Raw genomic sequence first — 56,856 nt, forward strand, 5'->3', positions numbered from 1 at the left:
TGGTCGGCTCGATCAACCGCTACCTCGGCGACGGCGACACCGGCGAACCGACCGAGGCCGCCCCGTGGGCCGGCGATGGCCTGCGCGTGACGGCGTCGCGTCCGGTGGGGACGGTGCACCTGCTGGACGGGCTGTGGCGGGCGCTGGAGATCGACGCCGCGGTCGGCAAGGTGCTCGGGTCGCGCCGATTCACCACCAACATGGAACGTGTGCTGTTCGCGCTGGTCCCCAACCGCGCGATCGAGGCGATGTCGAAGCTGTCGGCCGCCGAGTGGGCCAGCTGTGACGGATGAGGACCAGGCCTATCGGGCGATGGACCTGCTGGTCGAGGCCGACGCGCAGGCCGAGGTGCAGGAGGCGGTGTTCTTCGCCGTGGCCGACCTCTTGAATCTTGAGGTCGACCTGCTGTTCTTCGACACGACGAGCACCTACTTCGAACGCGACACCGAGGAGACCGGCGACGACGCCTTCCGCCGCTACGGGCATTCCAAGGACCACCGCGACGACCTGCCGCAGATCGTCATCGGGCTCGCTGTGACGAAGGAGGGCATCCCGGTCCGCTGTTGGTGCTGGCCCGGCAACACCAGCGACCAGGCGATCCTGGCCGAGGTCACCGACGACATCCGCGGCTGGCGGCTCGGCCGGATCATCACCGTGGTCGACCGTGGGTTTTCCAGCGCCGACAACCTGGCCTATCTGCGCCGCAGCGGCGGGCACTTCATCGCTGGGATGCGCATGCGTGACGGCAACCCGCTGGCCGAGCAGGAGCTGTCGCGGCAGGGCCGCTACCAGCAGGTCACCGACAACCTACGGGTCAAGGAAGTCCGGCTCGACGACACCGACGTGCGGTTCATCATCTGCCACAACCTCGAGCAGGCCGAACGAGACCGCGCCCAGCGCACCGACGCCATCGCCTGGCTGGAAGCCGAACTGAAACGGATCAAGCAGGCCCGCGAACGCGACCACAAGCGCAAGACGAACGCGAAGGCCAGGCAGACGGCCGACGCCGCGCACACCAAGGCCGAATGCGCGCTGCGCGACCACCCCACCCTCGGGCGGTGGCTGCGCCAGTCACCAACCGGTCGGTTGTCGATCAACCGCGGCAAGATCAAGACCGAGGAGCGGTTGGACGGCAAGTACCTCATCGCCACCAGCGACCCGCACATCAGCGCCGAGGACACCGCGCTGGGCTACAAGAACCTCCTGGAAGCCGAGCGCGGATGCCGCGACCTCAAATCGTCGCTGCTGCTCAGGTCGGTGTTCCACCGGCTCGAGCACCGCATCCGCGCCCACGTCCTGCTCTGCGGGCTTGCCCTGCTGCTCATCCGGGTTGCCGAACGCCGCACCAGCATGACCTGGCGCCGCATCGCCACCGAGCTCGGCCGCGTGCACGCCGTCGCCCTGGTCGGCAGCGCCGGCACCGCCGTGCACACCACCTCACTGACCACCGCACAGGCCGACATCTTCCGCCATTGTCAACTTGCCCCGCCGCCCCGATAACCGCCCTAGACCCCGCCTGACCAGGCATAACACCACCCAAGACGGTCCCGAGAAGCGTAGGCACACGCGCTACCCGCCAGTCCGCGCACCTTTTCCCCAGCTCAGCGCCCAGATTCGGCAATCTCATGTGCCCATCAACTGCGGAACCCGGGGTCGAGGGCCGGGATCTATCGACATTTCTCCGCCAAGCTGGTGTTCCTGGTGGCTCTGTTTCGACCGCGTTATCGACGGCTTGACCGTGCCCGCTGCGGAGATCGAGTCCGAAGCGCACGATGAACGGTAGGCGCTCACCCCGCCGGTTGAGGCCGGTAGGCAACCGACCGCGCCGCGACCAGCGCTTGTACCTCAAGGAATGGGGTCACGCCGTGGCCGAACTACGTCGAGATCTCGATGAGGCGAGGGTGTGGACGATGATGCACTTCGCGATCGGCACCGCGCAGACCATGCTTTGTTGCCGGTAGATCGGCCCTGTCAACGAGCGTACTGCCAGCTTGCTGCCGAACGTCGGCCACGCGATGTTCGGGGTTGAACTCCCAGTTTCACGCCGCTGCGTGGCCGCGGGCGCCAGACGATGTGACCGGGGCGCCGGGGTGTGATGTTGGCAACCCAAACCGGCAGGTCTGTTAATGGTTGATAACATATTTTCTTGGTCGAAGCCGGAATGGGCGCGAGGGGGATGAGTGAATGACCAGCGACAGGGGCGATTGGCGGCGATCGGAATCGGTCATGCCGCCAGCGGGCCTGAGTGCTTTCCCGGGGGTAGGCGGCCATTCGGCGATACTGTGCGCTGGTTGTCGGCAGGCGGGGCGCTGCCGGCTCGGAATCGAGGCGCTCGAAGCGGGGGACGACGGTAGCGTGGTCGGGCGGCTTCGGCTGGGCGTCGAGCATGAGGGTGCCGGTGGCGTCGCGCACGGCGGGTCGGTCATGGCGGCCTTCGACGAGCTGTGCGGTGTGGTGCCGTGGTCCGCCGCCGTGCTCGCGGTCACGGCGGACATGCAGGTGTCGTTTCGCCGCCCGGTCCCCATCGAGCATGAACTCGACCTCAGAGCGTGGCCTGAGCACCGAGATGGGCGCGGCGGGTGGACCATTGGCGCGGAGCTTCGCCTGCCCGGGCAGAACACGGTGCTGGCGGTCGCGCGGGCCCGCTTTGTCGAGCGCGATCCGGAGTTTCACTACGCCCGCTTTCACCAGTGGCTGAGTGCGCGGACGGGTCGGATCAGCGATGCCAACACGTGAACGCGTCATGCCGGGCGAGTCTCGCGGGTCCAACCGGCCATGGTCGACGGTCGTGTGGGGCTGACGCGAGTTCCGCGATGCGATCGCGGATCGACGGCGCTCGCTGGGCAGGGCTGGTGACCGTCGGTTCCTTTACCAGGAGGGTTGAACGGAGATGACAGCACAGGCGCTTGCTTATGAGATCGTCAACGAGGTGGTCTGGATAACGATCAACCGGCCGGAGGCGCGCAACGCGCTCAATTCGGAGGTTCGGTCCGCTTTGTTCGAGGCGTTCGACACCTTCAATGCCGATCGCAATGCGAAGGTGCTGGTGCTCACCGGCGCCGGTGACACTGCCTTCTGCGCGGGGGGAGACCTCAAGGAGATGGCTGACACGGAGTTGACGGTGCCGCCATCGGGCTTCGTTCCGCACCTCGGTCGCAACGTAAAGGTCGACAAGCCCACCATCGCGGCGGTCAATGGGGTGGCCTACGCCGGTGGTTTCCTGCTTGCCCAGATGTGCGACCTGGTCGTGGCCGCCGAGCACGCCCGGTTCGCGGTCACCGAGGTCAAGGTGGGCCGGGGTGCGCCGTGGGCCGCGCCGTTGCCGTGGCTCATTCCGCCGCGCGTAGCACTGCAGATCCTGCTGACCGGGGAGCCTATCGACGCCGCGCGGGCCTACCAGATCGGCCTGGTCAACGAGGTAGTACCGGCCGGGGAACTCCGGGAGGCGACGCAGCTTTTCGCGGAACGCATCGCCGCGAACGCGCCGCTGTCTGTGCTCGCCGCGAAGGCGACGATATACGCGGCTGCCGACCGCGGGTGGCACGACGCGCTGGACGAGGCTGACCGGATCTGGGAGCCGGTTTACCTGAGCGAGGACGCGCAGGAGGGACCGCGCGCTTTCCGCGAGAAGCGCAAACCGGTGTGGCGCGGCAGGTAGTGTTGTGCCCAAGTGGGGGCGTGTACACGTTTCGGCTCTGGCACGTTTTCGGTGGTGACGCGGGGTTGGCGGGTTGGGCACGGAGCGTTGTGTCAGAGTGAGCCCTTTTCATCCCGGTCTGGATGTGTTGGCGGGCTTGGGTTCTTGCTGATCACAGGTTGACTGCGGTCGGTGTGTCGTCGCCTGGACGTGGTGAAGCCCCTGGTGGCAGAGCTTTCGACCAAGATCGTTCCGCCAGAGCCAGGGGCTTCAAGGTGTTGTTCTATCGTGTCGCGCTGCCGTTGTCATCTCGGACCCTGAGGTTCGTGTCCGGGCTGATCCGTGTGCACCGCAAGGAGTTGGGCTCGGTGTGGCCCAAGCTCGACCCGGGCCAGCAGGCAAACACGCCAGGCACGGGGTGAACCTGCAGGTCATCGCCTCGCCCGACGGCGACTCCTCTGGGTCTCGGGCGATTTGCCCGGCAGCACCCACGACACCACGGCCGCACGGATCTGGAACATCCTCACCGCGCTCCGCGACGCCGGGCTGATCGCCCTCGGCGACAAGGGCTACCACGGCTACGACCGGACCGGGCAGCAGGTGATGACCCCGTACAAGGGCCGGAACAAGCCCGCATCGCAAAAAGACGCCAACCGAGCCCACACCCGCCTCCGCGGCCCCGGCGAACGCGCCCACGCCCAACTCAAGACCTGGCGCATCCTCCGCAAACCCCGCTGCTGCCCACGCCGCACAGAACGCATCGCCAAAGCCATCCACGTCCTACAGAACTACGAGGTCACCGCAGACGGCGCCGTGAGATGACGGCGTCATGGAATCCTTCGACCCGTCGAGAGTATTTCGGCACGATCTGCGGGCGCGAAGGTGCCCTCCCGATCACGCGGCACGGCAATGCGCACCTCTCCCACGTCGGTCCGCACCGTTTTCGCCGACGACCACTCATTGGTCCCGAATTTCTCGGCCGCATCACCCCTCTCATAGCCGAGATGCTCGTCCAGTTCAGCGTTCAGCGCCGTCTCCAACACCGTCTTCGTCGACTGCCGCAGCAGTCCATCCGACCCGACCAGAGACACCCCGTCCGCGCGCGCCCTGTCGATCAACTCCCGCGCGACCCGCAGGTCAAGACCGTCCTCGGCACCCGCCGCCGCGGCCGCAAAGCCGGCCGCCACCCCGTTGTTCGTCAACCTCGATCCCTTCCAACCAGAGCACCCGCCCCAGCATGGTCAAGATCACCACCACCCGCTGAGTAGGCCAGGAGCGCGGTGCCGGGATTGCTCTCGGTCCGTTTCTCCTGGCCTCTCGCCGAACCCGCCGTGCGCCTCTCAACGCAACGGGCTCTCCACGGTTGTCTGCCGGTGGGCGTGGTTATGCAGGCCAGGGGGCGGGGATCGTGGTGGCGCGCCAGCGATACCGGGTTACCGGGATGGCTGCGATCTTGCGCAGTTCGGTTGTGCCCGCGGTGATGGGAAGCCACTGCCCCGTGGGCATGGTGAACTTCCTGCGGACGTCCCGCCACCTCCAGCGGTGCCGCTCGCGCAGCATGCGGATGATTCGCCACCAGGCGAAGTTATCGAGCATGCTGAACGTGTTCTTCGCGACCGCGTGCCGGAAGTAGTTGGCCCACCCGTGCATGATCAGGTTCAGCCTGGTCAGCACGTATTCCAGGTTCTGCTGCGATGTCCTGGGTGTCAGGGCACGGATCTTGGCCTTCAACGCTCGGATCGGCCGGGCACCGATGAAGGTATAGACGTGCCACTTGTTCGTGCCTCGCTTGCGCCGCCACTGGATGCGGAAGCCCAGGAAGTCGAACCCCTCGCTCAGGTGCACGATACGGGTCTTGGCCGGTGACAGCCGTAACCCCATCGGCGCCAGCACCCGAGCGATATCTTCGCGCAGCGCCTCGGTGTGCTGCTCGGTCCCGTTGACCAGGACGACGAAGTCGTCCGCGTAGCGGACGACCCGCCAAGTCGGCAGCCCCCGGGCACGCAGGCGCGCCCGTCGATACTCGGTGGACATCGTCCCGCCGCCTTCCCACGACCCGTGCAGGCGCTCATCGAGCACCGACAAGGCGATGTTGGCCAGCAACGGAGACAAGATGCCCCCTTGCGGCGTGCCGGTGTGGGTGTTCTCGCGGTCGCCGAGTTCGGTCAGGACCCCGGCCTTGAGAAACGCCTTCACCAACGCCAGCACGCGTTTGTCCTTGATCCGTGCGCGAACGCGGTCCATCAGCGCGACGTGGTCGATCTCGTCGAAACACGCCGCGATGTCCGCGTCCAGCACCCACTGGTAGCCACGGCTGCCGAAGTGGTGGATCTCCGCAATCGCGTCCTGCGCTCGCCGCTTGGGCCGAAACCCGTAGGAGACCGGCTTAAAGTCGGCCTCGAAGATCGGTTCCAGCACCAGTTTCAACGCGGCCTGAACGACCCGGTCGGCGACGGTGGGAATCCCCAGCCGCCGTACCTTGCCCGACCCGCCCGGTTTGGGAATCTGACGCTCCCGCACCGGCAATGGTCTCGGAACGTGCCCGCCTTGAGCTGGGCACGCAGATCGTCCAGGAACCCCGGGACCCCTGACCGCTGCTCGATGTCGGCGACGGTGAGTCCGTCGACGCCAGCGGTGCGGGCTCCCTGGTTGCCCGCGACCCGACCGAACGCCACTATCAGCGTCGCCGGGTCGTGCACGAAATTGAACAGGTCATCGAACCGGCGGCCAGGATCGGCCACCGCCCAACGGTGAAGCTTGGCCTGCATCTCCGATACCCGCGACCACGACCCCACGGCCTGGTCGGGAGCGCCACCATTCGGCGGCGCGTCTTCCGGCATTACAGCTCCTCGTCTTCTCGACTACCGCTGCCGCCCTTCCCCATGCGCGCAGGCTTTCCCCGGCTCCGAGTACTACGGCGGCTCCGCCCCGTCTCGGATCGATCAGCGGTCGGTGCGCTCAACCCCGCGTTCGCCGCCGGATGCGACGGACAGGGGTATGAACCGAGACGGTTCCCGTGTTCACTGTGATTCGCTCGGCGAAGGAGGAGCCCGACTGTGTCCCAGCGACCTCGCCAACGGGTACGCCGCAGACTTTTCCCGTGGCCTCCCAGAACAGCTCTTGTATCCCGCGCTGGAAGTTCCCGCCACAACGGTACGCAGCGGGACGCGCCGCACCCGGCCCATATCCACCAGGTTCGAGCCGGTGTCCCTATTGAAGGACGTAAAACGCCGGTTCCTCGCGTACTCCTTTCCGCCACGCTCGCCGGACCCGCACCATCTGGCAGTACTGGCCACGCCCCGGCTTTGTCAGGGCTGCTCCCACCCTCCCCGGCACCACCCGGATCAGGCTGCCCTCAGCTACACCGCCCTGCTACGACAGGACAGCGGCGAAGGTCTCTCACCTCCACTCGAATCACAGCGCCTCACGGCGCAAACAAGATCACGGACAGTCCCACAGTCCCGCTTGGGGGTCAGCCGGGTGACTGATGGACGGCCTCCGAGGGTCTGTCAAACAAGTTTCGGACGCGCCCCGGCCGCAGTCCTTCCGAGGGGCTGCGCTGGGAGCCGTGCTCAAGGGTGCTGGTGGGCGCGTCGGAAGTGGCTCGGTGAGTTGCCGGTCCATGCTTTGAAAGCGTGCGAGAAGTTGGTGACGTCGCTGTAGCCGAGTTCGGCGGCGACCTCACTGACCGACGTGGACCGGTCGAGCAGCCGTATCTGGGCGCGGTCGAGCAGGGACTTCTGGAGGAGTTCGCGGAAGCTGGTTCCCTCCGCGGCGAGGCGGCGTTTCAGGGTACTCGAGGAGATCGAGAACTCATCCGCGATTGACTGGATTGTCTTCAACCCTGGCCTGTCCTCCAACAGCTCCCGCACTCTGCGGGTGAAGTCCTGGGTGCCAGCCCGACGTTCGAGCGCCTGCTGGAGGTCAGTTATGGCGACTTCGTAGGCGAGTGGGTCGGGGAAGCGGCAGGCCGTGTGCAGCGTCCGTGCAGGGATGTGCAGGTAGGACAAGGGGGCGTCGAAGACGAGCCGACGCCCTGGCCATGCCTCTCGAGACAGGACGCTCGGCTCCGGCCAGCGACTATGCATGGTCACCTCCGACGTGTCGCCGACCAGCAGGTCGATCAACCGCATGAGGGCCAGCCCGCAGTAGGTGACGACTAGACAGTCCAGGTCGGGTTCTCCTGCGTTCCCGGACAGCCGAATCGTCAGGTCCTCCGGCTGGCGATCGAACTGGGTAATGACGGCCTTGGTGATAACCGGAAGATAGGTCAGCAGCTGCACGACCTCGGCGACGGTTCCTGCGCTGACCAGCGGCACGCTCATCGGCCCGAAGGACGTGAGCTGGGCCTGTTCCGCGCAGGCGATCCCCAGCCGTGTCGCCTGCTCGGCGTCGAGTTCGGGATAGACCTCGCGAAACCACCGCAGCGGTGCTTGCGCTTGGGTCTGGATCAGAGTCAGCTCGCCGGTTCCCTCGCGCGCCATTATGGCGCGGAACTCCTCCACGGCGTTCTGATCGATCGCTGAACTGCTCAGCAGTTGCACGAACACAAGAGATGGGACGCCTGGCTCGTCTCTCCACATGGCGATCCTCACGTGATCCGAACTCACAACAGGATGGCGCGGCTTCGACATGGCCTTGTCGGACGCCGACGACAATCATGAAGGAAGTGTCCGTCTTGTGGTCAAGAGTGGGGTAGTTGTCGATGGCAGTCGTTACTTTCGTGTCGCACGACGGGGAGAAGCACGAGGCGCCCCTCGAGGAGGGCTGCTCGCTGATGCAAGTCGCGAAGAACAACGCCATTCCGGGCATCGATGGCGACTGCGGCGGAGAGGCCGCCTGCGGCACCTGCCACGTGATCGTGGATCCTGCCTGGGCCGACAAGGTCGGCCCGTCCGGTCCGGTGGAAGAGGAGATGCTGTCGATGAACCCCGAGCGACAGGCGACGTCTCGGCTGTCCTGCCAGACCAAGGCCTCCGAGTCATGGGATGGCCTGACCGTGCAACTGCCCGAATTCCAGATGTAGCAGGAGGTGTCGACGAGATGAAGATCCCTGAAACAGTCAAGAGGAAGGTCGAGGCCGCCATCCCGCTGGATCGACAGGTCCAGGCCGCACACCTCTACGACAAGGGCCGACGCTGGCTGACCCGCACGAACGGGCAGAAGATGTTCGTCGAACGCCCGATCCCGCCGGTCGAAGAAGTCGCGCTCGAAGACATCGACCTCAGCAACCCGTTCCTCTACCGGCAGGGGCGCTGGGCCTCCTACTTCAAGCGCCTACGCGACGAGGCCCCGGTCCACTACCAGCCTCACAGTCCCTTCGGACCGTTCTGGTCGGTCACGCGTCACGCCGACATCATTGCGGTGGACAAGAACCACGAGGTCTTCTCCGCGGAACCTCTCATTGTCATCGGGGCGCCGCCGCGGTTCATGGACATCGCGATGTTCATCGCCATGGACCCGCCCAAGCACGACGTTCAGCGCCGCGCCGTCCAAGGGGTGGTGGCTCCGAAGAACCTCCGCGAGATGGAGGGCCTCATTCGCGAGCGCGTCAGGGACGTCCTGGACAACCTGCCCGTCAACGAACCCTTCGACTGGGTGAGCACCGTGTCGATCGAGCTCACCGCCCGCATGTTGGCGACGCTACTGGACTTCCCCTTCGAGCAGCGGCACAAGCTCGTCGAGTGGTCAAACCTGGCCACCTCGATGGAGCAGGCCAACGGAGGCCCCTCCGACAACGACGAGCTGTTCCGCGGCATGGTGGGCATGGCGCGTGGACTCAGCGCATTGTGGCATGACAAGGCCGCCCGCCTCGCGGCCGGTGAAGAGCCCGGGTTCGACCTCATCACCATGCTGCAGAGGAATGAGAGTACCAAAGACCTGATCAAGCGTCCCATGGAGTTCGCTGGCAACCTGATCCTGCTCATCGTCGGGGGCAACGACACAACGCGCAACTCGATGAGTGGTGGCGTTCTCGCGCTGAACCAGTTCCCCGACCAGTTCGAGAAGCTCAAGGCCAATCCGGACCTGATCCCGAACATGGTCTCGGAGATCATCCGCTGGCAGACTCCGCTTGCCTACATGCGCCGGATCGCCAAGACCGACACCGTGCTCAACGGCCAGTTCATCCGTAAGGGTGATAAGGTGGTAATGTGGTATGCGTCCGGCAACCGCGATGAGACTGTGTTCGAGCGACCGGACGAGTTGATCATCGACCGGCCCAACGCCCGCAACCACATCGCTTTCGGGTTCGGCGTGCACCGGTGCATGGGCAACCGGTTGGCCGAGCTGCAGCTGCGGATCCTCTGGGAGGAGATCCTCCCGCGCTTCGAGAGGATCGATGTAGTCGGGGAGCCGGAATACGTCCAGTCCAACTTCGTTCGGGGCATCAGCAAGCTGATGGTCGAGCTCACCCCCAAGGGCGCCGGATGAGCTCAGCGCGCACGGTGGTGGTCGGTGCCAGTCATGCCGGGGCACAGCTGGTCACCAGCCTCCGCCAGGAGGGCTGGTCCGGTGAAATCGTGCTGGTCGGTGACGAGTCGGTGCTGCCCTACCAGAGACCTCCTCTGTCGAAGGCTTACCTCGCTGGCAAGTGCTCGCTGACGGAGTTGGCCATTCGCTCCCAGGACTTCTACCTCAAGCAGGGCATCGAGTGCCTGGACGCCTGCGTGGAGGAGATCGATCGTTCGGCTCGCCAGGTCCTGCTCAGCACGGGGGACAGACTGTCCTATGACGCCCTGGCTCTCTGCACCGGCGCACGCCCACGACGCCTGCGTGCCGCCGGCACCCAGCTCGATGGGGTGCACTACCTACGTCGGTCATCCGATGTCAAGCGGATCCGCGAGCACGCCATCCCCGGACGTCGTGCCGTCATCGTCGGTGGTGGTTACATCGGCCTGGAGACCGCCGCGTCGTTGCGCGCGCTGGGTCTTGACGTCACCGTGCTGGAGGCCGCAGACCGTGTCCTCGAGCGGGTGACCGCTCCTGAGGTGTCGGCATTCTTCACGCGCGTCCACCAACATGAGGGAGTCGACGTGCGGACGAGCGCATCGGTCGAGGCCCTGGTCGGCGACCACCGCGTCCGCGAGGCGGTCCTGGCGAGCGGCGAGCTTGTGGCAGCCGATCTCGTGATCATCGGGGTCGGTATCGAACCGACCACGGAACTGGCCGAGGCAGCCGGCCTGGCGGTGGACGACGGGATCTTGATCGACGCGCACGCGCGCAGCAGTGATCCCACCATTGTGGCCGCCGGGGACTGCGCCTCGCAGGACATGCCACGCTACGGCCGACGGATTCGCCTGGAGTCGGTGCCGAGCGCGGTGGAGCAGGCGAAGGTGGCAGCGGCGACCATCTGTGGAAAGGACAAGGAGGTCACAGCGCCCCCGTGGTTCTGGTCGGATCAGTATGACCTCAAGCTCCAGATCGCGGGACTCAACACGGGCTATGACGACATCGTCCTGAGCGGTGACCCGACCGCCGACCGCGATTTCACCTGCTACTACCTCCGGAAGGGCGAGCTGATAGCCGCTGACTGTGTCAACCGTCCCCGGGACTTCATGACCACCAAGCGCATGCTCGGCCAGGGGACCGCAGTCGATATGGCCACCCTGAAAGCAAAGGTTGCGGTGTGACGAAGCGGGCCGACCGCTGACCGTGGTCACCACCGAGGCACCGCCCAGTGCGGCGAACAAGGATGACTTGGATGTCGACAGCGTGGACGGCGGTGGGGCTTCTGTCTATCATTCTGGGCGTCGGTGAATCGCGTCGGTTGCAGACGTGAGGCACGCCCCCAGAGACGCACGCGGTCCTGCATAGTGGCTGGTGTTGCTCATTCGCAAACCGCTGCTGCTGGTGGCCAGGAGAGTGGACTGCCGCGGCACGGAACGCCTCGCCGAGACGGGAGGTGCGGTGCCGGCGGTCAGCCCTGTCTCCCGAACCGATCCGTTGTTCCCGGCGGAGATGATCCTGGACCAGAGGGCCGGATCCCCGGTTCATGGCAAAGACGAGCCCGTTTCAGAGCAGAGCTGTCGGCTGGTGGTTTCGGCCGGCCGGCCACATCGAGGTCGATCGTTCAACAGCCGAGCTGGGCTCCGCGCCGCGGTCGAAGCCGTGGATCGCGCGCGCCTCGTCGTCTACCCGAAAGGATCGATCACGAAGCGGCCGGAGGGACGTCTGATGTCGCTCAAGGATCGGGTACTGTTCGCATCGCGCTGGAGACGAGACGTCAGCTCCATTGACTCCCGTTGCACAGTGGGGCGTGCAGACGATCGTGCCGGCCTACGAACGGAGGGTGGTGTTGGGCCGTCGTCGTCGGCAGTTGGTGCGGGGATACTAGCGGGCCTTTGTCCAGTTGTACAGCGTCACGACCAGGGGTGCCGACGACCACGCACGGTAGCTTGATCTTGTCCAGATCGGTGGCGGGAGTCGGTAGCGAGACAGAGATCGCTACCCTGTCTTTCATGCGGGCACACTCCATGCGTGAACGGTTCAGGGAGCACATGCGCTCGGCTGTACTCGAGGCTGCCCACGACTTGATCATCGACCGCGGCTGGGACCGGGTGCGCATGGGGGAGGTGGCGGACCGAGCCGGGGTGTCGCGGGCAGCTCTCTACAAGGAGTTCGGTGACAAGGCCGGCCTCGGAGAAGCCGTCGTGCTTCGGGAAGCCTCACGCTTCCTGGAGGGCATCCAGGGGGCGCTGGAGGCGCACGTCGGCGATGCGAAGCGCGGCATCGCCGCAGCCGTCGACTACACCTTGGACGAGGCGGGGCGTAGCCCCCTGCTCAAGGCGGTGCTCATCTCCAACCGCGACCTGAATGGGGGGAGCCAAGCGTCCACGGGGATGCTCCCACTGCTCACGACTTCCGCGCGACTCCTCGACCTCGCCTCCGACACCCTGGCCGGATGGGTCGCGGAGAGTTACCCGAGTCTTCCCGAAAACGATGTCATCGACGCGGCCGACACCATGGTCCGCCTGACAGTCAGTCACCTGGCGCTGCCCAGGTGGGACCGAACCGCGACAGCACGCAAGATCTCAGAGGTCGCGGTCCGGTTCCTCTCCCTCGAATCGTGACCTGCGCCGGATTAGCATTACGGAAGCAGTCTGAACTGAGCTCAGCGGCGTACTGCGTGTTCGTCTGCGCCCTGCTGCTGACGTAGCACCGTTTAGAGAACCTTGCCGGTCGCTGTGCGGTGCAACTCAGCCACGAACTCGACCCGGGTAGGGCACTTGAAGTGGGCAAGCCGCCCCCGGGCGTACGCGATGAGCTCCTCGGCCGTCGCCTCGGCGGCGTTCTGGAGCGCCACGGTGGCCACTGGCGTCTCGCCCCAGCGGATGTCGAGGACGCCGACGACGGCCACTTCACGGACGGCCGGGTGCCGGTAGAGCTCTCCTGCTCGACAGTATCTCCGACAGGGCCCAGTCAGGGCGCCGATCCGGGCGCCGTGGCCTTGAGCGTCTTCGAAGCCAGCACCGTCGCTGGCCTCAACGCGGGCCGTCCGCCGATCCATCCGTCGACGCAGCGCGCTTCTCCGCCGCGATCAGCGAGCCGGTCCTCGACGGTCTCGCGACACCTGGCAGTGGGACTGTCCGATAAGTTGATCAGACAGCCCCATCTGGAGTTCCTGGGCGGTGGAGATGCCGAGGGTACGGATCTTGCGGTACAGGGTGGCGCGGCCGATGCCCAAGATTCTTGCCGCTTGCGTCCGGTTGTTGCCGACGCTGGCTAGTGTTTCGATGATCAGTTCGCGTTCCGACTGGTCCATTACGGATAGTTGTCGTTGGTGTGCACGTTTGAGCACCCAGGTCGGTAGGTGGTGCGGTTGGATCTCCTGGCCGTCGCTGGCGTTGAGTGCGGCGGCAAGGGCGTCTCGTAACTCGGCGATGTTGCCCGGCCACGGGCTACGCATCAGTGCTTGGAGCGTTGGCAGGCTGCAGTGTGCGGTGGGTTGACCGGCGAGTTCCGTGAGCAGAACCGGCGTCAGGTCGGCGATGTCCTCGGTGTGCTGGGCCAGCGGCGGAACCCACAGGTGGTGCGGGTAGGACGCGAGGGCTTGTTCGAGCCACTCATTGGTGTGGGTCGTGGTTTGGGCGGTGACGATGAGTCGTCCGGTTGTCGATGCGGACGTGGGATGGGGGCTGGTCGCCGCGAGGGCCCGCAACTGCGCCTGCGCCTGTGTCGGAAGGTATTCGATTCGCCGTACGATGACGTTGTCGCCTTGCCCAAGGGTTTCGTTGGCCCGGATGATCAGGTTCTTGGGCGCGGTCTCGGTGGGGTCGGCGGCGTTGAAAACCCGCAGTCCCCGGGCGGGACTGGACAGTTCGTGCAGATACTTGGCCAGGTAGAGCTTTCCGCTGCCCGGCTCGCCCGTGATCGCTACCGGATCGGGGAGCTGAGCCAGTTCCTGGATACGCGTGGTGATGCGGCGCCACTGTGGGCTGCGTCCCGCTGGAGGCGTGATGCCCGTGCTGGTGGCCGTCACGGATGGGTGGGAGCCCGTGCTGACGTGGCGGGGCCGGATCGGATCGAGGTACAGCACGACTCCGGCAGGGTGGTGGGATCCGGTCGTGACGGGTTCGCACCGGACACGGTACCGCCCGTGCGTGAGGTCCACGCTTACTTCGGAGCGCTGGGTACGGGCCAACTGTGTGGACGCGTCCCAGAGTACCGCCTGGTCGTGGGGTGTGAGATTGCCGCTGGCGATGGGGTTGGTGAGGATCATGTTCGGGTTGAGGCCGAGTATGGCGCCTCGATGCAGACGGCGGGCACGGGTGAACGCCTCGACGAGGGCGACATCGGCGGGGGAGGACAGGTGGCTCAACCGGGTTTCGATGTGCTGTACCGATTCGGAGAGCAGAGCGGGGATGAGCGGATTGTAGTCGTCAGCGAGGCAGGTAATGTCGAGAACTCCCTCGACGGCTCGGGTGACCGGGTTGTGGATGGGGACCCCAACGCACGACAGGTGGCGTAGGAAGTCCGCGTAGTGTTCTTCGCCGCGAACCGCGACCGTTCGAGCTTCCTCCAGGACTGTGCCTAACCCGTTGGTGCCGGCATACTCCTCCGCGAAGGCGAACCCAGGGGCCGCGTGTGCGTTGTCCAATGCGCTGTACAGCGGCTTCTCGCCAACCCAGCGCCGCACAATCCGCGCCTGCCGGTCGGCGAGCAGGATGCTGGTGGAGGTATCGGCCAGGGAACTGGCGAGACGTTCCACAACCGGCGTGGCCGCCTTCAGCAGTCGGCTGTCACTGTCGAAGTCCGGATCGTAGGGTAGTTCAGCCTTCTTGTCAGGGGTTATTCCGCAGGCTGCGGACCGGCGCCATGACAGCGCGATCTCGGCACGTACGGACAGCTGCGGGGGCTCGTGGCGTGCCTCAGGTGTGGCCGTCCCGCCTGAGGCACGGCCACCGGGTGCGACTGAGGTGGGCTCCATTGCCTGCACTCCATCGTCCACGGGGTGTGACGTGATCGTCCGACCAGAGTAGGGCGGAATCCCGTTGGCCCGATTGTCTCACTTTGAGACACAGGTCACCTTTGCTTGACGCGGCTTGAGTGGGCTCCGCCCAGAAGTCGTTGACCTGAACCTTCGGCCATCATGTGCCCGACACGCTGCGAAAACGCGCGGTCGACCCCGCTCGGCCAGACGCGAGGCATGGTCGTTGTCTCACATTGATACGGCGTGCTCGTCCGCGTGGCGGGTAACAATCTGTTTCCACAGGTGAAACCTCGGCCCAACTCGCGAGATCGGACGAATGGAGTGTTTGTGTCTGATTCGAAGTGTGATTTGCGGTCTATCCTGCTCCCCGCGTCCGATTTGGAAAGTTCGTTGGCCTTTTATCGAGATGGATTGGGGCTCGGTGTCCGGATGCGGGATCGGGACGACTATGCCGAACTCTCCGCCGGGTCGATAAAGCTCGCCTTGGCGATTCCGGCTGACCATCCGGTGCCGGAGTCGGCGTTGCCGGTGTTCCGGAGCGAGGACGTCTCGGTTGCGGTGTCCCGGCTGCTGGCGGCCGGTGCGACGGTGTTGTCCGGGCCGGTTGAGGGGGCGCACGAGATTCGGGCGGTATTGCGGGACCCCAGCGGGAACCCTTTCGTGGTCTACCGAAGCCGGGCTTGACCAGTTAACCGATGTGAGGAGTAAGTTTATGAAGGAGATTTTGTTCTACCTGCCAGCCGTGGGTAGTTATGACCAGATGAAGAAGGGCTTCGCTGGGGTCAACGACAAGAACTACCAGAACATGCTCTTCCAGATCACCAAGCAGGCGCAACTGGCTGACGATCTCGGGTACTGGGGCGTCGCGTTTACGGAGCACCATTTCCACATCGAAGGCTTCGAGGAGTCGAACAACCCGATCCTGCTCGATCTGTACATCGCGATGCAGACACAGCGGATCAAGGTCGGGCAGATGGCGAACGTGCTGCCGTTCCAGAATCCGATTCGGCTGGCCGAGGACCTCGCGATGCTCGACCAGATGACGCGCGGACGCTCCTTCGTCGGGATCGCCAGGGGGTATCAGAAGCGGTGGGCGGACGTGCTCGGGCAGACGTACCACGTCGGCGCCACGTTCTCCGACAAGTCGGAACGTGATGTGGCCAACCGCAAGCGGTTCAACGAGCACTGGGAGATCATGAAGGCGTTGTGGAGCGAGCGCACGACGTCTCTGAAGACCGAGAACTGGCAGGTTCCGCCACCGGGAATCGATTTCAATCACGAAGCGGTGAACGCGTATGGGGGCGGGCAGGACAAGCAGGGTGTGATCACCGAGGTCGGCATCGCCCCGAAACCGTATCAGAAGCCGTGGCCGCAGGTGTTCCAGCCGTTCAGCTTCAGCGAGGAGTCCTTCCGGTTCTGTGCTCGTGAGGGCATCGTCCCAATCGTGATGAACACCAATGACGAGGTCATTTCTCGGTTGCTGGACGTGTATCAGGAGGAGGCCGAGGCGGCGGGTCGGGGGGCGTTCAAGCGCGGCCAGGGGGTAGGCATTTTCCGCGATGTGCTGGTGTCACGAGACGCCGACGAGGCCCATTACTGGGCCCGGCGCGGTAATGGTTTCATCTTCCCGAACTGGTTCGGGCCGATGGGCTTTTCCGAAGTGATGCGCAATCCCGGCGAGACCGGCCAGATCGGGTCCGACTACGACACTCTGTGTGAGCGTGGGTTCGAGTTCGTCGGTACGCCCGACGACATCAACCGCCAGATCGAGAAGTTGGTGTCGCAGCACGACCCTGAGTATCTGCTGCAGTGGCAGTACCCAGGACCGATTCCGCACGACGTGCAGATGCGCAGCATCGAGCTGTGGGCCTCCGAGATCGCTCCGAACTGGCTGTGAGGCACGTGGCCGCCGCAGCCGGACCATTCCTCTCGCCGATCGGCTGCGGCGGCGGATCCCTCTGTCAGAACTGGAGACACTGATGAGTAGCCGTGTTCTACCGATAGATGTGATGCGGGTTTCGCCGGACCTGGAACCGCTCCGGTCCGAGGTACGTGCGTTTCTCGATTCCGAGATCCGGCGAGGTGCGTTCACCCCCCAATGTGATTCCTGGTTGACCGGCTGGGATGAGCCGTTCTCGCGGCGGCTGGCTGAGCAGGGGTGGGTTGGCATGACCATTCCGCGCCGGTACGGCGGCCAGGGACGGACGGTGCTGGATCGGCAAGTGGTACTTGAAGAGCTCCTCGCCGCGGGGGCCCCGGTGGCGGCGCACTGGATCGCTGACCGCCAGACCGCCCCCTCGCTGTTGCGCTACGGCAGCGAACAGCAGCGGGCGGAGTTCCTGCCTGAGATCGCGGCGGGACGCTGCTACTTCGCCATCGGCATGAGCGAACCGGACAGCGGCTCCGACTTGGCTTCCGTGCGGACACGAGCGGTCAGAGTGGCTGGCGGTTGGCGGCTGACCGGGACGAAGGTGTGGACCAGCGGAGCACATCGGGCGCAGTGGTTCTTCGTGCTCGCCAGAAGCGCACCGGATTCCGGAGAGCGGCACGCCGGGCTGAGCCAGTTCATCGTGAACCTGCGTGCCGAGGGTGTCACCGTACGGCCGATCCGGCTGCTCACCGGTGAGCACGAGTTCAACGAGGTACGGCTGGACGGAGTGTTCGTCCCGGATCGGTATGTGCTGGGTGAGATCGGCAGCGGTTGGGGCCAGGTCACCTCTGAGCTGGGTTATGAACGCAGCGGACCGGAACGCCTGCTCACCACCTTCCCCCTGCTGGCCGCGCTCGTCTCCGAGGTACGCCGACGCGCGGACCGAGACCCGGCGGCAGTCGTCGAGATCGGCGCGCTCACGTCCCGCCTGCTCACCCTGCGGCAGTTGTCGTTGTCTGTCGCAGGAGTGCTCGCGGCGGGCAAACCCGCCGACGTGGCCGCCGCGCTGGTCAAGGATCTGGGCACCCGGTTCGAACAGGAGGTGGCCGAGCGGGCGCGGATACTCGCCGACGAGATGCTGGATCCGGACGCGGCGCCGGGCACGTTCACCGGCCACCTTGTTCGCGGTCTGCTTCATTCCCCCGGATACACCCTGCGCGGTGGCACCAACGAGGTGCTGCGCGGGGTCGTCGCCAAGGCGTTGGAGCGCGCATGAACGAGGAGTTGCACGCGATCGCGGCGACCGCGGCTCAGATCTGCTCGGAGTGGACGCCGGAGGCCGCGGCCCGGTACTCAGGCGGGTGGGCTGACGAGGTATGGGACTCCTTGACAAAGGCGGAGTTCACCGTGCTGCCGGTGCCCGAGTCCTCTGGTGGGGCCGGGGCGGGGCTGGCCGAGGCCGCGGTCGTGGTGCACGAGATCGGACGCGCCGCGGTGCCGGTGCCATTGGCGGAGACGGCGCTGCTGGCAGGGTGGCTACTGGCCGCAGCCAGCCGGACGGTTCCGACCGGTCCGCTGACCGCGTCGGCGCCCACGGACATGACGGTCGACCGATGCCCTGGGGGGTACCGGTTGACGGGGAAACTGTCCAGGGTTCCCTACGGCCACCTGGCCGAGCGGGTCGCGGTGCTGCTTGACCGTGCCGAGCCGCTGGTGGCGGTCCTGGACTCGCCGAGGGAAGCGTGGGAACGTGGCCGTAACCTGGCCGGAGAGCCCCGGGATACTTTGCTGCTGCAGGACACTTTCGTGCCGGGCGAGGACGTCACCGAAGTGGACGCCACGATTTCCGGCAGGGCATTTCGGGTTCGCGGTGCGCTTGGCCGGGCACTGTTGCTCAGCGGGGCCATGGAAGCCGCACTCGATTCGACGATCACCTACGCCGGGCAGCGGGAGCAGTTCGGCCGCCCGATTTCCCGGTTCCAGGCCGTCAGCCATCACCTCGCGGCGATGGCCGGGGAGGCGGCGGCCAGCACCACGGTCGCGATGTCGGCCGCCACAGCTGGTCAGCAACCGGACTGGATCCTCACGGCAGCGGCCAAGGCGCAGGCCGGTCGTGCCGCGGGCGTGGTGGCGCGACTGGCCCATCAGGTACACGGCGCGCTTGGCTTCACCGACGAGCATCCGTTGCGGCTGATCACCACCCGCTTGTGGTCATGGCGCGACGAGTTCGGCAATGAGCGGTTCTGGGAGCGGGAACTCGGCGCGGCTGCCTGCGCCGCACCAGATCTGTGGACGCTTGTGACCGACCCGGCGGAGGTGCGCGCAAATGGCTGACCTGGAGTACTCCCGGGCTGACGCGGTCGCCACCATTATGCTCAACCGCCCCGAGCGGAAGAACGCCTTCACCCTTCAGATGGTGCGTCACTGGGCGGACGCGCTGCACGAGGCGGCCAAGGACGATCAGGTGCGGGCGGTCGTGGTGCGCGGTGCAGGCGGCGCGTTCTGCTCCGGTATCGACCTCGACGAGTTGACCTCCGTGGATCCGGCGCCGCTGTCGCGTCGGCGGATGCTCACCGACGAGGTACACCGGGTGGCACGCGCCCTGGAGGCCCTGGACAAACCGGTGATCGCGGCGGTACAGGGGACCGCGGTGGGCGCCGGTCTGGACATGGCGCTGATGTGCGACATCCGTCTGGTCGGCGAGTCGGCCCGGTTGAGCGAAGGCTACATTCACGCGGGCCTCATCCCAGGCGATGGTGGCTGCCTGTGGCTTCCCCGGCTGGTCGGCGTTGCCCGCGCACTCGAACTCCTGCTCACCGGCGACGTGGTAGACGGCCCGAGGGCGGAGCGAATCGGACTCGCCAACCACTGCTACCCCGACGGCGAATTGCTCACCCGCACCTACGAGCTCGCCGCCCGCCTCGCGGCACTGCCCCCGGTGGCGGTCGGCTTCATCAAGCGTGCGACATACGAGTCGTTGCACCTGGACGCGCGAACGCACTTGAACATGATCGCCTCACACATGGCCGTCGTGCAATCCACGGAGGACTCGGCCGCGACGTTGGCGGCGCTGCGCGCCAAGCGGAAAAAAGGTGTCAAACGATCCGAGCCCAAACTCCCAGAGTGAAACGGTGTCGACGAATGCGACAGATGCAATGTCACGAGCGGTCCGCGCGGCCGATCCAGGTGTCCGGCTCCCAGAACACCGACGAGGCCGACACGGCGGTGCGCGCGGCGGTGGCCGCCTTCGCCCGGGGCGAGTTCGTCGTCGTGATCGACGATGAGGATCGCGAGAACGAGGGTGATCTGATCATCGCGGCGGAAACCGTCACCAGTGCACAGATAGCCTTCCTGGTGCGCCACACGAGCGGCCTCGCCTGTGTGGCCATGGACGGGCAACGGCTGGACCAACTCCGCCTGGAACCGATGGTGGCCATGGGCGACGATCCCCGCGGCACCGCGTTCACCGTCTCGGTGGATCTGCGCGAGGGCACCACCACCGGCATTTCCGCCGCAGACCGAGCGGCGACCATCCGGGCACTGAGCGACCCGGCGGCCGGTCCGCACGACTTCACCCGGCCCGGCCATGTTTTCCCGCTTCGCGCTCGGCCCGGCGGCGTGCTCAAACGGGCTGGGCACACCGAGGCCGCAGTAGACTTAGCGCGGCTGGCCGGGAAGCGACCCGCCAGCGTGCTCGCTGAGATCGTCAACGACGACGGCACAGTGTCCCGCAGGCCACAGCTGGCCGCCTTCGCCCGACGTCACGGGCTCACCGTGCTCACCATCGCGGATCTGATCCGCTACCGTCAGCGCACCGAGCGCCTCGTCGAACGCACATCGCAGGCACCGTTGCCGACACCCTACGGCACCTTCGACGCGTTCTGCTACACCTCCCTGCTCGACGGCACCGAGCACCTCGCCCTCGTGGCGGGGGACGGCGCGAACCGCGACGAGGTCCTCGTCCGCGTGCACTCCGAGTGCCTCACTGGCGACGTCCTGGGTTCGGCGCGTTGCGACTGCGGGGAGCAACTACGCCAGGCGTTGCGCGAAATCGCCGAGGCAGGCAGCGGCGTCCTGGTGTACCTGCGAGGTCAGGAAGGCCGCGGCATCGGGCTCGGGCACAAGCTCCGTGCCTACACCCTGCAGGACCAGGGATTGGACACCGTCGACGCGAACCTGGCCCTTGGCCTGCCGGTGGACAGCCGCGAGTACGGTGTGGGCGCTCAGATCCTGGCCGACCTCGGCGTCCACTCGATTCGCCTGATGACCAACAACCCGGCCAAATACTCGGGGCTTTCGGGCTACGACATCACGATCGCATCGCGCGTACCGCTCATCGTCACGGCCGGTGAGCACAACGCCGCCTATCTGATGACCAAACGAGACCGGCTGGGACACCGGCTGGATCCGGTCGGCGGCACGCCGACAACCGCCCGGGAGCAGTCGCAGCCATGACCGAGACCACCGCACGCAGCCAACAGGGCCCTCCGGCGCATGAGACGTTCGCGGCGCAGTTTCGCGAGGCGATGTCCCGGTTCCCCAGCGGAGTCACCATCGTGACCACGACCGACCACTGCGGAGCGAGGTGGGGATTCACCGCGAGCGCCTTCTGCTCCGTATCCGCGGAACCGCCGCTGGTGCTGGCCTGTCTGGCCGTCTCCGCCGACAGCTACCGTGCCTTCCGCACCTCAAGCAAGTGGGTGGTCAACATCCTCGGCGAAGAGCATGCTCCCCTGGCGAACCGGTTTGCCACCAAGGGAGCGGACAAGTTCGCCGGTGGCGAATTCGACACGGACGCCGACGGTCTGCCGGTGTTGCCAGAGGCGGTGGCGTCCCTGGTGTGCCGGACGCAGGCCCGCCAGCCGGCCGGTGATCACGTGATCCTCATCGGCGAAGCGGTCAACGTGCGGCTGCGCGATCAAAACCCCCTTGTCTACTACGCCCGGGACTTCGCCCGGCTTTCCGCCTGACAGCGAGGCGGAAAGCCGGTACACCCGGCACCGAATTCGAAGGGAGAGCAGCGTGGACAGTCTCATGATGGACCGGCCGCTGCAACTGAAGACGCTGTTGTGGCGCGCGGAACGGCTCTTCGGGCACAAACAGATCATCACGCGGCACGACGACGGCTACCGCCGCTATACCTACGCCGAATTCGGGAAGCGAGTTCGGCGGCTGGCTGACGCGCTGAACCGGCTCGGCGTACGCACCGGTGACCGGGTGGGCACGTTGGGCTGGAACACCGACCAGCACTACGAAGCCTACTTCGCGGTGCCCTGCATGGGCGCGGTGCTGCACACCATCAACATCCGGCTATCCCCGGACCAGATCGGGTACGTCATCGAACACGCCGGGGACAGCGTGCTCCTGGTCAGTCCTGAACAGCTGCCGATGCTGGAACAGATCCGCGACCGGCTCACCAATGTGAAAGCAGTGGTCGTGTTCGGGGATGGCCAGCCGCCGACGACCGCGCTGGGACCGGTCTACGGGTACGAGGAGTTGCTCGCCGACGCCGACGAGGAGATCGAGTTCCCCGATGTTGACGAGGACAGCCCAGCCGGAATGTGCTACACGTCGGGCACCACGGGGGAACCCAAGGGCGTGGTGTACAGCCACCGCAGCACCGTGCTGCACGCCCTGATCCTGTGCCTGCAGGGATCGATCGGCGTCGCCGAGCGGGAGACCTATCTCCTGGTGACGCCGATGTCCCACGTCAACTCGTGGGGCATGCCGTACGCCTGCGCCCTGCAAGGAGCATCGCTGGCGTTGCCGGGAACGCAGCCACGACCGCACCACTACCTGGAGATCATCGAGCACGCCCGAGTCAGTGTCTGCGTCGCCGCGGTGACGGTCGGCATGCTCATGCGCCAGGAACTCGAATCCGGACGGCAATCCTACGTTCTCGACTCGCTGCACACCTTGTGGCTGGGCGGCCAGGCGCCCCCGATCGGCGAGATACGGTGGTGGCAGCAAGCACACGGTGTGCACGTGTGCCAGGGCTGGGGCATGACCGAGGCGTCGCCGCTGCTCACCTTCACCACCCTCACCAGCCAGTTCACCGACCTCGACGACGAGGGGAAGTTCCGCCTGCTCGGCACCCAAGGCCAGCCGATGCCGCTCGTGGAGATCAAGCTGGTCGACGACCACGGCGAAGAGCTGCCCTGGGATGGCAAACACGCCGGTGAGATCCTCGCGCGCTCCCCCTGGGTGGCCCGCGCCTACTACCACGACACACGTTCCCAGGACAGCTTCGCTGGTGGCTGGTTCCACACCGGCGACGTCGGCGTCATCGACCAGAACGGCTACCTGTGGCTGGTCGATCGCGTCAAAGACCTGATCAAAAGCGGTGGCGAATGGATCTCGTCAGTCGATTTGGAGAACGCACTCATGGGGCATCCGGAAGTCCGGGAAGCCGCGGTGGTAGCCGCACCGGATCCGGTCTGGCTGGAGCGACCGATTGCCATCGTCGCCACCAACTCGCCGGTGGCGTCCGACGATCTCACCGAATTCCTCCGTGAGAAGTTCCCCAAGTTCTGGTTGCCGGACCGCTTCGTGTTCGTCGACGAGGTACCCAAGACCGGAGTCGGAAAATTCAACAAGAAGCTGCTCCGTAAACAAATTGCCGCCGGAAACAACCACAGCACGGACAAGACCCCCTGACGCGAAACCAAGTCAAGACGACACCAAGGAGAAACGACATGAACACGGGAACAGCCAACCGGATGTGGGCTTTGCCGGGGGCGGAATTCACACTCGACACCGGCATCATGATCGTCAACGGGCAGGGACAGGTCACCATTCCGGTACCGTCCTTTCTCATCGAACACGACCGGGGGCTGGTCCTGTTCGACACCGGCATCGCGTTCGAGGCGGCCGAGGACCCGCACGCCGTCTACGGCGACCTCGCGGACCTCGTCGGACTCGCCTACGGCCCGGAGGACCGTGTGGACCGGAAACTCGAGGCGCTTGGCTACAAGCCCTCGGCCATCGATCACGTGATCGTCTCGCACGCGCATTTCGACCATGCCGGCGGCATCCGGCTCTTCCCCGACGCTCAGCTGTACATCGGTGAAGGCGACCTGCCCTACTCGTACTGGCCGTTGCCCGCAGCCAAACCCTTCTTCCGGACCGCGGATTTCGACACGACGCGTGACTGGAAATGGAACCAGCTCTCGACGGATCATGACCTGTTCGGCGACGGCAGCATCGTCATCCACCGCATGCCAGGTCACACCCCCGGCAACACCAGCGTGCTGGTGCGGCTGCCCAACCAGACGTTCCTGCTCACCGGTGACACCGTCCACCTCCGCCAGGCCCTCACCGAAGACCTTCCGATGCCGTCGGACTACAACACCTTGCAGGCGGTCCGCTCGATCCGTCGCCTCAAGCAGCTCGCGAGGGCGCACGATGCCACGGTGTGGATCTCCCACGATCCCGAGGACTGGGCGACGCTCAAGCACGCACCCGCTTGCTACGACTGACACCATGGCTGTTCTCGTCGAATACTCGTGCACGTCGTGCCGTGCACGACACGAAGCATGGGTGGAACACCCAATCCCCGCGGCCACCAGCTGCGTGCGGTGCGCGCGCCCGGCACGCCGCCGGTTCGGAGGTGCGCTGTTGCGCGGTACACCCTCAACCGACGTCGCCCGGCATCCTGGCGGCACAAACTGCCAGCACGGACCAAGCATCCCCGGTGCGTGCACGCTCCTCCCGACAGCGGCACGCTCACTGGCCGCACGCGCTCGCGGGGACAATCGAGCTCTGGAAGCGGAGATCGCCCACCAGGAAGCCGCCATCGCCGCAGGAACGCTCGACCCCACCGCGACGCCGGTCACGCCGTACCACGGCCACCAGCCGCCGCCGACTGCCGCTCCCAGAAACGACTCCTCACCAGGACCCGGCGTGTAGCGAAACGGAACCCTTGCGACTCACCGCAGGACCGCGCCGCCAGTAGGCCTGTCGCCTGTTCCGCAGGCACAGCAACAGGCGTGGCGAGAAAGGAAGAATACATGTTCGAGGGCCGGATCGCGCAATTCAACGCACCCGAGCAGCCATTTGAGCTGCGGCGCGTCGCGCTACCGTCGATTGGACCGGACGAAGTGCTGGTGAAGGTACACCGAGCCAACATCTGCGGCTCAGACCTGCACGCCTGGCACGGTTCGTTCGTCACCCGCGGGCTCGGCGGGACGCTACCAACCGTGCTCGGCCACGAGATGGTCGGTTCGGTGGCCGCAACCGGCGAACGAGTCACCGAGGACTCCAACGGCGCGCCGGTGCAGACGGGCACACGGGTGGTGTTCCCCTACTTCTTTCCCTGCCACCGGTGTCGGAGCTGCCTGGCGGGACGGCGCGTGTCCTGTCAGAAGCTGACGATGGCCATGCTCGGCGACGCCAGCAGACCACCCTACTTCGTTGGTGGCTACGGTGACTACTTTCTGCTCCCCGCCGGCGCGGTGCTCTACACCGTGCCGGACACGCTGCCTGACGAAGTGGTGTCGGGGGTCAACTGTGCGCTGTCGCAGATGATCTACGGACTGGAGCGAGCCGACCTGAGCTTCGGCGAACGCGTCATCATACAGGGGGCTGGCGGGCTCGGGCTGTTCGCGACGGCGATTGCCCGTGCCCGCGGGGCCGCGCAGGTCATCGTGGTCGACGCGGTCCCCGAGCGGTTGGAACTGGCCCGCGCATTCGGAGCTGACGAGGTGATCAGCCTCGCTGATCATCCCGATCCGGCGGATCGTATCCGGCGGGCGCGCAAGTTGACCGACGGCGGCGCGGACGTGGTGGTAGAGGTGGCCGGCACCCCGGCCGTGGTGCCGGAAGGCCTGAAGATGCTCGCCCAGAGCGGCCGCTACCTGGAAGTCGGCAACATCAACATGGGACAAACCTACGCAGCCGACCCATCCCGACTGGTCACCGCGAACAAGAGCATCATCGGCGTCTCGCTGTACGAACCCACAGCGCTGAGCCAAGCGCTCTCCTTTCTCGCGGCCAACCAGCACCGGCTCCCGCTGGACCAGTTCACCACCACGACGTTTCCTCTGGAAGACATCAACGCGGCGTTCGCCGCGGCGGACAGCCGCAAGGTCGTGCGCGCCAGCATCGTGATGTGAGACCACCACAACGACCACCGACCGGGAAGGCCGCAGCATTGGACCAGCACGACAGAACACAGCACTACATCGGCGGGCAATGGGTGCAACCCAGCGGGACAGACCGCATCGCCGTGGTCAACCCGGCCACCGAGCAGATCATCGGACACGTGCCGACCGGAACCGTCGACGACGTCGACCGTGCGGTGACAGCGGCGCGGAACGCGTTCGATCCCGGTGTGTCCATGGCCGAGCGCCGAGACCGGGTGGCCCGGCTGGTCGCGGCTCTGGAGCCCCGACTGCCGGACATCGCCACCACCATCGGACAGGAGATCGGCGCGCCACTGAAGGTGCAGCGCGGTGTGCAGACCGCCGTGCCCATGGCGATCGCCAGCAGCTATCGGGGCCTGCTCGAGGAAACGAACTTCGAAGAGCAGGTCGGCAACTCATTGGTGATCCGGGAGCCCTACGGGGTGGTCGGGGCCATCACACCGTGGAACTACCCGCTGTATCAGGTGGTCGCGAAAGTGCTGCCGGCTGTCGCGGCGGGATGCACCGTCGTCCTCAAGCCAAGCGAGGTGGCGCCCCTGTCGGTGTACCAGTTCATGGAGGCGGCACACGAGGCCGGCCTACCGCCGGGAGTCCTGAACCTGGTGACGGGATACGGACCAGAGGTCGGCGAGGCGGTAGCCGGTCATCCCGGAGTCGACCTCGTCTCCTTCACCGGTTCGACGGCGACCGGCAGGCGCGTCGCCTCGATCGCCGCGGACACCATCAAGAAGGTATGCCTCGAACTCGGCGGAAAGTCCGCCAACATCATCCTCGACGACGCCGACCTCGACACCGCCGTCAAAGTCGGCGTGGGCAACGCATTCCTCAACTCCGGCCAGACCTGCGCGGCATGGACCCGGATGCTCGTGCCCGAATCACGCTACGACGAGGCGCTCCTGCTCGCACGCCAGGCCGCGCAACGCTACACCGTCGGTGACCCGTTCGACCCAGCGACCAGACTCGGCCCGCTGGCCTCACAGACCCAGCAAGCACGCGTCCGCGGGTACATCGAACGTGCCGTCGCGGACGGAGCCCGACTCGTCACCGGCGGCCCCGAGCCCGTACTTGAGCGCGGCTACTTCATCGCCCCCACCGTGCTCGCCGACGTGCACAGCGACTCCGAACTAGCACAACAGGAAGTCTTCGGACCAGTACTGGCCGTCATGAGCTACCGCGATGACGGCGAGGCAGTCCGGATCGCCAACGACACGATGTACGGGCTCTCCGGCGCCATCTGGTCGGCGGACCACCGGCGCGCGATCGCCCTCGCCCGCCGGATACAGACCGGACAGCTCGACATCAACGGCGCCCCCTACAACCCACGCGCACCATTCGGTGGCTACAAGAAGTCCGGCATCGGCCGCGAACTCGGTCCCGCCGGCCTCAAGGAATACCTCCAGACAAAATCAGTCCAGCTGCCGGACTCGGTCATCAGCCAGCAAGAGTAGTAGGGAAATCTCAGGTTTCTGGCGCAGCCCAAAATAGACATTCCAGAGTTTGTCTCACCGTGGCCATGAAGGCAGGCCGCAGTGTCTGCGCCGAGTACCGTGCGCGTCACGAGCTGCCGTCGCTTCCTCGTGTCACACTGGGGCGTCGAAAATCTCCTCCGCGCGTAGACGACTGGTGTCTCGGGCCGAGTGAGCGTGTTGGATGGATGCGGCCGACCAGGATCGTATGGTCGCCGCCCCGGGTAACGCGCCTCGACCCGCACTCAACCGTCGCCACCGCATTCTGAAGGCGGGGCGTTCCAAGTACGCCCTCCTTTCGTCGCAACCGAACGGCGAAGCCGGTATGGCGCGGGCCTAGGATGCTGACGGCGAACCGGTGGGTGCGCCCGAAGGCGGAGTGACAGTCGGCCGACCTGTCGAGGCATACCAGAACAAGCGGGGACTGACGGACGGGGCCCGCGAACGCGCTCGCGGTGAAACCCAGCGACGGCCGGCCGCGTCGACGGTGGTGACTATCGTGACCCGCTGGGGAACTGGCTCGTGGCTTCCCGGAACAGCCCTTCGTCCACAAGCAGACCGCACTCACTCATGTCGCTTCTCCGGCGGCGACGAGGGTGAGGCCGAGCAGGTCCCCATCTTTCCTGCTTCGTTCGCGGGTACCGAATGTTGTGCGACGTGTGCTCGCACACCACGGGCACCCCTTCGACGATCCCTATTCCATATCCCGCGCCCTGCGCATTTGGCAGGGTCGTTGGTGAGCCGCCACATCCGCTTGACGCGGAGATCCCGCAGGATCTGTGCCCCAATGCGGTACTCCCGGTTATCGGCAGGTTGCCCGATCGCCTGGTTCCCCTCCGCTGTGTCCAGCCCGTCGTGCTGCAAGGTGTAGGCCCGCAGCTTGTGGCCGTGCTGCGAGATCGGTCGCCCCCTTCCTGGGCGCTCAGCGCTACCGTACTGTCTGCCATGGTCGCTCCGTCTCCTTCAGGGCGCCGCTGGTCCCAAACCCGTCGGAGATGGGGCTACTCGTAGCAGGCGGGCGTGCTCGAACTCCGCACAGTCCTGTCATGACTGATCCACACCGTGGCGTCCGCGGTGTCGCGGCGCAACTGCAGTCGCCTGATCGACCGCAGCGACTCCTCCGTGCTGGCGTCATACGGCGTGGGAGCCACCGTCTCCAAAGCCTCACGCAGGTGGACGGTGTCCCCGGTGAGGACGAAGTTACGACCCGGAAGGCGCACCAGCAGGCTCAGCTCCCCGGGCGTGTGCCCCGGAGTGAAAAGGATGACCAGACTGCCGTCGCCGAGACGTCGACGTCACAGCGCGGTACCTCCCGCCACCGGGTGCCCCGCACCGCGTCCAGGTCCTCCCGCCGGAATAACGCCGCACCCGCGGGGTCCGGCCAATACGCGTACCGCATGTCACCTTCACAGACGAAGAACTCCGCATCGGGGAACAGGTGCAGCCCGCCCGTGTGGTCGAAGTGGGTATGCGAGGCGATCACGTATCTCACGTCCGAGCTTCGGTACCCGAGCGCCTCGAGCTGCCGGTCCACCGTCTGCTCGGGGGTGTACCGAAGGCCGAGGAACGCGGCCAGCTCGCCATACACGCCCTCAGGATCCTGGGCCGCAGCAGGAACCAGGCCCGTGTCGAAGAGTACCAGACCCTTCGGATGCTCGATCAGATACGCCGGCATCAGGATCGTGGTCTCTCACAAAGCGCCGACCATCAGAATCGACTTGTCGAGGGTGAACGTCGGCGAGTCCAATGCCCACAACCGCTTGGCCGTGGTGAATCCAGTCATTCCGAATACCTCCTCGCGATACGCTCGCGGTCACGCCACGGGAGTGCGAGGCTGGACGTCGAAGTCGAGAGGGCTCGTCCTTCACCGGATTGCCGCCACACTCACGGTGCAGCACCGGCATGATCTCCTCGGCAAAGTAGGACATCTGGTCCTCGACCTCCTGGCAAGCGAAGCCGCCGAGTTCGAACCACGCGTGGAACATGAAGCCGTCGTAGCCACACTCCTGCTTGACCTTCATGATCGTGTCGATCAGGTACAGCTTGGAGCCGTGAATCGCGGTCTCCTTCTGCCGCAGCAGGTCCGCAGTGACCTTCATGCTCAGGTCGTAAAACGGCTCGTCGGCCTCGGCGAGCACGGCCGCGAAACCGAAGGGCCCGTAGTAGTCCCACTGCAGCTCCATCGCCCGGCCCGCGCAGTCCATGTCGCCGAGGCCCTTGTCGACGACGTGGATATAGCGGCAGGTCACCACGCTGCGGCGCCTCTCCGCGTCCCAGCCGTACTTGAACCGCCCCCGGTCAAGACGGTCAGGCCAGCCCGCCTTCTCCGCGGCGTCCTTGTACAGCTCGATGTTCTCCTTCAGCCGGGAGAGAAGCTCAACGCGTTCACCCCCGAAACGCTCGTCGAGCTCACCGACGCGGTCGCCCGTGCCGCCGAGGACGGCCAGGTGGGCGTGATCGTGTTGACCGGCGCAGGAGAGCGAGCCTTCTCCGCCGGCGGTGACGTCGCCACCGAGAGCGCGCGGACGATCTCCGCCGCGGCAGGAGCCGACGCCTTCGACGAGAGGTGCGAACGGCTGTACCAGGCGTTGCGAGGTTGCCTGAAACCGGTGATCGCCCGGGTGGACGGATACGCGATCGGGGCGGACACCACATGGCGTACATGTGCGACTTCACGATCTCCTCGGACGGGTCAGTGTTCGGGCAGAACGGGCCGCGCGTGGCCAGCACGGCCGAGGGATGGATCGTCAGCCACCTCTGGTCCGTCGTCGGCATGAAACGGGCCAAGGAGATCTGGATGTTGTGTCGGCGCCACGACGCTCAGCAAGCTCTCCAGTGGAGCTTGGTCAACTCGGTCGTACCGGCGGATGAACTCGACACCGAGGTCCGGCGCTGGTGCGACGAACTGCTGGCGTTGAGCCCCACGGTACTGAAGCTGGTGAAGAAGTCGTTCGACGACTCCCTGGCACCGGTTCGCAAGGCGCAGGACCGGTTCAAGATCCTCGACCAGGTCAACCCCGGCTTCTGGACTTGGGGTGAGCAGACCGAGGGCGCATCGGCGTTCCTGGAGAAGCGCGCCCCCGGCTTCTCCCCGTGGCGGTGAGTACGATGGGAACGCCCACGGAGAACGGCTACGTTCGGGTCAAGGTCGAACGGGCGGTCGCGGTCCTGACTGTCGACCGGCCACCCGCCAACGCGCTCGACCGGCAACTCGTGGACCAGCTCAGCCGGGCGGCCACCTCACTTGTGCGGCGGGGAGACGTCGGTGCCGTCGTGATCACCAGCACCCGGTCCAGGTTCATCGCCGGCGCCGACATCAAGATGTTGCGCGGGCTCGATGACTCATTGTTTCCGAGGTTCGTCAGCGCGATCCAGCGCGGTTTCGACGACTTGCAACGGCTGCCGATGCCGAGGATCGCGGCGGTCAACGGTCCGGCCGTGGGTGGCGGGCTGGAGCTGGCCCTGGCCTGCGACCCGCGGTTCGTGGCCGAAGGGACCCGGCTGGGCCTGCCCGAGGTGCGGTTGAGGCTGCTTCTCGGGGCGGGCGGCACGCAGCGACTGGTAGAGGCCGTCGGTAAGGGCCCTACGCTGGAGTTGCTCTACACCGGTAGGGCGGTCACCCCCGAAGAGGGGTTGCGTCTCGGGCTAGGGCCTGTTTCAATGCGCTGAGCTGGGAGGTCTTTTGCTGCGGAGGGTTTGCGGCGTTTCGTTGGCCAAATAGGCGAGGTCTCCGGTAGATCGATCAACGACCAAGAAGATCGAGAACACCGGAGACCTCGTGGCCAGCGTAGCGGCGGCGGGGCGAGCCGACTTGACCGACGCGCAGTGGGCAGTACTGGAACCGTTGCTGCCGGTCGGTCAGAAGCCGGGTCGCCCACCGAAGTGGACCAAGCGTCAACTCATCGACGGGATTCGGTGGCGAGTACGTGTGGGCTCTCCCTGGCGCGATGTCCCACCGGTGTATGGGTCCTGGCAGAGTGTCTATGGGTTGTTCCGGCGCTGGCAGCGCGCTGGTGTGTGGGCGGTGACCCTGGCGGCATTGCAGAGCAGGGCCGACGCAGCCGGTGTGATCACGTGGGACGTGAGCGTGGATTCCACGATCAACCGAGCGCATCAGCATGCGGCGGGCGCGCGGGCCGAGAGCGAGGTGCAAAAGGAACCGCCGGGTGGGGTGGGCGCGCCCGAACCCGCTGACCACGCGTTGGGCCGGTCTCGAGGTGGATGGACCACCAAGCTGCATCTGACGACCGAACAGGGGCACAGACCGCTGTCGCTGCTGGTGACGGCGGGGCAGCGTGGGGACAGTCCGCAGTTCGAGGCGGTGCTGGCTGGCATCCAGGTCGCCCGAACCGGTGGTGGACGAGCCCGGACCCGACCAGATCGGGTGCTGGCGGATAAGGCCTACAGTTCCCGCGCCAACCGGGCCCACCTGCGCAGACGTGGGATCGCATGCACCATCCCCCAGCCTGCCGATCAGATCCGGCATCGCCGCAGGCGTGGACGCAACGGCGGTCGACCACCAGCCTTCGACCCGCACACCTACAAACAGCGACACGCGGTCGAATGCGGAATCAACCGCCTCAAACGTCACCGAGCCCTCGCCACCCGATACGACAAGCTCGCCGTCCGCTACGAAGCCACCATCCACATCGCCGCAATCAACGAGTGGCTACCTCGCTTATGAAACAGGCTCTAGGTCGTGTCCTGTAATTCATCGTAGCCAGAGGATGATGGCGGCGATGGTGAGTTCTGCCTGGTAGTAGGCGGCGCGTTTGGCGTAGCGGGTGGCTAGGTCGCGGAACTGTTTGAGCCGGTTGAAGCAGCGTTCGACGACGTTGCGCTGCTTGTACAACTCGGCATCGAAGGCGGGCGGGCGTCCGCCCCGTGAGCCGTGCGCGGCGCGGCGGGTCGAGGGGTGCGAATAGGCCTTGTCGGCGATGACCACCTCGGGACGGCGGCGCGGGCGACCAGGCCCGGTGCGAGCGACACGGATCCCGTCCAGCAGCGGCACCAATTGTGGATTGTCACCAGCCACCCCCGGGTGAGCACAACCCGCATGGGCAGCCCGCGTCCCTCGACCACGAGGTGGATCTTGGTGCTCAATCCGCCGCGGGAACTGTCGCCGGATCCTGAAAACTGACCCCCTGTGGTACTCCGAAAGTTGACCCCCTCCTAGATCTTGGAGGGTGCTGAAGTTGGAGGATTGGGCTGAGATCCGCCGCTTGTATCGGGCGGAGGGTGTGCCGATCAAGGAGATCGCGCGGCGGCTGGGGGTGGCGCGTAACACGGTGCGGGCGGCGCTGCGGTCGGACGGGCCGCCGAAGTACCAACGGGCGCGCCGTGGTTCGGTGGCCGACGCGTACGAGCCGCAGATTCGTGCGCTGTTGCGGGAGTGGCCGAGGATGCCGACGCCGGTGATCTCGCAGCGGATCGGCTGGCCGTACTCGGAAGGGCCGTTGAAGAAGCTGCTGGCACGCATCCGCCCGGAGTACGTGGGTATCGATCCGGTGGACCGGGTGACCTACCAGCCCGGCGAGCTCGCGCAGTGCGATCTACTTATCCGCGAACCGGCCACTGGTCACGTGGTCTGGAACGATGGCTTGCTGCTCGTAGACCCCTGAGTGCGATTGGGCCAGTAGTCCTCACCACAGGCCGTGGGCGGTCGGGCAGCAGCCTGCGGCGGCCGGATTCCGGTGTGTCTTCCGGGGTCCGGCCGCCGCGACCGGGTGGAATGTTCGTGGTTCGAGCCGCCCGCACGATCCGACGCCTCGTCATTCGCGAGTTTCGAGTTCTGACGTAGACCGGCGCCGTGCTGGTGCGCTGGGATCGCGAACAGCTCATCGGAGGCAAGCCCGTGAGGCTCGTAAGTAGGTCGCTGCGCGTTCTCGCCTGGATTTCGGACCAACCGAACAACACCTGATGTGGAGGGACGGATTGAACCGGTACTGTGGGATCGACTGGGCCGAGGGCCATCACGACATCGCGGTCATCGATAACGAGGGCACGCTGCTATGCAAGAAGCGGATCGGCGACGACCCTGGCGGTCTGACCGAGCTGATCCAACTGCTCGCCGGTGTCGGAGACACGGACGAGGACCCGATTCCCGTCGCAATCGAAACACCACGGGGCCTGTTGGTCGCTGCGCTACGCGCGACGGGTCGGCCCGTTTTCGCGATCAACCCGATGGCCGTGGCTCGCTACCGCGAACGCTACACCGTCGCTCGCGCCAAGTCCGACCACGCTGACGCCATGACCTTGGCGAACATCCTGCGCGTCGATGCACACCTGCACCGCCGTCTTCCGGCCGACAGTGAGCTCGCCCAGGCCGTCGCGGTGCTCGCTCGCGCACAGCAAGACGCGGTCTGGCGGCGCATCAGGGCCGGCAACGAACTGCGATCGTTGCTGCGCGAGTACTACCCCGCGATGCTTGACGCCTTCGCAGCCAAGTCCGCTACCAACCTCGCCAAGCCCGAGGCGCGAGCGGTGCTTGCCATCGCCCCGACGCCGGCTCAGGCCATGAAGGTAACCAAGGCACGAGTGGCAGCGGCATTGCGTCGGGCGGGCCGTCGCCGGGGCGTCGAGCAGCTCGCCGCCACGATCGTCGACAAGCTGCGGAAGCCTGGCCTGCGGCAACCGGCTCTGGTGGAGAAGGCGATGGGGCGCCAGGCATTGGTCTTGCTCGCGATGCTCGATACCGCCTGCACCGGCGCCAACGACCTGGAGCAGGCCTCGGCCGAAGAGTTCCGCAAACACCCGGACCACGCCATCATCACAAGCTTCCCTGGTCTGGCCGATCTCACCGGAGCCCGCATTCTCGCCGAACTCGGCGATGACCGCACCCGATTCGGCGACGCCCGTGCGTTGAAGGCCTACGCCGGATCCGCTCCGGTCACCCGGGCGTCCGGCAAGGCCATTGCGATTACGCACAGACGCGTCAAGAACGACCGACTCGCTGCGGTCGGCTGGGTTTGGGGCACCACCCTCGTCGTTCTCCCGGGACCTGCGCAACAGCACTACCGACGCCGACGGGACCACGGCGACGCACACGCACCCGCGGTCCGTCACCTGTTCAATAAGATACTGGGCCAGCTCTACCACTGCCTACAGACCGACCAGACCTACGACCCAATCAAGGCCTTCGGGCATCCAGACAGCGCACCGCGTGAACCCATAGCCACTTGACAAATAGCCAAATCGGAGGTCTGTGGTTTCCCGCGCCGCGGATCCCGGTCGGGCCGGGCCAGCAGCGGATGCTGCCGGTGCTGGTGATGACGCTGGCGTTTTCCCGGTTCATGGCCGCGACGATGATCCCGTCCCGGCAGGCCGGCGACATCCTCTCGGGGATGTGGGCGCTGATCTGCGGGATCGGCCGGGTGACCAAGACGCTGTTGTGGGACCGGGAGTCCGCGATCGGTGGTGGCGGGCGGGTCAGCACACCGGCAGCGGCGTTCGCCGGCACGCTGGCCACCCAGATCCGGTTGGCGCCGCCGCGTGATCCGGAGTTCAAGGGCATGGTGGAGCGCCACAACGGATTCCTGGAGACCTCGTTCCTGCCCGGCCGGACGTTCGGCTCGCCAGCGGACTTCAACGAGCAGCTCACCGAGTGGCTGGCCCGGGCCAACACCCGCACCGTGCGCTCGATCCAGGGACGCCCGGTGGATCTGCTGGAGGTGGACTACCAAGCGATGCTGCCGCTGCCACCGGTCGCCCCACCGATCGGCCTGACCCATCGAGTGCGGCTGCCGCGTGACTACCACGTGCGTGTCGACACCGTTGACTACTCCGTCGATCCGCGGTGCATCGGCCGGTTCGTGGACGTGACCGCCTCCCTGCGGGAAGTGACGGTGGTCTGTGACGGGCAGGTCGTGGCCCGCCACGAGCGGTCCTGGGCCAAACACGGCGTGGTCACCGACCCGGGCCACGCCGCCACCGCGCAGCAGATGCGCCAGGCACTGGCCGAGGATCGGCAACGACGTCAGGCAGCTACCCGCCACCATGCCGACGGCCACGCCGTCATGCTGCGGGCCCTGCCGGACTACGACGCCCTGTTCGGCGTCGACTTCAACCCGTCCGCACCAGTGACGAAAGCGAGGAACGAGTGACCACAACCACCACGGCGGCACCCGTCGCCGGGCCGAAGGACGGCCTGCCCTCGATGATCGCCTACCTCACCCGGGTGCTGAAGACACCCACCATCGGCGCGTTCTGGGAAGAACTGGCCGCCCAGGCCCGCGACGAGAACTGGTCGCACGAGGAGTACCTCGCCGCGCTCCTGCAGCGCCAGGTCGCCGACCGGGAGTCCAAAGGCACCATCATGCGCATCCGCACCGCGCACTTCCCGCAGGTCAAAACCCTGGAGGACTTCAACCTCGACCACCTGCCGTCGCTGCGCCGCGACGTGCTCGCGCACCTGGCCACCACCACCTTCGTCGCCAAGGCCGAGAACGTCATCCTGCTGGGCCCGCCCGGCATCGGCAAGACACACCTGGCCATCGGACTGGGCGTCAAGGCCTGCCACGCCGGCTACTCGGTGCTGTTCGACACCGCCAGCAACTGGATCGCCAGGCTGTCCGCCGCCCACCACGCCGGCCAACTGGAGGCCGAGCTGAAGAAGATCCGTCGCTACAAACTGATCATCGTCGACGAGGTCGGCTACATCCCCTTCGACCAGGACGCAGCCAACCTGTTCTTCCAGCTCGTCGCCTCCCGCTACGAACAAGGCTCGATCATGGTTACCTCAAACCTGCCCTTCGGACGCTGGGGCGAAACGTTCTCCGACGACGTCGTCGCCGCCGCCATGATCGACCGGCTCGTCCACCACGCCGAGGTCCTCACCCTCACCGGCGACTCCTACCGCACACGGCAACGCCGCGAACTACTCGCCAAAGACAACCGCGCCAAACACGACTAACCCCAAGGGGGTCAACTTTCCCGGAACCGCACGGGGTCAGTTTTCTGCGTCCGTTGACACCAGGCTCGCCCTCCGGGGTGCCCGCAGGGTAGATGACCAGCTTGGGCTCGTATTGATCGCGCTTGGATGACCAAGCGCGGGCCTCGTTCACACAGGTGCTCGGTCAACTCCGCGGCAGCCGGGCCATGGCCGATCGCCCCCAGCTCCCAACGCACGCCGTCACCGCTCTCCAGTCGACGGGCTGTGAGATACACCAGCGAGCCGCCATCAACCAACGCCGGACGCCAGTACCCTCCAATCGGGTTGACAACCTCAGGCACGGCATCTGGGTGGGCGCTGATGCGGCACACGCGCTGATCGGTGACGGTAAGCCGTAGCCAGAACCCGTCATGGCTCTCGTCGGGGGCAATGGTGATGCCGGACCAGGCGACGCTGCGCGGCTGGTCGAGCACTCCGCGCAATGTGCTGAGGTCCACGGCTTGATCACGGTCCCAGTGGAGCTTGACCCTCTCATCGGCGGTGATCGAGCCGCTGAGTTCGCCCTCGTACTCTCCACGGAGGTACACGAAACCGCACAGGTGGAGCGAATCGGAGACCAGACGGCCGTCGGTGTAGGTGAAGCTGACGCTGCGTCCCTGGCCCCGCCACCGCAGCGGCGCAACCAACCGCGCTTCGGGGGCAAGCTGCTTCCACCACGAGACGGGGATGTCCCACGGTGAAACGGTGGCGATCACGCGGTCGTACGGAGCGTGGGAGGGGTACCCGAGCCCACCGTCTCCGGTGATCACGTGCACGCCACCGTAACCGGTGGCAGCCAACGCTTGCGAGGCTTTCGCCGTCACGTCGGGATCGATGTCGACGGTGGTCACCAGGTCCGCGCGACCAGTCAACTGGGCGAGCAGGCTGGCGTTATACCCGGTTCCCGCGCCGATCTCGAGGATGCGGTTGCCAGGTTCGACATCGAGCTGGTCGAGCATGGCCGCGACCAGCCATGGCGCCGACGCGCAGGACAGCGACCGACCATCCTCGAACCGATGGGTGACCACCGCCTGCCACGGGTCGTAGGCGACCGCCAAGTCGGCATCCGGCACGAACTCGTGGCGTGGCGTGTCACGCAGAACCCGCTCGACCGCGCCCTGTCGCGCGTGTCCCGCCTTTCGAATCCGCTCGACCATCTCCGCGCGCAGCGCGTCGGGCGACGTCGTGGTCTGCATCGCTCCCCTTCGTGTGCAACGGTTCTTCAGGTTCTTCAGTGCTGGTCAGTGGCCAACGCGCACCTGATTCTCCACACGTGGAGAACGGATCCCTCGCGGCGACATGGCTCCGGCCATGTTGCGCACCATGACTTCTTCGGCATCAGCAAGGGCCTGGATGAGATCTTCCTGCAGCGTGGCGGGAAGCATGCCGCTCCCGAGCGCGCAGGCGTCGACCAGTTCGGTCAGTTCGCGGGTTTGGTTGTGGGTGAGTAGGTCGCGGCAGCCCGTGTGGGCGAGTACGTCGCGGGCGGCGTATCCGTCCCGTGTAGTAGTTGTGTAGTCGATCAGATCGGCGGCGATCCGGTGCGCGTGTGACACGTCGACGGTGCCGAGCGCGTCGAAAAAGGACAGACCAAGCCGCGTTCGGAAGACCGCCAAACCGGGCACCGAGATAACGAAGTCGTGATACTGGGCCACAAGTGACGGCACGTCGACGACACCCGAAGCACCATGGCACTGGACAGTCAGGCACGCGGTTACGGCGTTTTCCCAGGGTTCTCCTGGTGTCGTGTCGGCCAGCAGAGCAAGGGCGCTGTCGGTGTCGCCGGATACCGCGTGGGCGATGACCGCGACCTGGCGGCCGTCGAGCATCCGCCGGCCGATGCCGTGGTAGTCGTCCAGTCGGGCGCGTGCTTCCGCCCACCGCCCAGCGGCAGCGAGAGCGCGTGAGCCGGTGGCCAGTAGAACCGCCCACAACCAGCTGCGGATCTGCTGGTGTGTCTCGAACGAGTCGGTGAGGTTGGCCGGGATCTCGGTGCCGTCGATGTCGGCACCGGTGCGGGATGAGACCGCAGTGAACAGAGTGTCCATCAAGGCGAAGGCACGCTCGCCGTGGCCCTCGCGGGTGTAGAGGCGGGCGAGGTTGGTGATCGGTTCGAGGGCGAGGCGAGCTACCTGTGTGCCCAGGGGGCAGGCGCGCAGGTAGATGTTCACCTGCTGGTGGCACCACTGCCGGGCCAGGTCGGGAAGACCGCAGTCGGAAGCGACGAGCGCGGCCTGATTGTGCACTGCGGCTGCCTCGGTGAGGTCGCCGGTGCGGACGGCCTCACGAGCTCGGCCATACAGGTCGGCCACCCTCCTATGCAGCGGGACGCAGGCCGGGCGGCTGCGGGCGACGAGGGGGAAGCGGCGGGCGAACTGGCCGGTCGGGTCCATGCCGATCATTCCCAGGTGACGGTCATGGGCTTGGTCGGACGGTCCAAGACAACCCGACTGGCGGTCGCGTCCGGCTGGGGCGGAGCGTCCGGAATAGCGAAACGGACGGTAGCCGAGCGGAAGCCCCGGTCCCAGGTGGCGATCTCGGTGGCGACCTGCTTGGCCAGTTCCTGTCCGCCGATGCCGTGGCCGATGACGCCGGCCTCGTAGCGCCTGCCGCCGTCCGGGCCGGGCTCAGCCGGGCGGATGGTGAGGTAGGCAAGGCTGCCGTCGGCGGCGGTGGTGGCCATCGCTACCGAGGGGAACATGGGCCGTACGAGGCCGCTGTCCTTCGCGGCAGGGGCGACCTCCATGCGCATGAGGGGGTTGGGTAGGTGGCATGCCAACCACAGGTCCAGCCACTCGAAGGACTCCATCGGGACGAAGTGCACGCCAGTCCACACCTCGTGAGCGGGGGTGTCGAACACTCCGGCGAGTGCATCCGGGTCGGTGGCGTGGTTGTTGTCCTTGTGGGTCTGCAACGTCACGTCGCCGGGGGAGAGTCCGGTGCCGGTGAGGTCGAGGACGCGGCGGGCGTCGTCGCCGAGGCCCCGTAGGGGCATGAAGATCGCCATCTCGCTGCCCAGGCTGCTCCAGCCGTCCTGGTCGCGTTCGAAGACGATGCTGCGCGAGGCGCACCCGCGCAGGCGCACCGGGGCCACCAGACGTCCACCGGGGGCGAGCTGGTCGAGCCACGCGGCGGGAACCTCATGGGCGCCCACGGTGGCGATGATGCGGTCGAAGGGCGCGGTCTCCGGGTGGCCGAGCGCGCCGTCAGCGGCGACCGCCTCGACGTTGTCGTTACCGGCTGCGGCGAGATGCTCGCGAGCACTGGTAACGAGGTCCTCGTCTATGTCGACGGTGGTGACGTGCCCGCTCGGGCCGGTGAGGGTGGCCATCAGGGCGGCGTTGTAGCCGGTCGCCGCGCCGAGTTCGAGCAGCCTCTCGCCGGGCTGGATGCCGAGTTGTTCGAGCATCATGGCGACGATCTTGGGCTGCGATGCGGCGCTGATACGAGTGCCGTCGCCCTGGTACTTGGTGTAGACGGGCTCGTCGGCATACGCCTCGGCCAGCGCGACGTCGGGCAGGAACAGGTGGCGCGGCACCCGCCGGAACGCCGCCTCGATGGCATCGGTCCGAATCGTGCCGTCCTTGACGAGCCGGTCGGCGAGCTGGGCGCGCAGTTCGTCGGCGGAGTCGGTGGAGGCGTCGCTGACCGTGATTGTCATTGCGGGGCCCTAACAGTGTCGGAGGTGGTGGTCCCGGCTGGTGCCTGCCGGGTAGGCGTGCTGTGGAAGACGGCGTTGACGGCCAGCGCGGCGAGCGTGGCCTGGTCAGGTCCGGAAAGGCCTGCGCGGTTGGCGTGGAAGATGAAGTGGTGCGCCAAGACCGCGCGCAGACCTCGCTCGAGATGTCCGTTACGAGCGAGTTCGGCGAGTCGGCGGCCCGCCGCATCGAACGCCGCCCACCACGTCTCGGGAACCTGGTCGGGTGCCACGTCGACGAATCTGTGCGTGTTGGTGGTCATCAATCGCCGCACGGCCTGGCTCAACCGCTCGATGCGTTGGCAGTCGGTGTGGTCGTCGTGGACGGTGGGCCGGAGTGCGGCCACCTTGGCCCAGACGTCGCCCTGCTCGAACCAGTCCAACCCAGCGGCACGCAGCATCGCGCTGAACAACAGGACGGTGGTCTCCCGCTGGCCCAAGGCGGCTGGTGTCGTGACGCGAGCCAGACAGTGGCGGCTGTCGTGGTGAAACAGCGTGTGCGCGATGTCCATCCCGGCGGGACCACCGAAGGCGACGGTCTCGGGTTCGTAGATGCTACGGCTCCAGTCGGCGACCTTCCCGCCAGCTTCCAGCTCGGCCAGCAGCGTGTCGACCGCGGTCGTGTCGGGATTTACCGGCTGGTAACGCAGCCGCCAGGCTGGCGTCTTGCGCAGGTGCCACCACGTGTCGAGTTCGCCGTCCTGCTGCGCCTGGTCGAGGGCGGGCGCTAACACGGTCGCGACAGTGTGCTCAGCATCGGGCGGGTCGGCGAACTTGACCAGGTAGTGGTGCCAGCGGCTGTCCGGCGGCATCGGCTCAGGGTCTCCTTTCTGGTCGGTTCAGGTGATCAGTAGGCAGGTGTCCCAGTCCGTTGTGGGCTCGATCGCGGCGGTGAGGGCGGCCAAGCCGACCCCCGCGGTACCTTCCAGCACGCCGGGGCTGTCTGGTGCGGCGTTGGTGCGAGTGCGGCTGAGCAGGTCGTTGGTCATTGCGTTGAGCCGGGTCGCGGCGGGGCCTGTCGTGTCGGTGGCGGCGCGGGCGGTGATGCGGGCGAGTCCGGCGTAGCCGTGGCACAGCGAGGTGTCGCTGACCAGCCTATGCTGGGCCGGGTCGGTCAGTGCGCTGATCAGGGCATCTTCGGCGATCTGGCGGCGCATCTCGTCGCCCAGAGCCAGGGCGGCGAGGTGCAGGGCGCGTGCGATGCCCGCTGTTCCGTAGCACCAGCTCGGGCGGCGGTTGGCACCGCTGTGCCGCACGTGCGTAGGCATCGATCGCGCTTCGTCGCTGGTGATCATGTAGGGCCAGCGTTCCCCGCCGGGAGTGTCGCTGCTCCATAAGTCCAGCCACGCGCAGATCCTTTCGACCGCCTCGCGCTGCCCGTCCACGCTGATGCCTCGGCGCAGGGCCTGGGCCAACAGTGCCAGCGGGCCGCCGATGCCGTGCGCGAGGCCGAAGTTGCCGTGGCCGCCAGGAAACTCGTCGTCCACGCGGCCGGTGGGACCGGTCAGGGTCCACCATCCCGGCAGCGCCTCGCCCTCGATCATTACCGGTTGTGTGAGGCGCACCAAGGCGCCCAGCACAGCCCCCATAGCGGTGCTGCCGGGGTCGTGGTGCAGCAGGTACGCGCCGAGACCGGCGAGGCCCCGGATCGTGTCGAACTCGGCCAGCAACGGCAACACCCCGGCGTCCATGCGCGTGTGCGCGGTGTCGGCGCGGGCATGGGCATCCGCGGCGATCTGCCGTGCCAACGGCCCGAGGGCGGACCGGTACGTGCCGGGGCGGACCGCAGCGGCGCCCGCGAGGGCGCGGGCGACGGCTGGCGCGCCATAGAATCCGCCAGTACTCGCCCCTGCCGTGACCGGCTTGCCGACGGCGATGGCTAGCCACTCGTGGGCGCGGTCGAACGGCCGGATTCCGACCGCCGCCAGTTCGATGTGCAGCAGCGCTATGCCGGGTGCCCCGTGAGCCAGGGACTGGTGCCACCACGGCTGGTCGGTGGGCAAGTCGGCGGCGCCGGGCTGTGCGAGGCGGTCGGCGACCTCCGCCGCGAACTCGACCGCAGCGTCCGAGGCGAGACTGGCGTTCATCGCGGCCCTCCCGTGCGGGCCGCGAATGTCAGGGCCGCAGCCCGCGCCAGGTAGAGGGACACCGCTTTGTCCTCGGGCTCGACGCCGCTGGCCCGCAGGAAGTGGGTGTGCAGCAACGAACCCAAGGCGGCGTCCAGGTCGACGCCCTCGGCGTCGGCCCCGGACAAGCGCGCTCGGTAAGCCGCCAGAGTCTCGGCTCGCTCGGCCCACGTCGCAACGATCGCTGCCCCGCCCGGTGCACCACGCAGAGCGCGGAAGTTTTCGCAGGGGTCGGCCAAGCGCCGTGCCTCGGCGAACACCGGCCGAGGAACAACGGCAGGCGGCTTCGCCGGGACGTGGTCGATCAGCCACCGCATCCCCGCCTCGATCCCTCCGGTGAACGCGATGGCGATGGCGGCGAAGTTCGCCGCAACCAGGGCGTGGTGGTCAGCGCGCATGGGCTGGGCGAGCTGGGCAAGCACAGCCTGGGAGTCGGCGGTGAAGACCGCCTCGGCGGCGGCCAGCGCCGCGCCCGCACCCCAGCGGCCAGTCTCCGGGTAGGAGGTCGCGAAGGTCACTTCGCGCAGCAAGCCCAGACGACGGAGTCGCTCGGTCCAGGCGCTGACCCGACCGGCGGCCTCGCCGAACACGGCCGGTTCCGAACTGGGCAGCGCGATCCGCAGGCGCAGGTAGTGCTCTTCGCCTTCACGGAACCGCAGGAACCACCACTGCGGCTGGTCCTTGCCCCACTCCTTGAGCAGCGTGGGCAAATACTCGGTGAGCACGGTGTTCTGGCGTTGCCGGTTGCCGTAGAGCTTGGCGAACAGCAGCGGCGAGGCACCAGGCGACAGGCCATGCTCACCGGGCCGAACGATCCGCAGCGGTGTCGGGCGTGACGGTCGCACCGTGGCCTGCGGCTGGCGGGCGGCCAGCGGCACGACGACCTCGTGGGCACGGCCGTCGAACCATCCGGTGGCATCCTCGATGGGGCCTTCCTCCAGCACCGCATAGGGACTGGTGATCAGGTGCTCGCGCAGCAGCACTCGGTGAGCGTCCTCGGCGAGATCGAGAGGCAACCGCCAGTCCCCGTCGGCCAGGAGCACCGCCTGCGGGAGGCGACGGCAGGTACGCCAGTTGGCCAGCGCGGCGTCCCAAGCCTCCCAGTCGGCGGTCCGGTCGGGAAGCTCCGCAGCAGACAGCCGCCACCGTGCCGGGGACAGCACGACGCGGCCGGAACGGAGCCGGGGCAGGAACGGCAGGGTGGCCGCCGCGCCCCAGTCGAAGTCGGTGACCTCCGCGTCGTCAGCGCGAGTGAGTTCTACGAGGAAGCGAGCCAGCGGTGGGGTGTGCTTGCGCAGGTTGAGTGCATGCGTAGCCCACACGTCCACCCTCGCACCGAGGCTAGGAGCGGTCAGGTACAGCCGGTCACTGTCACAACTGACCGCCAAGTCCGCCGGCGTGAGCACTGTTCCTGCGTCGGTACCGCGATGCTCGGCGAGGCTGACGACTCTCGGCAGAACCCGGACGGTGCGGGCGACGTGCGCGGTGGCGGGGTCCAGCGGTGGAAACGACAACTGGGCCGATAGGGCTTCGTCCGGTCCCCGCGGGGCAAACAGCGGTTCAGTCAACGCCTGGCGGTCATGCTCGTCGAACAGGTACAGGAAGCGACCGGTGACGATGCTGGCGGACCGAGAGACCGAGGTAACCGCGAGCTGAAACTTCCCCTCCTGCAAGGCCAGCATGCTCGGGCAGTCCACGCGGGCACACAGCTCCAGATGCGAGGGCAGTCGCACCGAGTGCACCGGCACCTGCTCGAGCTCGGCGATCAAAGGCTCATCGAGGACAACTTCGTGGTGTCCGTCCAATGCTGCGGCTTGGGCGACCGCCAGTAGGTGCTCGTCCCGAGACCTCCGCTGCGGGCGGGCGGCGGTCTTGGTTGCACCGGGATAGCCGTCGGGCCAGCCGATACCGCTGTCCGCGACGACGTCCAACAGCGGAACCTGTGAACCGGCGCCGAACCGCTGGTAGAAGCGCCGGTGATAGTCCGCCCACGTTGTCGTACTCCTGGGGTGGGAACTCAGACGTGCCAACAGCCGTGCGGCACGTTCGGCTTCACAGGCGACCGCGTTGGGAAGCACCACGTCCAGGTCCAGCCGCAGGTCGACCGTGACGGGGTTTCGCCGCGACGCAGTCAGACAGCGCATGGCAGCAGCGGCGTCGGCGCGCAGGTTGCGCCGAGTCCCTGCGCTGCCGTGCCGATGCTGCCGCAACTGGCCGTAAATGTCGTTCAGCGTCGCGCGCTGCTCGGCCGCGACCTCGCCGACCGCCGCCAGCGCGCGCACCAGGTGCCCCAGAGCATCGGGCTCAGTGCTCGGCGCGTGAAGGTTGGTGACAAGCGCACGGCGTGTGACCAGCGTGGTGAGCAGGTCGGTCACCGTGCCTGCTGCGGCGTGTGGAAAGTCGGTCTGCACTTTCGTGCGCAGGTCACCGAAGCGGATCGGGTCTCGCGCCGCGCACACGGCCGTGCGTACTGGGCCGGTGTATCGGAGTTCGACTTCGACAGCGCCGGTGCCCCGGTTGTCGGTGGCCGGCTGGTAGGGCACAACAAGACGCTCGCCTCGCACCATCAACGTGGTGTTGGCGACGACGAGCAACCGCTCCAGGACCGCGGGCTGCCCTTCCAGGTGGCTGATGACCTCGGCCAGCCATCCGGCGTCAGCCCCAGCAACTGCCTGGTGATCATCACCCGAACGCTGGGATGGAACCGAGGCGAACCGTGCGGCGGAGACCCCGGCAAACAGGCCGTTAGGAGTCGGACGGCCGGTCAACCGCACCAAGTAGCGCACCACTGACAATGTCGCGCGTCGTAGGTCTCGCTCGCTGCCAACCCCTGCGCCACACAGGCTGTGGACGCGCTCAGCAAGCACTGGGCTCGCGAGACTGATGGCATCGCGGACCGCGCCGACTCTCCACACCTGACGGAGCCAATCAACCCATTCAGTAGCAGTCCCGGCCCCGCTCGCCGTCAACGTCGGCCACGGCGGGAGTTCTAGATCGCCCTGAGCGACAGCTCGGACCAACACGCCACTCGCGGCTCGGAAACCGACGCGGTCGGACAAGGCCGTGGACACCGGGCACCTTTCCAGAGGAGACAGAGGGATGCCGGGCACCCACCCACCATGCTGCGGGCGGGCGTCCGGCCATTCGGGACAATCAGGCGGCGCTGATGCAGGTCGACTTCTCGCACGTATGCCCGCAGCCGTCATCCGTCATGTTGATCAAATGCGCCGGGTCCACCACCTCGACCAGCGTGATGTCGAGATCGAACTCCGAGCCCGTCGCGACCTCCGCGGCAGGCGTAGTCACCGTGGTCTGCGACCACTCCGTCTGAACCGTCACAAATCCTCCTTCGTGAGTTTCACGCTCCGAGTCCGGCGAGTGGGACACCACCGCCAACAGACACACCAGCCCGGAACTCAACTCGATGTGCCTAGTGCTCCCGCCAACGCACGCGCGAGCCGAATCCATCGAAGTGGAGGGCAGCCCCACCACCACACACCTCTCAACGACACGTCCCGGTGAAAAACGTTTCCAGATGCTCGGGCTGTGCCAAGGCGAAGCTCGCCCGACCGCAGCGATGCCAGCCAACTCCTAATGATCATCGACAGCCAGAGCGACCATGCGGCGACGATGCGTCGTCAATGAGGCGTTGCGCCCCATGACTTGCACAAACACCTTGTTCACGGGGCCGGTTTCACTTGGTTCCGTGGCGCTCCTGGTTGATCTGGTTCACTCTGTGCACGGAGACGCCGGCGACGTTGGCGACGCTCTTGCGCTTCTCCCCTGCGTCGCAGGCTGCGCGGATGGCGGTGCGCCACACGCTGTCCGCATGGTTGGTCTCGGCCATGGCTCGTTCCCGTTCCTTGGTGGCGTGGGCCAGCTGCCCGAGTGCCGTAGGGTCTGGGTCCTCCATCGCGCGGCCAGGGAGGTTGAAGGCGCGGGACACGGCTTGCTCGATGTCGCCGCAGGCGATGCCGCCCTCTTCGGCGACGGTGAATCCGAGTTCCAGGAGCAGGAACCCGATGCGCCGCAGCCAGGGTAGGGAGTCGTTGTCGCCCGCGTCTTTGCGGGCGTACCAGGGGCCGGTCTCGCGTTCGACCGCACGCCGCAGTCGCGCGAGCACAATGTCCAGGTCTGCTGGTGGCGGGCTACCTTCGGTCATGACTCTTCCAAGATTCGTAGCGAACTGCACGTCAGGTTGGGTTTCGGCAAGGTGAGACCCGGCAGGTGAGGGAAAGGGGGTAGCCGACCGCACCGACCGGGGGCTTTCCCTGCCGCGCTCACGGCTCGGCAGGGAAAGCGATCATCCGACGCCCCAACTCGGCCACTTCCTGCCCCGTAGCGTTGATCGCGTGCCAGTCATCCGGCGCGGCCTGATCCAGGTGCACGAGCGCGCCGATCACGGCGTACCACTGCTGACGCAGCGCATCCACCTCGACCGGCGTGGCCGGTGGCGCGGCCTCGTCCCACGACATGTGACGGCAACACTCCAAGATCCCGCGACCGCGGTCGTGCAGATCCTCCATCTGGCCGTGGCTGCGGCTGCACCACTCGGACAAGGTCTCGACCATGGCGTGCCACTGCTGATGCGACATCAGCCCGACCGTCTGAGGCACGCAGGCGGATCCGTCCGGCTGGTTGGCCACGGCGCCGGCGAACGTGGCGGCCCGATCGGTCAGGACCAGCAACGCCGGCGCCAACTGAGCGAGGGGGGCGAGGGAAGCGGCTGTGTGTTGTTGTTGTTCCACGGTGTCGTCATCTCCAGGTCTTGTTCCGCAGGCCGTGCAGCACACGCCGCACGAGTTCCTGATCAGGCGGTGTTGGGTTGTAGAAGGCTCGACGGGCATCCGCCACCACAGTGCGTGGCCTCAGCCGCCGGGGCAGTTGCCGCATCCTCGGCGCTTCGTGTCGCTGTTCAACGACCGCGAGGTCGTGACATGCGGGCCAGATCGGCTGTGTCTCGGCCAGCGTGGGCGCCACCGCCCGCATCGGCTCGGTCGGCTGACCAGGGTTGATCCACTCGCCGAAACGCTGGCGCGTCGTCTGGCTGTCGGTCACCGCGCCGGGGCAGGCTCATGCTCGCCACCGTCGCCGAAGCTGGCCCGCAACGCGCGGGCGAGTTCGTCACAGTCGGCGGCCAGTTGCAGGGCCTTCTCCCCGCTCGCGAAACCGGTGGGGGCACCGGCGGTGACCGCGAGGTCGTAGGCGATGCGCTCCGCGCGGGTGACCGTGCGGCGAATCAAGGGATACAAGGCGACGGCAGGGGTTCGCGCGGTGCTCACCGGTACTCCTCCACGAACTCGAGGGCGCACGTGAAACACCCGAAACCGACCGGCACCGTGGTGCCATCCATGTCGGTGACACGAACCGTCGCGCCGCACAAGGTGTCGCAAACCCCGTCGGGTGGTGGCGACATGAGCGCAGTGAGATGCTGTATCCGGCCGATCACTGGTTTGAAACCAGGCACGTTGGCGAAGTCCGGCAAGGTCAAGTCGATGGACTCGGCCACGTTCCTGATGTCGCCAGCAGGGGCGGCGCGGGGACGCACTTTCCTCGCGGTGCAGACGCCGCGGTTCTGTGATCGGACGCGGAACCGGCGTCGCCAGATCTTCCTCATCGTGTTCTCCCTGAAGACACGCGACACGCGTGCCTGTAGCTCGTGACTGGATGCTGTGATGTCGGCCGCGCACAGGCGGAGCAGGGTCCGTGCCCCGGCGGTGTCGCGTTTCAGCCAGCCGGAAGGGACAACAGCCCCTCGACCACATCAGCGAGGGAGCCTTCGCTGCGCCACAGTTCATGACCGTCCCAAGCCCAGCGCACAGCGACCGCGTTGTATCGGTCGAACACCTTCAAACCATCCACGCAGGTCGGCCAGTAGCAGGCGGCGTCGAGGCGCACGAGGCAGAAGGTCTCGCTGATTCTGTGCACGAACTCCCACCCTGAATCGACCATGTCGATCAGGCATTGCAGCTCCGGGTACAGGCGCACCGACTCCCGATGTGCAGCGGCGGTCGTTATCACGCTGGGGACGCTAGGGCCGCGCACTCGGACAGCGGGAGGTCGCAAGGGGGTCTCTTGGGGGACGTTGTGGGGACATAGCCACCGGAAGGCGGGACACAAGCCGTTCGCTTGCTTACTGTGGCATCAATCGTCGGGAAGGGGAGCTGTGCACCAACAGCCACGAACTCGGCTTGAACAACTCGTGCAGGGTGCCCACCTCGCCCTACCCGAGTTCTGCCGCCAGTACCGCCGGGTGGCGATCACCGTGGGAGAACACGCGGACATCACGCCCCGGCAAGCGCGGCGATGGCTGTCAGGGGTGGCTAGCCTTCCTCGACCACAGGCCCGACGGGTACTTCAAAGCTGGTGGGAAGAACCGGTGGAAGAGTTGTTCGGCCCACCGCTCCAGACCAATCCGGTCCGGAAAGTCTATGCACGGGAGCTACTGATGATGACGGGACGAGAATCCTCCAACCACGCACTCAACGCGGCGTCGGCCATCGAACCAGCGGCGCTGGAGTCCCTGCACGCAGAAGCAGCCCGACTGTCGCGGGTTCACCTGAGCAACTCGCCGGTCCAGCAACTACGGGAGCTGGTCGAGCTGCGCGACCGCGTGTACACACAACTCGACCGGACCCACAAGCCGCGGCAGAAAGCCGAGCTGTACCTCATCGCGGGGCAGGTGTGCGGGTTGCTGTCCGGGGTCGCGTTCGACCTGGGGCACGGCGACAGCGCCGAAGAACTGGCGAGGGCCGCGTTTACCTACGGAAACGTGATTGACCACGGTTCGTTGTGCGCGTGGGCACGAACGTTGACCATGACTGTGCTGTTGTGGAGCGGCCGTTACCGGGAGGTCATCAGCGTGGCCGACGGCGCGGAAGGCGTCGCCCCACACGGGACTGCTCGGGCAAGGCTGCACGCGATTCGTGCCCGAGCGTTCGCGCACCTTGGGGCCGAACGGGAGGTGCGTGACGACCTCGCTGCAAGCGCCAGCGAATTGGACCGGGCTGGCGGGGACGAGTTGCTGGACGGGGTCGGGGGCGAGATGGCTTTTGACCGTGCACGCCGCGCCTTGTCCGCCAGCGCCGCTTTCGTGGCGCTGCGCGACGGCACCCAGGGTGAACCGGAAGCCAACCAAGCCATCGCTCTGTTCGCGGACAAGCCTGCCCACGAACAGTGGCAGGCCGCGCAGTGGTCAGCCAGGGCGGACCTGGCGGCGTTGCGGTTGTTCGCCCGTGACCTCGCCGGGGCGGAAGCGGCGCTCGCCAACGTGACGAACCTGCCCGAGGAACACCGCACGAACGCCCTTACACAGCGGTTGCTGTCCATCAGCCATTTACTCAGCGGGCGTGACTTCGCACGTGCACCCGAGGCCATCACCATCCTCGAAGCTATTGACGCGTTTACGGACCGGGCGTTGCCGTCCACGTCGGCGTCGCTGGAAATCCCCAGCGCGAGAGAACTACCGAGCGCGTAACACGCGTCGATGCCCTGCCAGGATCGCGGCCTCCTCCTCCGGAGTGATCCCGAGTTCGGAGGCGCGGTCACTGGCAACCAAATGACCGCCGTCCGCAAGCCACGCGGCGGTGTCACGGACCGTTTCGACGATCGGCCGCGTGGTGAGCCCAGCAGCGCGGGCCCGCGACGAGTCCACGGCCCACGCGCCCGCGTGAGTGCGCCACAACGGCAACCCTGTCCACTGCTTCACATGGTGCGCCAACAGGATTTTGGGATGCACCCAGTGCACCTCGGTCCCGTCCGGCGCAGGCGCGGCCTCCCGGCAGGCGTGGATGAAATCGGCAAACGTGTCCGAGCCATCGCCGGTGACGTTGAACGTGCCCGGCGGCGCCGACAGCACGAACGACGCAACGTCACGCACGTCGACAGGCTGAATCGCCCGGTCGGCAGGTTGGGGCGCCACCACGTTCCCGCCACGCCGCATGCGGTTCAACCACCAGGCCGTGCGCCCCACATACTCTCCCGGTCCGAGGATCACGCCGGGGCGCGCAATCACCGCACGCTCCCGCCCGAACGTCTCCAACACAGCGACTTCGCATCCGGCTTTGCCGAAACCGTACGTCGTGGGTGCGGGATCACCGTTGTAGCCGGGTTCGGGACCGGCCGTTGCAGAACACGGCAGCGTGGGGGAATCCTCGGTCAGCGGCTGAGTAGGCCAGCCTTCGTACGCCGACACCGACGACACCACGACGTACCGCGCGGCAACCGGCTCCAGTACCTGAGCTGCAGCCAGTGTTTCCCGTGGCGTGTAAGCCAGGTTGTCCACCACGAGGTCGAACGGGCCGCGCTCGGTCAGCCTGCGCATGGCCATCGGGTCCCCGTAATGACCGTGGACAACCTCAACGCCGTCCGGGGCCGCGCCGGACTCAGGACGACCACGCCGGAACACCGTGACATGCCATCCGCCCTGGACAGCGGTTTCAGCGACGGTGCGGCCAAGGAACCAGGAACCACCGAGGACCAACAGGCGACCAGGCATGACGGTCATCATGCCGACCGCGGGAAGCGCGGCACAAGCACTACACACTTGCCGACGAAGTTGGCGGGAACGGACGATTACGGCCGTCGTGTTCTGCGGGAGCGGCGACGTGCGCGCGCAGGGTCGCGTCGCGGATGACGCGGCGGTTGATCATCAGCGTTCCAGACCGGTGCGCAGGACCGTCGAAGTCCAGTAAGTGCTGTCGATGTCCTGGGCTATGCGTACAGATGAACGTGCCTGGTCGCGTGCTCAGTGTCAGGTGGTGATCGCTTCCAACCTGGCGATGAGTTCGCGGTCCGGGCTGACGTTTCTGCTGTACAGCGGGCTACAAGGGGTCGCGGCCAGCCAGGCCGAGAGTTCGACGAGGTCCACCGTGGAATCATCGTGGTGGTGGATCTCGGCCAGGCGAGTGAACTCAGTCATGACGCCCACCACGCTGCGGTTCGCGGTACCACCGAGCTGAGCGGTCTGCATGTGCTGCCGTTCCTGATCGACGAACGAGACGGGAGCCTGGTAGACGGTCAGCGCAGTGCTGATCTGCTCGGCGATCCTGCTGGTCAGGGTCGCCGCAGGTGCCAATGGCAGCAACACGGGCAGCAACGTCGTCTCGTTGACCAGCAGGGCGGCCCGTGGCCGCCAGAACAGGACGGTGGCATACCACGGACCCAGCAACGTCGTGCCCCGATCGTCGTCTCGCGCGGTTGACGGACCCGCCAGGCGCAGCAGCTTCTTGGTGGCACGCACGGTCAGCACCCACCCATCCTCTCCCACCCACGACTGCGGCGGGCCAGGCACCGGCTACGGATGAGGGCGACGTTGCCGGGCACTGCGGCAACGTCGCCCTTCGCCGTGAGTCACGCGGCACCGTGGGCATCGGCCGTGCTGAGGAGTTCGGGACCTGTCGCGTGAGCACCGGCGAGTGCGACAAGCGCTTCGTCGAGCGGGCGCCGGACGGCGGAGTTCAGGGCGGCGCACTCGCTGTCGATCTTCGTCGCGGACTTCTGGATCGTGGCGGACAGCTCAACGGAACCCGAGCCAGCGCGTCTACAGACTGAGACGCTCGCTGTGGCGGGGGCTGGCAGCGTGACAGTACGGTCCAAGGTGACGGTGGCCGTGGCCTTGGGACGGCGTTTAGAACGAGCGATTCTGATCGACGGTCTCGGCCGGTCGATGCTGTTCTGGTCGGTGTCCCGGTGCAGCGTGACGTGCTCGGTGATGCTGCCGGTCTTCTCCCCGGTCGGCACGATGCCGATCATGGGCACGAACCCGCAGAGCTGGCTGTTCTCGGCCCGCAGAGGCGTGTCGTGGCGGACGACGGCGACGCTGCGGGTCTGGCTGCGCCAGCGCAGCGGAACCACGAGCGTGCCGCCGGGGGCGAGCTGGTCGAACCAGGCCGGGCAGGTCCCATGGCAGGCCGCGGGCAGGAACTGGTGCCGGGGCACGGCCCGGAACGTCGGTCACCTGCGCTCGGAACGCAGGTGACCGACGACCGTGGGATGATCTTGTCGTGGGGGCGTGGCCAGGAGGACGAACGAACCCGCCATGCCCTAAGCCCGCTATAGCTGGCAGCGGCGGCCGATCAGATCGCCGAGATCATCACCAGCCGCACCCACAACCAGATCAAGGCACTAGTCGAAGCCCTCGTCGCCAAAGTCACCATCACCGGACCCGACCGGCTCAACCCGGTCTTCCGCATCCCCAACACCGCAACAACGACAGGACCGCACCGTCCCTACCAGCGGAAACGGCCCCGAACGGAGTGGTTCGCGCAATGGTTAAATCGGTGGGCCGCCAGGGGCTCGAACCCTGGACCCAGGGATTAAAAGTCCCTTGCTCTACCAACTGAGCTAGCGGCCCATACACAGTTTAGCGGGACGCCATGGGGCGTCTGCCAACCCCTGGGCGCGCTCGTTCAGCGAGCTTGGTTGGGTCTTGGACTCCATGCGGATGGCGGCTGACTGTCCTGGCGTCGCTGGCCCCGCAGCCGGGTGGCCATGCTGGGTTCTGGAAACCTTTGCCACCGCACCTGCAAAGACTGGCGAATCCAGATCGTTCCTGGTCTGAAGCGCTGCCGGAAGGCGCAGGCTGTCCCTGCGCAGAGAGCGATATCTCCCGTACCGATCGTATTGTCCCGGAACGGGTGTCGGCGTCCTATGAGTGCGACCCCAACGTTCGGCTCGTGAAGCAGCATCGGGTCGAAGTTGTCGGGCTGGTTGCGATGGCCCATGACGCGAGCCGCGAGGAACTCATCCAGATACCAGCGATACTGGACCGCTGTGCTGAGCGAATCAGAAGCTACGCCAGCGGCATCGGGGCGAACCCAGCGGCGAGGACAGTGGGCGCCACGACCGACTCGGTGCCTACCCAACCAGGTGGAAGGGCACGCTCGGCCCCGCCTCGCCCCCCACGTCCGGGCAAAACGCACGGGCGATGGTGCGACAGCGACGGTAACGCCGTGGTGCTGGAGAGCGGAAAGGGCGGTGAGTACTACGAGGCGACCCGCGCACGGGGGGTAGCACTGGGACTCGCCAAAAGGCATCCCGAACGCGGAACCCTCCATCGCCCGCCACGTCGAGACCCAGTTTGTCTCGCGGATGATCGATCAGGGCATCGAGTACGCCGAGATCGAGATCAACAGGCCGGTATGCGGAACTACTCCAAAGGACCAGCAGTAGATGGAGACGTGCGACAAGCAACTACCTCGGTTCCTACCGCCAGGATGGACACTGATCGTCAAGGACGGATCAAACCCGACGGGCAGGAAGTACGTCGGGCAAGAGGCGGAGAAATGAGCATCACCTCAGGCTGGGCCGTGACCCATCCGGACGGCACCTATGAAGGCAAGAACACGACCCTGCGGACACCACAAGACGTCGCGGCGTTCGTCGCCAAAGTCGCCGCCGCGGACCCGTACGCCGACTCCATCCGCGTGATCCACAACGACCGGCCACTCGCGGATGCGGAACAGGGCTTCACAGATCATGACGTCTTCGCCGCAGTGGTGGACGGCTTCGGCTACCTCAGCCACCAGGACCAGGACAACGCCAAGGCCTTCCCGGTCGGGGACCCGGATTCCGCTGGATGCGAGTTCGACGACGAAGACTTCCCCGCAGGGTCAGGCTTACCGCTTGATCAATTCACCACAGCGCTCGTGGAATTCCTACACACCACCGAACGACCCACCAACGTGCGGTGGACAAGCGGATAGCCACCATCGGCACCGGCCAAGGCAAGCGGATCCGGCAACCGTGTCCAGCCCGAGCTACCCGGCAGCCACGATGGTGAACTGGCCATGCCGGGCTCCCGCAGTGAACGCAGCCCATTCGCTCGAGGTGTAGGTCAGGGCCACGCCGCCGCTGCTCGCTCGAAGCCGGACGGCTCCGTCATCAAGGTGCTCGATCCGCACGGCATGGTTACTACCAGCCGCTGCGACCCCCAAAACCTCGTCGACGAAGCCCTGCCACTCAGTCACCGAGATGCTGATCACGGGCCCAACCTCGAGATCCTTGCTGTCGCGCAGATGGACCAAAGGTCCGTCGAAGCGGACTTCCACGCACGTTTCCTGTGACGGGCTGAAGCGTGATTTGAACCAGTCCGTGTACACCCATACGGCGCTACCTGGAGTCTCTGGGTGAGAGTTCATGATGTGGCCCCCAACTCACTACGGATCTGCTGGACAAGCTCAAGTGACCGAGCAGTATCGAGTGCGACTGACTCGAACACTTCATCAAAACTCGCTGAGCACTCGCGGATGACCTGCGGTTTGTCGATGAGGTTCCCGGTGATGGCGGTCTCCTGCCAAACCAGATCAGGTAGCAGCACGTTGTCGAAGCTGAGCATCGTCAGCGGTCCACCGATCAACGGATGCGCATCGGCAGCGAAGGGTACGACATGGAGGTCCACAGTGCTGTCGGCGCGGCTGCAAACCCCGATGAGGCGGTCAAGCTGGCGACCCAGCGCGGGGCCGCCGACCTTCTGGCGCAGCGCTGCCTCACCCAGCAGTACGTCCATACGCAAGCGTGGCTCGTCCTCGAGAAGGGCCTGACGAGCCAGGCGGGTCTCCAACCGAGGCCCGACGTCCACGGGTTTGATGTAGGGGCTCCCGGCACGAATCGTCGCGCGGGCGTACTCGCTCGTTTGCAGCAGTCCAGGAACCGCAATGGGGGACCACACGCGAACCCCGCTGGCGCCGGCCTCGATGCCCAGGAATCGCAGGAACTCTTCGCTGTAGAGCTCGCTGTAGTCGTGCCACCAGTTGCGCTGTTCGGCATTGCCACGCAGGGTTTGCAGCAGGTCGCGTTCTGCCTCAGTGAGTTCGTAGGTCTCTGCCAACTGGGTAAGCTTGCTCGCGGTGATACGCCGCTTCCCCGCTTCTATCGCGGAGAAGTTGGATGGGGCGATCCCGACTGACTTGGCTACCGAGGTGGCAGTGAGCCCCAGATCCCTTCGAGCCTGCCGCAACCGAATGCCCAGCTCCCACGCCTGCAGCGTGCTCGACACCGGCCGCGTCGCCATTCTGACCTCTCCAGTGCTCGTGGGCTGACTCCGCACATCTTTTCGCAGAGTACGCCACCAGCCGATAACAACACCCATCTGGTCGATATGGCTCTGATAATTATCAGAGTAAGTTCGACATTATCTAGACCATGTATTCGCCGCCCTTGCACATTGCCGAGCTGCTGGGCTGCGGAGCGGAGGTGGAGACCTCCCGAATAGGCACGTCAAACGCACTTAGGAGCGGCGATGAGGCTAGGAAGCCGACAACGACGCCATGGAGTACTGGCCCTGCTCGCACGGCTACGATGGCAACCGAATCCGCAAGCATGGACGGTGCCATGCCGAGACGAGGACGGGCGGCGGGGGCATGTCCGGGTGTCAGTGGGCGAACGCGGTCCCCAGCTGACGTTCAACGGGGCAGGGAAAGCGGTATTCGATCCGCTTGCTACGGGGCGCCTGCGCGGGGCGCTTCGCGAAGCGATCGAAATCCATGCGCGACTGGCTAATTCAGATGCTCAGCCAGAGCCTCGGCGACATCCGGGACCCGCTGCCACACCACACTCAGCGGAATCCGAAACACGCGCGGACGCTACCGAGCGGGTTCAGGTGACGTTGACCTCGACGGTCCAGGATCACGAAGCACACGGTCGCCACGTTCGCCACCACACGCCCAAGCCGACACCACCTCGGCTGGTTGACCCTACGGACACGGGTGAAGTGCCCCTGCGAGAGGTGGCCTGACATGGGCGCCGCAACGCACATTCCTCACAGGTATGACCCGAAACCGTCAGCCCAGAGTCCAAGCTACCGCCCCCGCAGGCAATGGCGCCGTCACCGAGCGCGCGAGAGCAGTGATCTGCATTCGACGAGAACCGAAGGCCACCGCAAGAGTTGTCCTCGGCCAGTATTCGAAGCGCGGAAGCCGACACCCACTGCGGAAACTCGCAAATGACACGCGATACCACGGAAGGTTCAGAGCCGACGGTGCTCTTCGAGCAGGTCCTCCAAGACTTGAACAAGCCCGAAGCCAACGCTGTCCCGCAGCGAGTATCCGGGTTCCGCGATTGGTGGGTCCCTATGGTCGAACCAGTGCTGCCTCACGTGGATGCGGCTGAAGACCCAGGCGGGCGCGACGATCGATGCCGTTGACGCATACGGCGTTGGCGATCGAGTGCGCGGGACAGTGCGAGCAGTTCTTGTGTGTCGGCGTCCATTCCGTCGGCTGCCGGGGCGGCGATCACGGAGACCGGTGATACTTGCGTTGCCTGGGCGCTACGGTCGAGGGCGTCCCGGACCAGTTCTGCTTGCCGAGTTGGGGTCTTGGTGGCGTCGGCTGGCTCGGTGATGTAGGGGCTGAGGCAGACCAGGCCGTCGCGGCATTCGATAACTCGTCGGTAGTAGCGCAGTCTCATCTGGCGGATGTGGAAGGCCTCGCGGATCGGGTGTGTCGGTGGGAATAGTGCGATGTTGGGAAACCGGTCACATACTGCCGTCCACAGGGGCCGTAGTTGCCGGTAGCGGCAGCGTACCTCGAACCACAAGCGTGTTTTCACGATGCCTGTT

General features: G+C 66.4%; 56 protein-coding genes, 1 tRNA gene and 4 pseudogenes (2 of these 61 running past the window's edge). 29 read left to right on the plus strand and 32 right to left on the minus strand.

Features of this window, described 5'->3' with window-relative positions; translation table 11 throughout:
* From FHU38_RS26850 to FHU38_RS00270, 5 genes and pseudogenes are all read left to right on the plus strand, one after another.
* On the plus strand, positions 1-293 hold the 3' portion of the coding sequence (locus tag FHU38_RS26850; RefSeq protein WP_050998286.1) for a hypothetical protein. The gene continues 103 nt to the left of window position 1, outside the view; the window shows 293 of its 396 coding nt (coding positions 104-396); its start codon lies off the left edge, out of view; its stop codon occupies positions 291-293.
* Positions 283-1,500: an IS1634 family transposase gene (locus FHU38_RS00255; protein ID WP_050998285.1), complete on the plus strand. Its 1,218-nt coding sequence runs from the start codon at positions 283-285 to the stop codon at positions 1,498-1,500. Before FHU38_RS26850 ends, FHU38_RS00255 begins: the two co-directional genes overlap by 11 nt.
* Before the next feature lie 684 nt (positions 1,501-2,184).
* On the plus strand, positions 2,185-2,736 hold the full coding sequence (locus FHU38_RS26855) for a PaaI family thioesterase (RefSeq protein ID WP_009156882.1): 552 nt from the start codon (positions 2,185-2,187) through the stop codon (positions 2,734-2,736).
* A 154-nt stretch (positions 2,737-2,890) separates the two neighbouring features.
* Complete coding sequence (locus FHU38_RS00265; RefSeq protein ID WP_009156881.1) at positions 2,891-3,658, plus strand: enoyl-CoA hydratase/isomerase family protein; 768 nt, start codon at positions 2,891-2,893, stop codon at positions 3,656-3,658.
* Positions 3,659-3,912: 254 nt separating this feature from the next.
* A pseudogene (locus FHU38_RS00270) lies at positions 3,913-4,459 on the plus strand (transposase family protein).
* 5 nt (positions 4,460-4,464) lie between these two features.
* On the opposite strand, the gene FHU38_RS00275 reads toward FHU38_RS00270, so the two are convergent.
* The 4 genes from FHU38_RS00275 to FHU38_RS00285 all read right to left on the minus strand — a co-directional run bounded on the left by FHU38_RS00275 (position 4,465) and on the right by FHU38_RS00285 (position 8,181).
* The gene (locus FHU38_RS00275) at positions 4,465-4,839 is read right to left on the minus strand and encodes a transposase (protein ID WP_009156880.1); all 375 of its coding nucleotides are present in this window, start codon (positions 4,837-4,839) and stop codon (positions 4,465-4,467) included.
* Between the two features lie 181 nt (positions 4,840-5,020).
* Positions 5,021-6,157: a group II intron reverse transcriptase/maturase gene (gene ltrA / locus FHU38_RS00280; RefSeq protein WP_198285909.1), complete on the minus strand. Its 1,137-nt coding sequence runs from the start codon at positions 6,155-6,157 to the stop codon at positions 5,021-5,023.
* Positions 6,061-6,477, minus strand: coding sequence for a hypothetical protein (locus tag FHU38_RS26860; protein WP_208415496.1), 417 nt, complete (start codon positions 6,475-6,477; stop codon positions 6,061-6,063). The genes ltrA and FHU38_RS26860 overlap by 97 nt, the downstream gene beginning before the upstream one ends.
* A 732-nt stretch (positions 6,478-7,209) precedes the next feature.
* Positions 7,210-8,181 (minus strand): AraC family transcriptional regulator, encoded by a 972-nt coding sequence (locus FHU38_RS00285; RefSeq protein WP_232285487.1) that lies wholly within the window; start codon positions 8,179-8,181, stop codon positions 7,210-7,212.
* A 161-nt stretch (positions 8,182-8,342) separates the two neighbouring features.
* On the opposite strand from FHU38_RS00285, the gene FHU38_RS00290 reads away from it, so the two are divergent.
* The 4 genes from FHU38_RS00290 (at position 8,343) to FHU38_RS00305 (ending at position 12,708) form a co-directional block, all read left to right on the plus strand.
* Entirely contained in the window at positions 8,343-8,663 is a 321-nt protein-coding gene (locus FHU38_RS00290) for a 2Fe-2S iron-sulfur cluster-binding protein (protein WP_167175259.1), read from the plus strand.
* A 17-nt stretch (positions 8,664-8,680) separates the two neighbouring features.
* Positions 8,681-10,069 carry a cytochrome P450 gene (locus tag FHU38_RS00295; RefSeq protein WP_009156877.1) on the plus strand — a complete coding sequence of 463 codons (1,389 nt, stop codon included), beginning with the start codon at positions 8,681-8,683 and terminating at the stop codon, positions 10,067-10,069.
* A gap of 14 nt (positions 10,070-10,083) precedes the next feature.
* Positions 10,084-11,268: an NAD(P)/FAD-dependent oxidoreductase gene (locus FHU38_RS00300; RefSeq protein ID WP_208415497.1), complete on the plus strand. Its 1,185-nt coding sequence runs from the start codon at positions 10,084-10,086 to the stop codon at positions 11,266-11,268.
* 828 nt (positions 11,269-12,096) lie between these two features.
* Positions 12,097-12,708 carry a TetR/AcrR family transcriptional regulator gene (locus FHU38_RS00305; RefSeq protein WP_009156875.1) on the plus strand — a complete coding sequence of 204 codons (612 nt, stop codon included), beginning with the start codon at positions 12,097-12,099 and terminating at the stop codon, positions 12,706-12,708.
* A gap of 92 nt (positions 12,709-12,800) precedes the next feature.
* On the opposite strand, the gene FHU38_RS00310 is transcribed toward FHU38_RS00305, so the two are convergent.
* Both FHU38_RS00310 and FHU38_RS00315 read right to left on the minus strand, forming a co-directional pair.
* Positions 12,801-13,145, minus strand: coding sequence for an AMP-binding enzyme (locus FHU38_RS00310; protein WP_083841003.1), 345 nt, complete (start codon positions 13,143-13,145; stop codon positions 12,801-12,803).
* Positions 13,146-13,175: 30 nt separating this feature from the next.
* Positions 13,176-15,065, minus strand: coding sequence for a sigma-54-dependent Fis family transcriptional regulator (locus tag FHU38_RS00315; protein WP_009156874.1), 1,890 nt, complete (start codon positions 15,063-15,065; stop codon positions 13,176-13,178).
* 330 nt (positions 15,066-15,395) lie between these two features.
* Between FHU38_RS00315 and FHU38_RS00320 the strand changes: the two genes are divergently transcribed.
* The 11 genes from FHU38_RS00320 (at position 15,396) to FHU38_RS00370 (ending at position 27,529) form a co-directional block, all read left to right on the plus strand.
* Positions 15,396-15,752, plus strand: coding sequence for a VOC family protein (locus tag FHU38_RS00320; RefSeq protein ID WP_009156873.1), 357 nt, complete (start codon positions 15,396-15,398; stop codon positions 15,750-15,752).
* 28 nt (positions 15,753-15,780) lie between these two features.
* Complete coding sequence (locus FHU38_RS00325) at positions 15,781-16,965, plus strand: LLM class flavin-dependent oxidoreductase (protein ID WP_009156872.1); 1,185 nt, start codon at positions 15,781-15,783, stop codon at positions 16,963-16,965.
* A gap of 112 nt (positions 16,966-17,077) precedes the next feature.
* On the plus strand, positions 17,078-18,214 hold the full coding sequence (locus FHU38_RS00330; RefSeq protein ID WP_243852321.1) for an acyl-CoA dehydrogenase family protein: 1,137 nt from the start codon (positions 17,078-17,080) through the stop codon (positions 18,212-18,214).
* Positions 18,211-19,272 (plus strand): acyl-CoA dehydrogenase family protein, encoded by a 1,062-nt coding sequence (locus tag FHU38_RS00335; protein WP_009156870.1) that lies wholly within the window; start codon positions 18,211-18,213, stop codon positions 19,270-19,272. Before FHU38_RS00330 ends, FHU38_RS00335 begins: the two co-directional genes overlap by 4 nt.
* Positions 19,265-20,065: an enoyl-CoA hydratase/isomerase family protein gene (locus tag FHU38_RS00340; protein ID WP_009156869.1), complete on the plus strand. Its 801-nt coding sequence runs from the start codon at positions 19,265-19,267 to the stop codon at positions 20,063-20,065. Before FHU38_RS00335 ends, FHU38_RS00340 begins: the two co-directional genes overlap by 8 nt.
* A 14-nt stretch (positions 20,066-20,079) precedes the next feature.
* Entirely contained in the window at positions 20,080-21,393 is a 1,314-nt protein-coding gene (locus tag FHU38_RS00345) for a bifunctional 3,4-dihydroxy-2-butanone-4-phosphate synthase/GTP cyclohydrolase II (RefSeq protein ID WP_208415498.1), read from the plus strand.
* Between the two features lie 71 nt (positions 21,394-21,464).
* On the plus strand, positions 21,465-21,908 hold the full coding sequence (locus FHU38_RS00350; protein WP_050998423.1) for a flavin reductase family protein: 444 nt from the start codon (positions 21,465-21,467) through the stop codon (positions 21,906-21,908).
* Between the two features lie 52 nt (positions 21,909-21,960).
* Positions 21,961-23,595 carry a long-chain fatty acid--CoA ligase gene (locus FHU38_RS00355; protein ID WP_313886626.1) on the plus strand — a complete coding sequence of 545 codons (1,635 nt, stop codon included), beginning with the start codon at positions 21,961-21,963 and terminating at the stop codon, positions 23,593-23,595.
* A 38-nt stretch (positions 23,596-23,633) separates the two neighbouring features.
* Positions 23,634-24,416 carry an N-acyl homoserine lactonase family protein gene (locus FHU38_RS00360; protein WP_009156865.1) on the plus strand — a complete coding sequence of 261 codons (783 nt, stop codon included), beginning with the start codon at positions 23,634-23,636 and terminating at the stop codon, positions 24,414-24,416.
* Positions 24,417-24,926: 510 nt separating this feature from the next.
* Complete coding sequence (locus FHU38_RS00365) at positions 24,927-26,051, plus strand: zinc-binding dehydrogenase (RefSeq protein WP_198285907.1); 1,125 nt, start codon at positions 24,927-24,929, stop codon at positions 26,049-26,051.
* 38 nt (positions 26,052-26,089) lie between these two features.
* Complete coding sequence (locus FHU38_RS00370; RefSeq protein ID WP_009156863.1) at positions 26,090-27,529, plus strand: aldehyde dehydrogenase family protein; 1,440 nt, start codon at positions 26,090-26,092, stop codon at positions 27,527-27,529.
* A gap of 106 nt (positions 27,530-27,635) precedes the next feature.
* On the opposite strand, the gene FHU38_RS28080 is transcribed toward FHU38_RS00370, so the two are convergent.
* The 5 genes from FHU38_RS28080 to FHU38_RS27865 all read right to left on the minus strand — a co-directional run bounded on the left by FHU38_RS28080 (position 27,636) and on the right by FHU38_RS27865 (position 29,799).
* Entirely contained in the window at positions 27,636-28,115 is a 480-nt protein-coding gene (locus tag FHU38_RS28080) for a flavin reductase (RefSeq protein WP_083841002.1), read from the minus strand.
* Positions 28,112-28,447, minus strand: coding sequence for a hypothetical protein (locus FHU38_RS28085; RefSeq protein WP_083841001.1), 336 nt, complete (start codon positions 28,445-28,447; stop codon positions 28,112-28,114). The genes FHU38_RS28080 and FHU38_RS28085 overlap by 4 nt, the downstream gene beginning before the upstream one ends.
* Positions 28,448-28,548: 101 nt before the next feature.
* A complete protein-coding gene (locus FHU38_RS27615; protein WP_269726576.1) occupies positions 28,549-28,767 on the minus strand; it encodes a hypothetical protein in 219 nt (72 codons plus the stop codon).
* An 8-nt stretch (positions 28,768-28,775) separates the two neighbouring features.
* Positions 28,776-29,222: an MBL fold metallo-hydrolase gene (locus FHU38_RS00385; RefSeq protein ID WP_269726575.1), complete on the minus strand. Its 447-nt coding sequence runs from the start codon at positions 29,220-29,222 to the stop codon at positions 28,776-28,778.
* The gene (locus tag FHU38_RS27865; protein ID WP_232285485.1) at positions 29,140-29,799 is read right to left on the minus strand and encodes a hypothetical protein; all 660 of its coding nucleotides are present in this window, start codon (positions 29,797-29,799) and stop codon (positions 29,140-29,142) included. The genes FHU38_RS00385 and FHU38_RS27865 overlap by 83 nt, the downstream gene beginning before the upstream one ends.
* Here FHU38_RS27865 and FHU38_RS00390 point away from each other — a divergent pair.
* From FHU38_RS00390 to FHU38_RS00405, 3 genes and pseudogenes are all read left to right on the plus strand, one after another.
* A pseudogene (locus FHU38_RS00390) lies at positions 29,776-30,650 on the plus strand (enoyl-CoA hydratase-related protein). The gene FHU38_RS27865 and the pseudogene FHU38_RS00390 overlap by 24 nt on opposite strands.
* Positions 30,651-30,655: 5 nt before the next feature.
* A complete protein-coding gene (locus tag FHU38_RS00400; RefSeq protein ID WP_009156862.1) occupies positions 30,656-31,216 on the plus strand; it encodes an enoyl-CoA hydratase/isomerase family protein in 561 nt (186 codons plus the stop codon).
* A 109-nt stretch (positions 31,217-31,325) separates the two neighbouring features.
* The gene (locus FHU38_RS00405; RefSeq protein WP_167165535.1) at positions 31,326-32,231 is read left to right on the plus strand and encodes an IS5 family transposase; all 906 of its coding nucleotides are present in this window, start codon (positions 31,326-31,328) and stop codon (positions 32,229-32,231) included.
* Positions 32,232-32,258: 27 nt separating this feature from the next.
* On the opposite strand, the gene FHU38_RS28090 is transcribed toward FHU38_RS00405, so the two are convergent.
* Positions 32,259-32,834: a hypothetical protein gene (locus FHU38_RS28090; protein ID WP_390623215.1), complete on the minus strand. Its 576-nt coding sequence runs from the start codon at positions 32,832-32,834 to the stop codon at positions 32,259-32,261.
* Between FHU38_RS28090 and FHU38_RS00415 the strand changes: the two are divergent.
* The 4 genes and pseudogenes from FHU38_RS00415 to istB all read left to right on the plus strand — a co-directional run.
* A pseudogene (locus tag FHU38_RS00415) lies at positions 32,734-33,117 on the plus strand (helix-turn-helix domain-containing protein); the annotation flags it as partial. The gene FHU38_RS28090 and the pseudogene FHU38_RS00415 overlap by 101 nt on opposite strands.
* A 349-nt stretch (positions 33,118-33,466) precedes the next feature.
* Positions 33,467-34,729: an IS110 family RNA-guided transposase gene (locus FHU38_RS00420; protein ID WP_040925900.1), complete on the plus strand. Its 1,263-nt coding sequence runs from the start codon at positions 33,467-33,469 to the stop codon at positions 34,727-34,729.
* A 20-nt stretch (positions 34,730-34,749) separates the two neighbouring features.
* Positions 34,750-35,649 (plus strand): annotated as a pseudogene (locus tag FHU38_RS00425) (Mu transposase domain-containing protein); the annotation flags it as partial.
* A complete protein-coding gene (istB, locus tag FHU38_RS00430; RefSeq protein ID WP_009156904.1) occupies positions 35,646-36,458 on the plus strand; it encodes an IS21-like element helper ATPase IstB in 813 nt (270 codons plus the stop codon). The pseudogene FHU38_RS00425 and the gene istB, both read left to right, overlap by 4 nt.
* An 11-nt stretch (positions 36,459-36,469) precedes the next feature.
* Here the strand turns inward: istB and fxlM (FHU38_RS00435) are convergent, their stop codons facing one another.
* From fxlM (FHU38_RS00435) to FHU38_RS00495, 13 genes are all read right to left on the minus strand, one after another.
* Positions 36,470-37,672, minus strand: a complete 1,203-nt coding sequence (gene fxlM / locus FHU38_RS00435) for a methyltransferase, FxLD system (protein WP_167165537.1) — start codon at positions 37,670-37,672, stop codon at positions 36,470-36,472.
* A 45-nt stretch (positions 37,673-37,717) separates the two neighbouring features.
* Entirely contained in the window at positions 37,718-38,869 is a 1,152-nt protein-coding gene (locus tag FHU38_RS00440) for a hypothetical protein (protein WP_167165539.1), read from the minus strand.
* A gap of 5 nt (positions 38,870-38,874) precedes the next feature.
* Positions 38,875-40,137 carry a methyltransferase, FxLD system gene (fxlM, locus tag FHU38_RS00445; protein ID WP_009156859.1) on the minus strand — a complete coding sequence of 421 codons (1,263 nt, stop codon included), beginning with the start codon at positions 40,135-40,137 and terminating at the stop codon, positions 38,875-38,877.
* Complete coding sequence (locus FHU38_RS00450; RefSeq protein ID WP_009156858.1) at positions 40,134-40,985, minus strand: thiopeptide-type bacteriocin biosynthesis protein; 852 nt, start codon at positions 40,983-40,985, stop codon at positions 40,134-40,136. Before FHU38_RS00450 ends, fxlM (FHU38_RS00445) begins: the two co-directional genes overlap by 4 nt.
* A gap of 27 nt (positions 40,986-41,012) precedes the next feature.
* Positions 41,013-42,260, minus strand: a complete 1,248-nt coding sequence (locus FHU38_RS00455) for a lanthionine synthetase C family protein (protein ID WP_009156857.1) — start codon at positions 42,258-42,260, stop codon at positions 41,013-41,015.
* Positions 42,257-45,409, minus strand: a complete 3,153-nt coding sequence (locus tag FHU38_RS00460; protein WP_313886627.1) for a lantibiotic dehydratase — start codon at positions 45,407-45,409, stop codon at positions 42,257-42,259. The genes FHU38_RS00455 and FHU38_RS00460 overlap by 4 nt, the downstream gene beginning before the upstream one ends.
* Positions 45,410-45,452: 43 nt before the next feature.
* Positions 45,453-45,638 (minus strand): FxLD family lanthipeptide, encoded by a 186-nt coding sequence (locus tag FHU38_RS27870; RefSeq protein ID WP_009156855.1) that lies wholly within the window; start codon positions 45,636-45,638, stop codon positions 45,453-45,455.
* Between the two features lie 355 nt (positions 45,639-45,993).
* Entirely contained in the window at positions 45,994-46,461 is a 468-nt protein-coding gene (locus FHU38_RS27875) for a hypothetical protein (protein WP_009156854.1), read from the minus strand.
* Between the two features lie 118 nt (positions 46,462-46,579).
* Entirely contained in the window at positions 46,580-47,047 is a 468-nt protein-coding gene (locus tag FHU38_RS00475; protein WP_167165542.1) for a hypothetical protein, read from the minus strand.
* A 7-nt stretch (positions 47,048-47,054) separates the two neighbouring features.
* Positions 47,055-47,357, minus strand: a complete 303-nt coding sequence (locus FHU38_RS00480; protein ID WP_167165544.1) for a hypothetical protein — start codon at positions 47,355-47,357, stop codon at positions 47,055-47,057.
* Positions 47,354-47,581, minus strand: coding sequence for a hypothetical protein (locus tag FHU38_RS00485; protein ID WP_009156852.1), 228 nt, complete (start codon positions 47,579-47,581; stop codon positions 47,354-47,356). The genes FHU38_RS00480 and FHU38_RS00485 overlap by 4 nt, the downstream gene beginning before the upstream one ends.
* Positions 47,578-47,916, minus strand: a complete 339-nt coding sequence (locus FHU38_RS00490) for a hypothetical protein (RefSeq protein ID WP_167165546.1) — start codon at positions 47,914-47,916, stop codon at positions 47,578-47,580. Before FHU38_RS00490 ends, FHU38_RS00485 begins: the two co-directional genes overlap by 4 nt.
* 110 nt (positions 47,917-48,026) lie before the next feature.
* The gene (locus FHU38_RS00495) at positions 48,027-48,287 is read right to left on the minus strand and encodes a hypothetical protein (RefSeq protein WP_009156850.1); all 261 of its coding nucleotides are present in this window, start codon (positions 48,285-48,287) and stop codon (positions 48,027-48,029) included.
* A 460-nt stretch (positions 48,288-48,747) separates the two neighbouring features.
* Between FHU38_RS00495 and FHU38_RS00500 the strand changes: the two genes are divergently transcribed.
* Entirely contained in the window at positions 48,748-49,776 is a 1,029-nt protein-coding gene (locus tag FHU38_RS00500) for a hypothetical protein (RefSeq protein WP_157617316.1), read from the plus strand.
* Here the strand turns inward: FHU38_RS00500 and FHU38_RS00505 are convergent.
* From FHU38_RS00505 to FHU38_RS00525, 4 genes are all read right to left on the minus strand, one after another.
* On the minus strand, positions 49,762-50,796 hold the full coding sequence (locus FHU38_RS00505; RefSeq protein WP_167165548.1) for an NAD-dependent epimerase/dehydratase family protein: 1,035 nt from the start codon (positions 50,794-50,796) through the stop codon (positions 49,762-49,764). The genes FHU38_RS00500 and FHU38_RS00505 overlap by 15 nt on opposite strands.
* A 255-nt stretch (positions 50,797-51,051) precedes the next feature.
* Entirely contained in the window at positions 51,052-51,549 is a 498-nt protein-coding gene (locus FHU38_RS00510) for a DUF6933 domain-containing protein (protein WP_167165550.1), read from the minus strand.
* Between the two features lie 101 nt (positions 51,550-51,650).
* On the minus strand, positions 51,651-52,238 hold the full coding sequence (locus FHU38_RS26870; RefSeq protein WP_208415500.1) for a hypothetical protein: 588 nt from the start codon (positions 52,236-52,238) through the stop codon (positions 51,651-51,653).
* 342 nt (positions 52,239-52,580) lie between these two features.
* Positions 52,581-52,653: transfer RNA gene (locus FHU38_RS00525), tRNA-Lys, on the minus strand.
* Between the two features lie 931 nt (positions 52,654-53,584).
* Between FHU38_RS00525 and FHU38_RS00530 the strand changes: the two genes are divergently transcribed.
* A complete protein-coding gene (locus FHU38_RS00530) occupies positions 53,585-54,004 on the plus strand; it encodes an Imm1 family immunity protein (RefSeq protein WP_167165552.1) in 420 nt (139 codons plus the stop codon).
* Between the two features lie 54 nt (positions 54,005-54,058).
* Here FHU38_RS00530 and FHU38_RS00535 read toward each other — a convergent pair whose 3' ends face one another.
* The 3 genes from FHU38_RS00535 to FHU38_RS00545 all read right to left on the minus strand — a co-directional run.
* The gene (locus tag FHU38_RS00535) at positions 54,059-54,400 is read right to left on the minus strand and encodes a DUF397 domain-containing protein (protein ID WP_313886628.1); all 342 of its coding nucleotides are present in this window, start codon (positions 54,398-54,400) and stop codon (positions 54,059-54,061) included.
* Between the two features lie 35 nt (positions 54,401-54,435).
* Complete coding sequence (locus FHU38_RS00540; RefSeq protein WP_167165556.1) at positions 54,436-55,311, minus strand: Scr1 family TA system antitoxin-like transcriptional regulator; 876 nt, start codon at positions 55,309-55,311, stop codon at positions 54,436-54,438.
* A gap of 1,079 nt (positions 55,312-56,390) precedes the next feature.
* Positions 56,391-56,856, minus strand: partial view of an MAB_1171c family putative transporter gene (locus FHU38_RS00545; protein WP_009156833.1) — the 3' portion only. 707 nt of this gene lie beyond the right edge of the window; the window shows 466 of its 1,173 coding nt (coding positions 708-1,173); its start codon lies off the right edge, out of view; its stop codon occupies positions 56,391-56,393.

The sequence above is a fragment of the Saccharomonospora amisosensis genome, assembly GCF_011761185.1.
Taxonomy (GTDB): domain Bacteria; phylum Actinomycetota; class Actinomycetes; order Mycobacteriales; family Pseudonocardiaceae; genus Saccharomonospora_A; species Saccharomonospora_A amisosensis.

What these genes read in the sequence shown, in the direction of transcription:
- FHU38_RS26855 (WP_009156882.1), top strand. Translation starts at nt 2,185, where the DNA reads ATGACCAGCGACAGGGGCGATTGGCGGCGATCGGAATCGGTCATGCCG.
- FHU38_RS00265 (WP_009156881.1), top strand. Translation starts at nt 2,891, where the DNA reads ATGACAGCACAGGCGCTTGCTTATGAGATCGTCAACGAGGTGGTCTGG.
- FHU38_RS26860 (WP_208415496.1), bottom strand. Translation starts at nt 6,477, where the DNA reads ATGCCGGAAGACGCGCCGCCGAATGGTGGCGCTCCCGACCAGGCCGTG.
- FHU38_RS00290 (WP_167175259.1), top strand. Translation starts at nt 8,343, where the DNA reads ATGGCAGTCGTTACTTTCGTGTCGCACGACGGGGAGAAGCACGAGGCG.
- FHU38_RS00295 (WP_009156877.1), top strand. Translation starts at nt 8,681, where the DNA reads ATGAAGATCCCTGAAACAGTCAAGAGGAAGGTCGAGGCCGCCATCCCG.
- FHU38_RS00305 (WP_009156875.1), top strand. Translation starts at nt 12,097, where the DNA reads ATGCGGGCACACTCCATGCGTGAACGGTTCAGGGAGCACATGCGCTCG.
- FHU38_RS00310 (WP_083841003.1), bottom strand. Translation starts at nt 13,145, where the DNA reads ATGGATCGGCGGACGGCCCGCGTTGAGGCCAGCGACGGTGCTGGCTTC.
- FHU38_RS00315 (WP_009156874.1), bottom strand. Translation starts at nt 15,065, where the DNA reads ATGGAGCCCACCTCAGTCGCACCCGGTGGCCGTGCCTCAGGCGGGACG.
- FHU38_RS00325 (WP_009156872.1), top strand. Translation starts at nt 15,781, where the DNA reads ATGAAGGAGATTTTGTTCTACCTGCCAGCCGTGGGTAGTTATGACCAG.
- FHU38_RS00330 (WP_243852321.1), top strand. Translation starts at nt 17,078, where the DNA reads ATGCGGGTTTCGCCGGACCTGGAACCGCTCCGGTCCGAGGTACGTGCG.
- FHU38_RS00335 (WP_009156870.1), top strand. Translation starts at nt 18,211, where the DNA reads ATGAACGAGGAGTTGCACGCGATCGCGGCGACCGCGGCTCAGATCTGC.
- FHU38_RS00340 (WP_009156869.1), top strand. Translation starts at nt 19,265, where the DNA reads ATGGCTGACCTGGAGTACTCCCGGGCTGACGCGGTCGCCACCATTATG.
- FHU38_RS00345 (WP_208415498.1), top strand. Translation starts at nt 20,080, where the DNA reads ATGCGACAGATGCAATGTCACGAGCGGTCCGCGCGGCCGATCCAGGTG.
- FHU38_RS00350 (WP_050998423.1), top strand. Translation starts at nt 21,465, where the DNA reads ATGTCCCGGTTCCCCAGCGGAGTCACCATCGTGACCACGACCGACCAC.
- FHU38_RS00360 (WP_009156865.1), top strand. Translation starts at nt 23,634, where the DNA reads ATGAACACGGGAACAGCCAACCGGATGTGGGCTTTGCCGGGGGCGGAA.
- FHU38_RS00385 (WP_269726575.1), bottom strand. Translation starts at nt 29,222, where the DNA reads ATGCCGGCGTATCTGATCGAGCATCCGAAGGGTCTGGTACTCTTCGAC.
- FHU38_RS00400 (WP_009156862.1), top strand. Translation starts at nt 30,656, where the DNA reads ATGGGAACGCCCACGGAGAACGGCTACGTTCGGGTCAAGGTCGAACGG.
- FHU38_RS00420 (WP_040925900.1), top strand. Translation starts at nt 33,467, where the DNA reads ATGTGGAGGGACGGATTGAACCGGTACTGTGGGATCGACTGGGCCGAG.
- fxlM (WP_167165537.1), bottom strand. Translation starts at nt 37,672, where the DNA reads ATGCAGACCACGACGTCGCCCGACGCGCTGCGCGCGGAGATGGTCGAG.
- FHU38_RS00440 (WP_167165539.1), bottom strand. Translation starts at nt 38,869, where the DNA reads ATGGACCCGACCGGCCAGTTCGCCCGCCGCTTCCCCCTCGTCGCCCGC.
- fxlM (WP_009156859.1), bottom strand. Translation starts at nt 40,137, where the DNA reads ATGACAATCACGGTCAGCGACGCCTCCACCGACTCCGCCGACGAACTG.
- FHU38_RS00450 (WP_009156858.1), bottom strand. Translation starts at nt 40,985, where the DNA reads ATGCCGCCGGACAGCCGCTGGCACCACTACCTGGTCAAGTTCGCCGAC.
- FHU38_RS00455 (WP_009156857.1), bottom strand. Translation starts at nt 42,260, where the DNA reads ATGAACGCCAGTCTCGCCTCGGACGCTGCGGTCGAGTTCGCGGCGGAG.
- FHU38_RS27875 (WP_009156854.1), bottom strand. Translation starts at nt 46,461, where the DNA reads ATGACCGAAGGTAGCCCGCCACCAGCAGACCTGGACATTGTGCTCGCG.
- FHU38_RS00490 (WP_167165546.1), bottom strand. Translation starts at nt 47,916, where the DNA reads ATGAGGAAGATCTGGCGACGCCGGTTCCGCGTCCGATCACAGAACCGC.
- FHU38_RS00500 (WP_157617316.1), top strand. Translation starts at nt 48,748, where the DNA reads ATGATGACGGGACGAGAATCCTCCAACCACGCACTCAACGCGGCGTCG.
- FHU38_RS00505 (WP_167165548.1), bottom strand. Translation starts at nt 50,796, where the DNA reads ATGCCTGGTCGCCTGTTGGTCCTCGGTGGTTCCTGGTTCCTTGGCCGC.
- FHU38_RS00530 (WP_167165552.1), top strand. Translation starts at nt 53,585, where the DNA reads ATGAGCATCACCTCAGGCTGGGCCGTGACCCATCCGGACGGCACCTAT.
- FHU38_RS00540 (WP_167165556.1), bottom strand. Translation starts at nt 55,311, where the DNA reads ATGGCGACGCGGCCGGTGTCGAGCACGCTGCAGGCGTGGGAGCTGGGC.